52 protein-coding genes and 1 other annotated feature (1 of these 53 running past the window's edge) are annotated in these 57,671 nt (G+C 38.4%); of the genes, 7 read left to right on the top strand and 45 right to left on the bottom strand.

The annotated features are described in order from the left end of the window. The 18 genes from glmU to IGL86_RS00175 form a co-directional block, all read right to left on the bottom strand. Positions 1-238, bottom strand: partial view of a bifunctional UDP-N-acetylglucosamine diphosphorylase/glucosamine-1-phosphate N-acetyltransferase GlmU gene (gene glmU, locus IGL86_RS00260; protein ID WP_016618502.1) — the 5' end (the start) only. The gene continues 1,148 nt to the left of window position 1, outside the view; 238 of the gene's 1,386 nt are visible here — the first part of the coding sequence; the start codon lies at positions 236-238; its stop codon lies off the left edge, out of view. Positions 239-439: 201 nt separating this feature from the next. After that, positions 440-1,261: a pur operon repressor gene (gene purR, locus IGL86_RS00255; RefSeq protein WP_002381336.1), complete on the bottom strand. Its 822-nt coding sequence runs from the start codon at positions 1,259-1,261 to the stop codon at positions 440-442. Positions 1,262-1,404: 143 nt separating this feature from the next. After that, positions 1,405-2,244, bottom strand: a complete 840-nt coding sequence (locus IGL86_RS00250; protein ID WP_002383493.1) for a metal ABC transporter permease — start codon at positions 2,242-2,244, stop codon at positions 1,405-1,407. 161 nt (positions 2,245-2,405) lie between these two features. Next, the gene (locus tag IGL86_RS00245; protein WP_002356064.1) at positions 2,406-3,098 is read right to left on the bottom strand and encodes a metal ABC transporter ATP-binding protein; all 693 of its coding nucleotides are present in this window, start codon (positions 3,096-3,098) and stop codon (positions 2,406-2,408) included. 25 nt (positions 3,099-3,123) lie between these two features. Then, entirely contained in the window at positions 3,124-4,077 is a 954-nt protein-coding gene (locus IGL86_RS00240; protein WP_002367576.1) for a metal ABC transporter substrate-binding protein, read from the bottom strand. A 166-nt stretch (positions 4,078-4,243) separates the two neighbouring features. Continuing rightward, a complete protein-coding gene (gene ispE / locus IGL86_RS00235) occupies positions 4,244-5,095 on the bottom strand; it encodes a 4-(cytidine 5'-diphospho)-2-C-methyl-D-erythritol kinase (RefSeq protein WP_002379846.1) in 852 nt (283 codons plus the stop codon). Between the two features lie 180 nt (positions 5,096-5,275). Continuing rightward, complete coding sequence (locus tag IGL86_RS00230) at positions 5,276-5,578, bottom strand: Veg family protein (RefSeq protein WP_002383497.1); 303 nt, start codon at positions 5,576-5,578, stop codon at positions 5,276-5,278. Positions 5,579-5,635: 57 nt separating this feature from the next. After that, positions 5,636-6,202 (bottom strand): sigma-70 family RNA polymerase sigma factor, encoded by a 567-nt coding sequence (locus IGL86_RS00225; RefSeq protein ID WP_002356059.1) that lies wholly within the window; start codon positions 6,200-6,202, stop codon positions 5,636-5,638. Positions 6,203-6,287: 85 nt separating this feature from the next. Beyond that, positions 6,288-6,818: an NYN domain-containing protein gene (locus IGL86_RS00220; protein ID WP_002356058.1), complete on the bottom strand. Its 531-nt coding sequence runs from the start codon at positions 6,816-6,818 to the stop codon at positions 6,288-6,290. A 14-nt stretch (positions 6,819-6,832) separates the two neighbouring features. Next, complete coding sequence (rlmB, locus tag IGL86_RS00215; RefSeq protein ID WP_002356057.1) at positions 6,833-7,690, bottom strand: 23S rRNA (guanosine(2251)-2'-O)-methyltransferase RlmB; 858 nt, start codon at positions 7,688-7,690, stop codon at positions 6,833-6,835. Then, positions 7,680-8,078 (bottom strand): Mini-ribonuclease 3, encoded by a 399-nt coding sequence (locus IGL86_RS00210; RefSeq protein WP_002356056.1) that lies wholly within the window; start codon positions 8,076-8,078, stop codon positions 7,680-7,682. The genes rlmB and IGL86_RS00210 overlap by 11 nt, the downstream gene beginning before the upstream one ends. Continuing rightward, entirely contained in the window at positions 8,075-9,487 is a 1,413-nt protein-coding gene (gene cysS / locus IGL86_RS00205) for a cysteine--tRNA ligase (RefSeq protein WP_002370606.1), read from the bottom strand. The genes IGL86_RS00210 and cysS overlap by 4 nt, the downstream gene beginning before the upstream one ends. After that, complete coding sequence (epsC, locus tag IGL86_RS00200; RefSeq protein WP_002389718.1) at positions 9,480-10,019, bottom strand: serine O-acetyltransferase EpsC; 540 nt, start codon at positions 10,017-10,019, stop codon at positions 9,480-9,482. The genes cysS and epsC overlap by 8 nt, the downstream gene beginning before the upstream one ends. Before the next feature lie 64 nt (positions 10,020-10,083). Then, positions 10,084-10,290: a binding site (T-box leader), on the bottom strand. After that, the gene (gltX, locus tag IGL86_RS00195; protein WP_430605621.1) at positions 10,289-11,746 is read right to left on the bottom strand and encodes a glutamate--tRNA ligase; all 1,458 of its coding nucleotides are present in this window, start codon (positions 11,744-11,746) and stop codon (positions 10,289-10,291) included. Its footprint overlaps the feature before it by 2 nt. 52 nt (positions 11,747-11,798) lie before the next feature. After that, complete coding sequence (ispF, locus tag IGL86_RS00190) at positions 11,799-12,272, bottom strand: 2-C-methyl-D-erythritol 2,4-cyclodiphosphate synthase (protein WP_002367570.1); 474 nt, start codon at positions 12,270-12,272, stop codon at positions 11,799-11,801. A gap of 18 nt (positions 12,273-12,290) precedes the next feature. Next, positions 12,291-13,436, bottom strand: coding sequence for a PIN/TRAM domain-containing protein (locus tag IGL86_RS00185; protein WP_002368622.1), 1,146 nt, complete (start codon positions 13,434-13,436; stop codon positions 12,291-12,293). Positions 13,437-13,539: 103 nt separating this feature from the next. Beyond that, positions 13,540-14,910, bottom strand: a complete 1,371-nt coding sequence (gene radA, locus IGL86_RS00180) for a DNA repair protein RadA (RefSeq protein WP_002356050.1) — start codon at positions 14,908-14,910, stop codon at positions 13,540-13,542. Between the two features lie 78 nt (positions 14,911-14,988). Then, positions 14,989-15,474: a dUTP diphosphatase gene (locus IGL86_RS00175; RefSeq protein ID WP_002361472.1), complete on the bottom strand. Its 486-nt coding sequence runs from the start codon at positions 15,472-15,474 to the stop codon at positions 14,989-14,991. A gap of 319 nt (positions 15,475-15,793) precedes the next feature. Between IGL86_RS00175 and proB the strand changes: the two genes are divergently transcribed. Both proB and IGL86_RS00165 read left to right on the top strand, forming a co-directional pair. Beyond that, positions 15,794-16,609, top strand: coding sequence for a glutamate 5-kinase (gene proB / locus IGL86_RS00170; protein WP_002389550.1), 816 nt, complete (start codon positions 15,794-15,796; stop codon positions 16,607-16,609). Beyond that, positions 16,596-17,849 carry a glutamate-5-semialdehyde dehydrogenase gene (locus tag IGL86_RS00165; RefSeq protein WP_002385467.1) on the top strand — a complete coding sequence of 418 codons (1,254 nt, stop codon included), beginning with the start codon at positions 16,596-16,598 and terminating at the stop codon, positions 17,847-17,849. Before proB ends, IGL86_RS00165 begins: the two co-directional genes overlap by 14 nt. Before the next feature lie 91 nt (positions 17,850-17,940). On the opposite strand, the gene IGL86_RS00160 is transcribed toward IGL86_RS00165, so the two are convergent. Beyond that, complete coding sequence (locus IGL86_RS00160) at positions 17,941-18,888, bottom strand: helix-turn-helix transcriptional regulator (RefSeq protein WP_002385468.1); 948 nt, start codon at positions 18,886-18,888, stop codon at positions 17,941-17,943. Positions 18,889-18,952: 64 nt separating this feature from the next. On the opposite strand from IGL86_RS00160, the gene IGL86_RS00155 reads away from it, so the two are divergent. The 3 genes from IGL86_RS00155 (at position 18,953) to IGL86_RS00145 (ending at position 23,098) form a co-directional block, all read left to right on the top strand. Continuing rightward, positions 18,953-19,420, top strand: a complete 468-nt coding sequence (locus IGL86_RS00155; RefSeq protein ID WP_002364587.1) for a VOC family protein — start codon at positions 18,953-18,955, stop codon at positions 19,418-19,420. Between the two features lie 7 nt (positions 19,421-19,427). Then, positions 19,428-19,937, top strand: coding sequence for a ClbS/DfsB family four-helix bundle protein (locus IGL86_RS00150; RefSeq protein ID WP_033626085.1), 510 nt, complete (start codon positions 19,428-19,430; stop codon positions 19,935-19,937). A gap of 545 nt (positions 19,938-20,482) precedes the next feature. Then, positions 20,483-23,098, top strand: a complete 2,616-nt coding sequence (locus IGL86_RS00145; protein WP_002370603.1) for a YfhO family protein — start codon at positions 20,483-20,485, stop codon at positions 23,096-23,098. Between the two features lie 37 nt (positions 23,099-23,135). On the opposite strand, the gene mprF is transcribed toward IGL86_RS00145, so the two are convergent. The 5 genes from mprF to IGL86_RS00120 form a co-directional block, all read right to left on the bottom strand. Beyond that, positions 23,136-25,727, bottom strand: coding sequence for a bifunctional lysylphosphatidylglycerol flippase/synthetase MprF (mprF, locus tag IGL86_RS00140; RefSeq protein WP_002379842.1), 2,592 nt, complete (start codon positions 25,725-25,727; stop codon positions 23,136-23,138). A gap of 191 nt (positions 25,728-25,918) precedes the next feature. Beyond that, the gene (locus tag IGL86_RS00135) at positions 25,919-26,299 is read right to left on the bottom strand and encodes a RidA family protein (protein WP_002356039.1); all 381 of its coding nucleotides are present in this window, start codon (positions 26,297-26,299) and stop codon (positions 25,919-25,921) included. A gap of 99 nt (positions 26,300-26,398) precedes the next feature. After that, positions 26,399-27,613, bottom strand: coding sequence for a MalY/PatB family protein (locus IGL86_RS00130; RefSeq protein WP_002397716.1), 1,215 nt, complete (start codon positions 27,611-27,613; stop codon positions 26,399-26,401). A 14-nt stretch (positions 27,614-27,627) separates the two neighbouring features. Then, entirely contained in the window at positions 27,628-29,196 is a 1,569-nt protein-coding gene (gene malX / locus IGL86_RS00125) for a maltose/glucose-specific PTS transporter subunit IIBC (RefSeq protein WP_010818093.1), read from the bottom strand. Positions 29,197-29,344: 148 nt separating this feature from the next. Continuing rightward, a complete protein-coding gene (locus tag IGL86_RS00120) occupies positions 29,345-30,115 on the bottom strand; it encodes a MurR/RpiR family transcriptional regulator (RefSeq protein WP_010816225.1) in 771 nt (256 codons plus the stop codon). A gap of 197 nt (positions 30,116-30,312) precedes the next feature. On the opposite strand from IGL86_RS00120, the gene IGL86_RS00115 reads away from it, so the two are divergent. Continuing rightward, positions 30,313-30,516: a hypothetical protein gene (locus IGL86_RS00115; RefSeq protein ID WP_002381332.1), complete on the top strand. Its 204-nt coding sequence runs from the start codon at positions 30,313-30,315 to the stop codon at positions 30,514-30,516. A 45-nt stretch (positions 30,517-30,561) separates the two neighbouring features. Here the strand turns inward: IGL86_RS00115 and IGL86_RS00110 are convergent, their stop codons facing one another. The 7 genes from IGL86_RS00110 to IGL86_RS00080 all read right to left on the bottom strand — a co-directional run bounded on the left by IGL86_RS00110 (position 30,562) and on the right by IGL86_RS00080 (position 38,474). Next, the gene (locus tag IGL86_RS00110; RefSeq protein WP_002356034.1) at positions 30,562-31,089 is read right to left on the bottom strand and encodes an HdeD family acid-resistance protein; all 528 of its coding nucleotides are present in this window, start codon (positions 31,087-31,089) and stop codon (positions 30,562-30,564) included. Between the two features lie 247 nt (positions 31,090-31,336). Further along, positions 31,337-31,714, bottom strand: coding sequence for a DUF956 family protein (locus IGL86_RS00105; RefSeq protein ID WP_002356033.1), 378 nt, complete (start codon positions 31,712-31,714; stop codon positions 31,337-31,339). 161 nt (positions 31,715-31,875) lie between these two features. After that, positions 31,876-32,787 (bottom strand): PTS system mannose/fructose/sorbose family transporter subunit IID, encoded by a 912-nt coding sequence (locus IGL86_RS00100; protein WP_002356032.1) that lies wholly within the window; start codon positions 32,785-32,787, stop codon positions 31,876-31,878. Between the two features lie 22 nt (positions 32,788-32,809). Beyond that, the gene (locus IGL86_RS00095) at positions 32,810-33,613 is read right to left on the bottom strand and encodes a PTS mannose/fructose/sorbose transporter subunit IIC (protein WP_002356031.1); all 804 of its coding nucleotides are present in this window, start codon (positions 33,611-33,613) and stop codon (positions 32,810-32,812) included. Positions 33,614-33,647: 34 nt separating this feature from the next. Beyond that, positions 33,648-34,640, bottom strand: coding sequence for a mannose/fructose/sorbose PTS transporter subunit IIA (locus IGL86_RS00090; RefSeq protein ID WP_002356030.1), 993 nt, complete (start codon positions 34,638-34,640; stop codon positions 33,648-33,650). Positions 34,641-34,874: 234 nt separating this feature from the next. After that, the gene (locus IGL86_RS00085; protein ID WP_002385473.1) at positions 34,875-35,387 is read right to left on the bottom strand and encodes a mannose/fructose/sorbose PTS transporter subunit IIB; all 513 of its coding nucleotides are present in this window, start codon (positions 35,385-35,387) and stop codon (positions 34,875-34,877) included. A gap of 201 nt (positions 35,388-35,588) precedes the next feature. Next, entirely contained in the window at positions 35,589-38,474 is a 2,886-nt protein-coding gene (locus IGL86_RS00080) for a sigma 54-interacting transcriptional regulator (protein WP_033626084.1), read from the bottom strand. A gap of 252 nt (positions 38,475-38,726) precedes the next feature. Between IGL86_RS00080 and IGL86_RS00075 the strand changes: the two genes are divergently transcribed. Continuing rightward, positions 38,727-40,358, top strand: coding sequence for an ABC-F family ATP-binding cassette domain-containing protein (locus IGL86_RS00075; protein WP_002359215.1), 1,632 nt, complete (start codon positions 38,727-38,729; stop codon positions 40,356-40,358). Positions 40,359-40,397: 39 nt separating this feature from the next. On the opposite strand, the gene IGL86_RS00070 is transcribed toward IGL86_RS00075, so the two are convergent. The 14 genes from IGL86_RS00070 to dnaA form a co-directional block, all read right to left on the bottom strand. Further along, the gene (locus IGL86_RS00070) at positions 40,398-41,267 is read right to left on the bottom strand and encodes a DegV family protein (protein WP_010822002.1); all 870 of its coding nucleotides are present in this window, start codon (positions 41,265-41,267) and stop codon (positions 40,398-40,400) included. A gap of 124 nt (positions 41,268-41,391) precedes the next feature. Further along, positions 41,392-42,684, bottom strand: a complete 1,293-nt coding sequence (locus IGL86_RS00065; RefSeq protein WP_002359213.1) for an adenylosuccinate synthase — start codon at positions 42,682-42,684, stop codon at positions 41,392-41,394. Between the two features lie 237 nt (positions 42,685-42,921). Beyond that, on the bottom strand, positions 42,922-44,289 hold the full coding sequence (gene dnaB / locus IGL86_RS00060) for a replicative DNA helicase (RefSeq protein WP_002381331.1): 1,368 nt from the start codon (positions 44,287-44,289) through the stop codon (positions 42,922-42,924). A 273-nt stretch (positions 44,290-44,562) separates the two neighbouring features. Further along, positions 44,563-45,015 (bottom strand): 50S ribosomal protein L9, encoded by a 453-nt coding sequence (rplI, locus tag IGL86_RS00055; protein WP_002356023.1) that lies wholly within the window; start codon positions 45,013-45,015, stop codon positions 44,563-44,565. Positions 45,016-45,020: 5 nt separating this feature from the next. Then, complete coding sequence (locus IGL86_RS00050) at positions 45,021-47,045, bottom strand: DHH family phosphoesterase (protein WP_002363542.1); 2,025 nt, start codon at positions 47,043-47,045, stop codon at positions 45,021-45,023. Between the two features lie 156 nt (positions 47,046-47,201). Next, positions 47,202-47,441, bottom strand: a complete 240-nt coding sequence (rpsR, locus tag IGL86_RS00045) for a 30S ribosomal protein S18 (protein ID WP_002356021.1) — start codon at positions 47,439-47,441, stop codon at positions 47,202-47,204. Positions 47,442-47,466: 25 nt separating this feature from the next. Next, entirely contained in the window at positions 47,467-48,033 is a 567-nt protein-coding gene (ssb, locus tag IGL86_RS00040; RefSeq protein WP_002364599.1) for a single-stranded DNA-binding protein, read from the bottom strand. A gap of 44 nt (positions 48,034-48,077) precedes the next feature. Then, positions 48,078-48,380 (bottom strand): 30S ribosomal protein S6, encoded by a 303-nt coding sequence (gene rpsF / locus IGL86_RS00035; protein WP_002356019.1) that lies wholly within the window; start codon positions 48,378-48,380, stop codon positions 48,078-48,080. 174 nt (positions 48,381-48,554) lie between these two features. After that, positions 48,555-51,056 carry a DNA gyrase subunit A gene (gyrA, locus tag IGL86_RS00030; protein ID WP_002361457.1) on the bottom strand — a complete coding sequence of 834 codons (2,502 nt, stop codon included), beginning with the start codon at positions 51,054-51,056 and terminating at the stop codon, positions 48,555-48,557. A 55-nt stretch (positions 51,057-51,111) separates the two neighbouring features. After that, positions 51,112-53,061, bottom strand: coding sequence for a DNA topoisomerase (ATP-hydrolyzing) subunit B (gyrB, locus tag IGL86_RS00025; RefSeq protein WP_002359210.1), 1,950 nt, complete (start codon positions 53,059-53,061; stop codon positions 51,112-51,114). Beyond that, positions 53,058-54,185, bottom strand: a complete 1,128-nt coding sequence (recF, locus tag IGL86_RS00020) for a DNA replication/repair protein RecF (protein ID WP_002356016.1) — start codon at positions 54,183-54,185, stop codon at positions 53,058-53,060. The genes gyrB and recF overlap by 4 nt, the downstream gene beginning before the upstream one ends. Continuing rightward, positions 54,172-54,417, bottom strand: coding sequence for a S4 domain-containing protein YaaA (gene yaaA, locus IGL86_RS00015; protein WP_002356015.1), 246 nt, complete (start codon positions 54,415-54,417; stop codon positions 54,172-54,174). Before yaaA ends, recF begins: the two co-directional genes overlap by 14 nt. A 578-nt stretch (positions 54,418-54,995) precedes the next feature. Continuing rightward, positions 54,996-56,126 (bottom strand): DNA polymerase III subunit beta, encoded by a 1,131-nt coding sequence (dnaN, locus tag IGL86_RS00010; RefSeq protein ID WP_002356014.1) that lies wholly within the window; start codon positions 56,124-56,126, stop codon positions 54,996-54,998. Between the two features lie 201 nt (positions 56,127-56,327). Next, a complete protein-coding gene (dnaA, locus tag IGL86_RS00005) occupies positions 56,328-57,671 on the bottom strand; it encodes a chromosomal replication initiator protein DnaA (protein ID WP_033626082.1) in 1,344 nt (447 codons plus the stop codon).

Raw genomic sequence — 57,671 nt, 5'->3', positions numbered from 1 at the left:
ATTGTTCAGCTTGTAAGGCATATTGACTACGTTCGCCTAAATGGCTTTTAATCATTTCCGCCCCATGTCCAACGATTGTCACGATTTCTGTTGGTTCTGTTTGTTCTACTTGATCTAAAATATGTTCGACCATTGGTTTACCAGCAACTGGATGCAATACTTTATAAAGTTTAGATTTCATGCGTGTTCCTTTACCAGCTGCTAAAATAATTGCGTATCTATTTTCCACGTTTGCCACCTCAAATTAACTAAATTGTTTGATTTTCTTCTAAATCGTCCTCATTATACCTTTTCTAGTTTATCTTACTCTTTTGTCTTTTTCAACAAAATAAGGCATTTAAAAGGTAGACCAATTTATTTTCTCATCTTTTTTTAAAGGAATAAAACAGAAAAAAAGAACCTGAAAATGGAATGGACCATTTCCACGCTCTTTTTCAAATTATTTCTCTGTGAAATAGTTTCCTGGGACTACGCTAATCGTTTTTGTTTGTGTATCCACATCTTCCACGTACAATAGCGAAGTATAGTCATCGATTGCACGACGGCCATTGAATTTTGACTCAGCAAAAACGGTAATGCCCACAAGTTCTGCTTCAAATTCTTCAATCATACTCTTCATACCATTGACGGTGCCGCCGCCTTTCATGAAGTCATCCACGACTAAAACTTTTGATCCGCGTTTTAAGCTGCGTTTTGAAAGTTCCATTTTTTCGATACGTTCTGAAGACCCTGATACATAGTTCACGCTCACCGTTGAACCTTCAGTAATCTTAGAATCGCGACGAACAATCACAAACGGAACATTTAAGTAATAAGACACAGCTTGCGCAATTGGCACTCCTTTAGTCGCAACGGTCATTACCGCATCAATTTGTTTGCCTAAATATTTAGAAGCAATAATCCGGCCCACTTGTCTTAATAAATTCGGTTCCCCAAGTAAATCTGAAAGATAAACATAGCCCCCAGGTAATAAGCGATCTTGTTCTGACAAACGATCACATAAATCCATAATCAACTGCTCCGCTTCCTCATAAGGAATTTCAGGGATAAAGCGGACACCGCCTGCAGCGCCTGGAATCGTTTCTAAAATACCTGTTCCACGTTCTTTAAATGTTTTTTTAACAATTGCTAAATCTTCACTAATGGAAGACTTGGCAGATTGGTATCGGTCAGCAAAATATGTCAAAGAAACCAATGTATGGGGATGATCTAAAAGATATTGGGTCATATCGATTAATCGTTCACTTCTCCGAATTTTCAAATTCGTCACTCCTTTTCATTCTATCGTTCCTTATTATAAGGGGTTTAACCGAAAAATTCGAGGATTTTTTTCAAATAACTGAAAATAGTTCGCCATTTCTTTTAAAAAAAAGAAATAAAGGAGAAAAACTTTCGTTTTTCTCCTTAGTTTCTTTGCATTTTTTGTTTTCGTTGGACCATAACAACCACTCGGCGATAAATATTGACTAATAAGAATAAACCAATAAAAATTAGGGTAATACTTGCACTCGGTGGTGTTTCCAAATAATACGAGCTAGTCAACCCTGTTAGCATGCCAATCAAGCCCATAAACACACTGATAATAATCACCGTGTTAAAGCCTTTACCAATTCGCATACCTATCGCAGCTGGTAAGACCATAATTGCTGAAATTAACAAGGCTCCCGCGATCGGAATCATCACAGCAATCGCCACACCAGTAATTACATTAAAAAGCATCGACATCCAATGAATAGGTAGCCCATCAACATGAGCAGTATCTTCATCAAATGTTAAAACATACATTGGACGTTTAAATAACATAAACAATAGAACTAAAACTACGAATAAAATTGCCAACATAACCACTTGATCCCACGTAATCGTGACGATGGAACCAAATAAATAAGATTGAATACTAGCAGCTGAATTGCCTCCTGTTAAATTCATTAAAACTAACGCCAAAGCCAAACCGCCTGACATTAAAATAGCAATCGAAATTTCTGAATAGGTGCTATAAATCATTCGTAAATATTCTAGAATGATTGCAGCCACAATCACGACAATTAAGGTCATTAAATTAGGATTCCAATTAAAAAAGAAGCCTAGTGCCACACCGGCTAATGACACATGTGAAAGGGTATCTGCCATTAAAGATTGTCGGCGAATAACTAGAAAGACGCCGAGCATTGGAGCAATCACTGAGATAAACAGTGCTGCTAAAAAGGCCTTTTGCATAAATGCATAAGAAAGCATTTCTGCCATACGATTCACTCCTTACCGCTAAAATGAACACTACCATTGTAGCGACGTTTAAGCGAATTAATTTTTTAATTCCTGCTTATTTTTTAAATTTTCCCAACATTTCTTTAAGCCGTTCCTTGGCTTTCGTTATGATCGAGCCAGATAACGTTTTATTGGAAAATTTACGTATACGATTCTTCACTCATATGGAAGCAACGCCATTTCGAATCTTCTTTGCGGACAAGACGAATTTGACGATCTACATAGGTTTTGATATCTTCATGATCATGCGTAATCATCAAAATAGCTTTTCCATGTTCATGCGCACTGTGTTGCAACAATTGATAAAATTCGTTTCGCGATTGTTCATCCATACCTGTTGTTGGCTCATCTAAAATAAACAAATCTGGATCGGTCGCAAACACTCGTGCTAAACTAATTCGTTGCTTTTGCCCGCCAGAAAGCTCGCCAATTCGTTTGTGGCGCATTTCCCACATGTCCACTGATTTCAAAGCTTTTTCCACATGAAGATGATCTTTTTTCGTCAACGGTTTGAACCAACGATTTCTGGGAAAACGACCTGAACGTACTAATTCAATGACGGTGCTAGGAAAGCCCGCATTGAAAGAAGCGACTTGTTGTGGAATGTAGCCAATGCTGATTTTTTCACCAGCACTATTTTTTTTAGCGACCGTAATTTTGCCACTTGTTGGTTTTAATAACCCTAAGGTACTTTTGATCAGCGTTGACTTGGCAGCGCCATTTTCTCCTGTTAAAATAACGAATTCCCCTGGATCAACATAATAAGAAACATCTTCTAAAACAGGTTCATCATCATAATAGAAGGTTAAATTTTCGACTTCAATATAATGCATAAGTTGGCTCCTTTCTGTTGCCAGATTAATGAATGCTTTTTTGTAAAGCAGCGAGGTTTTCTTTCATGACAGACACGTAGTTCTCGCCTGCTTCTTGTTCTTTTTGAGTTAAACTCTCTAAAGGATTCAATACAGCTAATTCGACGCCTGTCTCGTCTGCCAATGTTTTGGCTACTTTTGTAGAAGCCGATGCTTCAAAATAGATCACAGAAACATTGTTTGTTTTAATATATTTTTTTAATTCGGCTAAACGACTTGGCGAAGGTTCTTGGTCTGGAGAAATCCCAGCAATCGGTTCTTGGGTCAAACCATATTGTTTTGCCAAATAGCCAAATGCAGCATGTTGCGTCACAAAGGTCCGATTTTTAGCGCCTGCAAATGCAGCTTGGTATTCCTTATCTAGCGCAGTCAATTTTTCCAAATAAGCAGCGGTATTTTTTTCAAATACGGCTTTTTTCTCAGGATATTTTTTGATAAGCGCATCCCGAATCGCTGTTACTTCTTTTTGCGCTAACACGGGATCTAACCAGACATGCGGATCCAGTTCGTGGGAATGGTTATGGCCTTCATGACCTTCTTCGCCAGATTCTTCCTCTTCTGTTCCTTGCATCAATTGAATGGATTGACTGGCTTCCACGATTGAAACTTTTTTCGTGTCCAAGTTTTCAATAACATTCGGAACCCAAGTTTCTAGCTCTTTACTATTATAAACAAAGACATCCGCATCAGTAATTTTCGCTAAGTCTTTTGCGCTTGGTTCATAATCGTGTGGTTCCGTTCCAGCTGGAATCAACAGCTCAACCTCTCCCTCATCACCAACGACTTGTTTTGCGAAATCGTACATCGGATAAAAAGTAGTCATTACCGTGAGCTCTTTCTTCTCTTTTGGCGATTGTGTGGTTTGCCCACAACTAGCTAAAAGAAAAGCACTGATTGCTAAAGTAACGCCGATTATCAAACGGCGGTAGATTTTCGTCATGTTCTGTCCTCTTTTCGATTTACCTATTATAAACCGTAATATTTACGATTTGCCAGGAATAATGTACCAAATGGATCACGGGACGTCAAGGAATAAATTTAAAAAAACAACAGAGCGTGGGACAAAAATCACTTTGGGTTTTTGCTCCACGCTCTGTTGTTTTTATTTATTTCAATGTCCGAACCAAATAAACTTCTTCGCAAAAGCCTTTGAGTCCATTATAAATCCGTTGTGCTCGTGTTTTCTTTTCACATAAAGCAAAGACTGTCGGTCCACTGCCGCTCATCAACGCTGCATCAGCGCCGTACTTCAGCATGCGATCCTTGATTTGTTGCACGATCGGATGTCTGGCAATCGTGACACTTTCCAACGCATTGCCGACCGTTTGGGTCATCCCAGTATAATCACCATTTTCGATGGCTATTCTTAGTCCAGCAATATCTGGATGGTGCAATTCATCTACCGCTAAATCATTAAAAACGGTACTAGTGGATACACTAATTCTTGGTTTAACTAACACAATCCAACATTGAGGCATGGTCGGTAATGTTTCAATTTTCTCCCCACGTCCGTTTGCAAAGGCTGTTCCGCCCCTTAAACAATAAGGAACATCCATACCAATTTGGCTGCCAATTTCACAGAGTTCGTCCATCGTCAACCCCAGATTCCACAGTTTGTTCAAGCCTCGTAATGCTGCGGCACAGTCACTGCTCCCCCCTGCTAAACCAGCTGCCACGGGGATACGTTTTTCAATATATATTTTAATTCCTTTATGAATATTATAGGTACGCTTTAATAAGTCAACTGCTTGATAGACATGATTCCGTCGATCCACGGGTAAAAAAGAGCTGTCCGTTTCAATACGAATGATGTCTTCTTCTAGATTTTCAAAAGTTAAATGATCGGCTAAATCTACACTTGCAAAAATAGATTCAACTTCATGATAGCCATCCACACGTTTATGCAGAACATCTAACCCAAGATTAATTTTCGCAGGAGCTCGTTCGATTATTTCCATCGGTTCCCTGATTCACCTTCCTTAATCTTTTGTCTACCAACATTTTAATCTTTTAGATTCTATCATATGTCCATGAAGAAGTACACCGAAGATTGCTCTTTCTCTGACGACAGATGGTTGAAATTAAAAAGAGCTTAGGAACGAAGGGCTCTTCCTTCACTCCTAAGCGGACTTTCTAAATTATACGGCTTGACCGATGAATTCGATTTCAACGGTGCGTGTTAAAACATCTGAATAGCTATAAGATACACGTTCAAATGAGTTCTCGTCTGGATCCAAGTCAACAACAAAAACAGATGGATAAGTCTCCGTTAAGATTCCTTTACGTTCTGTTTGGCGCTTTCTTCCAGTCTGAGCAACTAACATAATTTCACTGCCGATACGGCCTTCCAAATCTTTCTTAATTGACGATAACGTTGTTGGCATTGCATTCACCTCGAGAAACATTATATCACTTTTTTTAAAAAATTTCAAGTTTATCATACTAGAAGTCTGTTTGCAACTACTTTTGCTCGACAAACCAGCTGTTTTGTCGAATTTTTATTCATTTTCTAATGTATATTTCATTTTTGCTTTGGCACGATCATAGGCACTTCGGACAGCTGAAAAAGTTCCCCCACGCACTTTAGCGATTTCTTCTAACGTGTAGCCTTTTAAGTATGCGTTTAAAATTTGTTGTTCCAACGAGGAAAGACGTGTCGGAAAAGCTGCCAATTTTTCTTGAATCATTAATTGACCTAATGGGTCGGTAGCCGCTGTCCCTAAATAGTCCACTAACTCTTCACCAGCGCTTTCTAAGCGTTGTTCCAGGGAAATAGACAAGGTATCTGTTCGCCTCTTATAGGCGCATTGATGGCGAATTAAGCTATGTACGTGATTTTCAAAATTTCGTTTAAAAAACTTTCCCAATGATGCTTGTTTTTCTGAATCAAATCGTTCTAACGTCCGAAAGAAGACAATTCGTCCTTCTTGAAGCCAGTCTTCAGTATCATAATCTTTTAAATAGTATTTTTTCATGCACTTATAAATCACTGGCTGATATTGCCCATATAAGGCTTGAAATTGTTCTTGGTCTCCTGCTAATGCTTGTTGAATCTGTTCTAACATAAAAAGCCCTCCTTTTCGATAAACGTATCGAATGATTTAGGAGAGCATAGCATGTTAGAAATTTATGACTTAAGCGAACATTTGTTTAATCTTTTTTTTGAGACAATTCTTCTAGCTTCTCAGAAAGTTTTGATAACTGCTCCACGTTCCATGGAGAATTTCGACGAAATTGCTGGAAATGGATATCCGTTGCATGAATGGCAATCGTCTTTTCTGTTTTCTGGACAGCTTTGTAAAGTTCATTGGCCGAAGTCCGCAATGCACCTTGTGAAAAGACCACCCATTGTTCAGCCAAATCACTCGTTGCGACTGTTACTTGCGTTAAACGATCATTTTTTTCACCAGCTAGACGTTCAATATAACTATCTGCTGTTTCATCTTCTTTGGTGAAAACCACGGTCAAAAGGTACTTTTTGTACGTTTGCTGAATGCCTGGGACTAGTTGGGCATCAAAGACCACAATGATTTCCAACCCTTCATATTTGGCATAATTGGACAGACGACTAAGAAGCAGTTCACGCGCATCCTCTAAACGCTCTTGCTTTTTCAACTGGACCAATTCTGGCCAAGCACCAATCATATTATAGCCATCAACGATTAACAATTGTTTTTTCATACAATCGCCTGCTTCTATAATGGGTTGCGGCCACGATAGACTTCATACATTAGCAAGCCTGCAGCCACACCAGCGTTTAAGCTTTGAACGTGTCCAGTCATTGGAATCGTTAATAATTCATCCACTTCTTTATGAAGACCTTGACTCATGCCACGACCTTCATTTCCGATGATTAAGGCAATTGCGCCTTGTGTATTCCAGCGACGATAATCCGTCCCAGACATATCTGTACCAAAAATCCAAAATTGATTCTCTTTTAGCGTTGCAATACTTTGCGCTAGATTCGTTACACGAGCCACTGGAATATGTTCCACGGCCCCTGTTGACGCTTTGGTTACGGTTGGTGTAATTCCCACTGCACGATGTTTCGGAATGATAATACCGTCCACGCCTGTCGCATCAGCTGTTCGCAAAATTGAGCCAAAGTTATGTGGGTCCTCTAGACTGTCTAAAATTAGGAAAAATGGTGTTTCTGTCTTTTCTTTTGTTTGTTCCAATAATTCTTCTAAAGTTAAATATTGATACGCCGTGATTGCTAAAACCATGCCTTGATGCACGCCGTGATCACTCATCGTATCTAATTTTGCTTTAGGCACCCATTTAACTGGAACAGCCTGTTCTTTCGCTGCTTGTTTTAATTGCTCAATTTTCTCGCCACGAGCATCTTCTTGTAAAAACAATTTATTCCCGCGTCCTTGCTGCAACGCCTCAACAGTGGCATGGAAACCAAAGACAAAGTTATCTGCTAGCTCTTCTGAGGTTCCATCAGCACCTGCTGTCGCTGGTCGTGGGTTCCGTTCTTTTGAACGCTTATCTGAACGTTCTGGACGTTTCTTACCTTTTTTAAAAGGACGAGATTTTTCATTTTTCATTGGTTTCACCTACTTTCTTGATACACCAGTTAATTAATTCTTCTAAACGTTCTTTTTGTTGTGTTAAATGTAAATAACCCATCAAGGATTCGAAACCGGTCGCTACCCGATAGGTCGTCACATCAGCATTTTTGGCAAATGTGTGACTTTTAGCATTCCGACCGCGTTTGTACATCACTTCTTCTTCCTCCGTTAGCATTTCTCCCGCTAACATCGCTTGCATTAAGCTTGCTTGGGCTTTTGCTGACACGTAGTGCGTCGCCATGCGATGCAAAACATTCGGTTTCGTTTGTCCTAAGGAAACTAAATAATCACGAATGTAAATTTCATAAATCGCATCGCCAACATAGGCCAAAGCTAAACCGTTTAATTGTTTGTAATCTCTCATTCACTTCTTCTCCATCTCGTTCCTTGCGGAGTATCTTCTAAAACAATGCCTTGTTCTTTTAATAAATCGCGGATTTCATCACTTCGGGCAAAATCACGGTCTTTCCGTGCTTGGTTCCGTTCTTCAATTAACGCATCGACTTGTGCATCCACTAATTCTTCGTTTTTAAAGAATAAACCAAAAATAGCTAACCAGCCACTGAAAAGCTTATCCATCGCCACTAGAACTGGTTCCGAAACTGTCGCTTGTTCACTGTACTGATTCATCATCTTCGCTAATTCATAAACGACCGTAATCCCGTTAGCTGCATTGAAATCATCGTCCATTTCCGTAATAAAACGTTGTTCTAATTCGTTTAATTGAGCCAAATAGTGTTCATCCTCTGGCAAACTTGCGACCGCATCTGCTTGTCTAAAACGTAAATTTTCAAACGCATTTTTCAATTTTTGATAATTGGCTGCTGCCTCTTTTAGAGTGCTTTCGCTATAACGAATCGGGCGACGGTACTGGGTGGTGGACATAAAGAAACGTAAAATTTGCGGATCCACTTTTTGAATCATTTCATGAACAGTAATGAAGTTACCTAGGGATTTGCTCATTTTTTCATCGTCTTCACCAATTGTGACATAGCCGTTATGCATCCAGTAATTGGCAAAGGTATGGCCTGTTTTGGCTTCGCTCTGTGCAATTTCATTCTCATGATGTGGAAATTCTAAATCTTGTCCACCGCCATGAATATCAATCGTCTCTCCCAAGTGTTTTGTCGCCATGACAGAGCATTCAATATGCCAGCCGGGACGTCCTTTACCCCAAGGAGAATCCCAAGAAATTTCATCTTCTTTGGCACTTTTCCAAAGAGCAAAATCCAATGGGTCTTCTTTTAATTGTTGTTCAACGCCAGTTCGTTGACTTGCCCCCACTTCTAATTCATCAATCGATTGATGGCTTAATTTACCATAATTAGGGAATTTACGGGTGCGATAATACACATCACCTGCGACCTCATAAGCAAAACCTTTTTCAATTAAAACGTCGATGAAAGCTAAGATATCAGGCATGTGGTCCATCACCCGAGGATGTAACGTTGCTGGTTGGACATTCAATGCTTGCGTGTCTTCTTCAAAGGCTTTGATAAAACGCTCCGCCACTTCCGGCGCAGTAATTTTCAATTCTTTAGCTGCCTTGATAATTTTATCATCGACATCTGTAAAGTTCGAGACATAATTCACTTCATACCCACGATATTCAAAATAACGACGAATCGTATCAAAGGCGATCGCACTGCGCGCATTACCGATATGGATATAGTTATACACGGTTGGTCCGCAGACATACATCCGAACTTTATGCGCCTCAATTGGCGTAAATACTTCTTTTTCTCTGGTCAATGTATTATAAATTTTAATCATGCCCTTTTTCCACCTTTCTTCCATTTAGACGAACGACTTTCGCAGGAACACCCACAGCTGTGGCATCTGCTGGGATGTCTGAAATAACAACAGCACCCGCACCAATTTTTGAACGTTCACCAATCACAACTGGCCCTAAAATTTGAGCTCGTGCCGAAATCATCGCTCCTTTTTTCACTGTTGGATGGCGTTTACCCGTATCACGACCGGTCCCACCTAACGTCACTCCGTGAAACAAAACAACATCTTCTTCTATTTCCGCGGTTTCTCCAATCACAATGCCCATGCCGTGATCGATAAAAACTCCCTCTCCAATTGTGGCTCCGGGATGAATTTCTACGCCCGTTATGAAACGCCAAAATTGTGCATGAATCTTCGCCAACAAAAACAACTGATGCCTATATAAGAAATGAGACAAGCGATGCCAAAACAGGGCGTGCAAGCCAGGATACGTTAAAAGAACTTCTAGTGTGGTCCGCGCTGCAGGATCGTTTCTTTTAACAGCTGCGACGCTACGTTTCAACCAACTCATAGGGTGAACTCCTTTCTACTATACAAAAATAAAAAACGTCTTTTAAGCAACAAAAAAACGTTGCTTAAAAGACGCCCATGCGTGGTTCCACTTTTCTTCACAAGAACTAGCTCTTGCCTCGATACAGTTAACGCCTGCCGACGTCTTCGGTTACTTTTTTCACCAAAGCCACTCATAGATGCATTTCGACAAAAGATGCTCGCTGTTCTCACCACCCACAGCGTCTCTGAAATCCATCTGCTTGTCTACTTCTTCTATTCTTTGTGTTTTTATAACACTTTATTTAAATGATCTAATGCTTTTTCTTTGCCTAATAATTCGATGGTTTCGCCTAATTCAGGACCATGCATTTGTCCAGAAACAGCAATTCGAATTGGCATAAACAAGTTTTTGCCTTTAACGCCGGTTTCTTTTTGGACGGCTTTAATCGCTGCTTTAATACTTGGCACATCGAAAACGTCCAAGGCTTCTAATTGTTCTTTAAACGCCTGTAACACAGTTGGCACTGTTTCTCCTTGCAAGAATTCTTTCGCAGCATCATCTAAAACTGGATGTTCATTAAAGAACAAGTTTGATAGTTCCACAATTTCAGCTGCATAACTCATTTGTGGTTGATACAAGCTAACTAATTGTTTTAACCATTCGATTTTTTCAGGAGATGGATTTTCTTCAACACGACCGTCAGCGACTAAATAAGGAATACACATATCTGTTAGTTCACCTAAGTCCATTTGTTTCATGTATTGATTGTTAATCCATTCTAATTTTTTCGCATCAAAGGCCGCTGGTGACTTGCTTAAGCGTTGTTCATCAAACAATTTAATCAAGTCTTCTTGTGAGAAGATTTCTTCTTCGCCAACAGGAGACCATCCTAGTAAAGCAATAAAGTTGAACATGGCTTCTGGTAAGTAACCTAATTCACGGTATTGTTCAATAAATTGTAAAATTGTTTCATCACGTTTGCTCAATTTTTTGCCAGTTTCTGAATTAATGATTAAGGTCATATGGCCAAAGACAGGTGGTGTCCATTCAAACGCTTCGTAAATCATTAATTGTTTTGGTGTGTTCGCAATGTGATCATCGCCACGTAAAACGTGAGAAATTTTCATTAAGTGATCATCTACTGCAACGGCAAAGTTATACGTTGGCATCCCATCGCGTTTTTGGATGACAAAATCGCCACCAATGTTATCTGACTCAAAAGTAATTTCACCTTTCACGATGTCATCAAACTTGTATTCTGTATTACGTGGCACACGGAAACGAATCACTGGTTCTAGACCAGCCGCTTCTTTGGCTGCTTGTTCATAAGGTGTTAAATTCGCACAAGTGCCTGCGTAGTGAGGCATTTCCCCACGAGCTTGTTGTGCTTCACGTTCTGCTTCTAATTCTTCTGGCGTACAATAACACTTATACGCACGATTGCTACTTAATAATTGATCAATCAATGGTTGGTAAATTTCTTTACGTTCTGATTGACGATATGGACCATATTCTCCCGGATGAGCAGGTGATTCATCCCATTCCATCCCTAACCATGCTAAGTTTTCCAACTGACTTTTCTCGCCGTCTTCGATGTTCCGTTTTTGGTCGGTATCCTCGATACGAATGATAAATTCTCCGTCATTATGGCGGGCAAATAAGTAGTTAAATAATGCTGTTCTTGCATTCCCAATGTGCAAGTGTCCAGTTGGACTTGGTGCGTAACGCACACGAACTTTCGTCATGTTCATTCCTCTTTCCATTTTTTAAAAACAGACGGTTTAACGTCGTTTTCAGTTATTTTTCCAATAAAGCAACGGCAATTGCGCCGATTCCTTCTTTTTTACCAACAAAGCCCATCGTTTCCATGGTCGTTGCCTTAATGTTCACTTGTGTGACCGCTAAGTGGCAACTCGCGGCTAGATTCTTTTTCATCTCTGCCAAGTATGGGCTCATCTTTGGCTCTTCCGCTAAAATTGTACAATCAATATTGCCAATAGTAAAGCCCGACCGCCCAACTTTTTCATTTACTTTTTTTAATAAGTTTACAGAATTCGCATTTTTGAACTGCGGATCGGTTTCGGGAAACAGTTGCCCAATATCACCCAGACCAGCGGCACCAAGGATTGCATCAATAATTGCATGTGTTAAAACATCGGCATCTGAGTGACCTAACAGACCTTTTTCATAAGGTAGAGTAACCCCACCAATAATTAAAGGTCGTTGCGGAACTAATTGATGAACATCAAAACCTTGACCGATTCGAATCATACTAAGTCCTCACTTTGCTTAATTTTTATCGTTTTTAGGATGGTTATCCTTGCGATCATTAATCCCGCGACCCGCGTGCGCCGGTTTGGCAAAAATCATACGCCCAGCTGCGGTTTGTAAAGCACTTGTGACGACCACTTCGATTTGCTCGTTCATGTAATGCTGGCCATCTTCTACCACAACCATTGTGCCATCATCTAAGTAAGCGACCCCTTGTTGACGCTCTGTTCCGGCTTTTACAACCATCACATTCATCGTTTCACCTGGAATCACCACTGGTTTCACAGCATTAGCTAAAGCATTAATGTTTAAAACAGGCACATTTTGAAATTCAGAGACTTTATTTAAGTTGTAGTCATTGGTCACAACCACGCCATCTAATAATTTTGCTAATTTGATTAATTTACTGTCTACTTCAGAGATATCCTCGAAATCTCCGTCATACATCTCAACAGAGATACCTTCTTCTTTTTGTAAAGCATTTAAAATATCTAAGCCACGACGACCTCTCACCCGTTTTAAACTGTCTCCAGAATCAGCAATGTATTGTAATTCATATAAAACAAAGTTAGGGATGAGCAAAACACCTTCTAAAAAGCCTGTTTTAGCGATATCGTAGATTCTGCCATCAATGATGACACTGGTGTCTAAAATTTTGTATTTATGGAAGTTGTCTTCCACTTTACGTTCCAACATTTGTCCTTCGGTGTCTTCCGTATTTGCTTTCTTTTGGCGAGGTGTGAAAACTTTTTTCCACTCCTCAATCCGTGTTGTTCCCATTCGGAAACCTAAGTAACCCAGAATAATCATAACTAGAATTGGTAGTAAACTATTCACGACAGGAATTTGTAAGTTGTACATTGGAATGGAGATAATGACGCCAATTGTTAAACCAATGATGGCACCAATACTTCCAAATAATAAATAGGTTAAACTCATTTCATTTAAAGCTGCTTCGATTTTTTTGACAGCGGAAACAATATACTTTGCTAACCCTAAAGATAAAATAAAGAAAATAATTGCACCGATTAATCCGTTCGTAAAGTTATTGTTTAACCAACTGTTATTGCCTTGCTTAGCCATTTCCCAAGCCATTGGGAAAAGAGAAATTCCTAAACTTGCACCAGCAATGATCATCAGCAACGTGATGATTCGTTTTTGCATATAGCCATCCTCCTCGTTTATTTAATAAAGACGTCTAGTGTTGTGGGGCGTACAAAAATCATACGCCACCAACAACCTAAACGGATTATTTCTACTTTTTTCATTATTTAAAAACTTTTCTTAACGTTTCACCAATTGTTGAAACGCCAATAATTTCAATCCCTTCAGGCGCTTCCCAGCCACCAAGGTTATTTTTAGGGACATAGACTTTTGTAAAGCCTAGTTTTTGCGCTTCACGCACTCGTTGTTCAATACTATTCACGCGGCGAATTTCACCAGTTAAACCAATCTCACCAATGAAACATTCCGAAGATGAGGTTCCTTTTTCTTTATAGCTAGAAGCAATACTGATTGCTAACGCTAAATCAATAGCTGGTTCATTAATTTTGACTCCACCAGCCGCTTTTAGATACGCATCCTGGTTTTGTAATAAAAGGCCTGCCCGTTTTTCTAAAACCGCCATGATTAAAGAAACGCGATTAAAGTCCAACCCGGTGGTCGTTCGCTTGGCATTGCCAAACATCGTTGGGGTAACTAACGCTTGGATTTCCACCAAAATGGGGCGTGAACCTTCCATTGCTACCACAATCGAAGATCCGGTGGCTCCTTCTAAACGTTCTTCTAAAAAGACCTGAGAAGGATTCATAACTTCAACCAATCCATGTGTCTGCATTTCAAAAATACCAATCTCATTCGTTGAGCCAAACCGATTTTTGACAGCCCGTAAGATTCTAAAGGTGTGATGCTTATCTCCTTCAAAATAAAGAACCGTGTCTACCATATGTTCCAACATCCGTGGCCCTGCGATAGACCCTTCCTTCGTTACGTGTCCGACAATAAAAATGGCAATCCCATTCGTTTTTGCCAGTTTCAATAATTCGGCAGTTGTTTCTCGGACTTGACTGACACTACCAGCAACGCTGGTAACATCTGGCTGCGTCATTGTTTGAATCGAGTCAATAATGACATAGTCTGGTTCTAATTTTTCAATGGCTCGTGATATTTCGTGCATATCTGTTTCTGCGTATAAGTAAAATGTCTCGTTGACGGTGCCTAGACGCTCCGCTCGTAATTTAATTTGCTCAGCACTTTCTTCACCAGAAACATATAAAACCGTGCCACCTGTGGCTGCTAATTGTTGCGATACTTGTAAGAGCAATGTTGACTTACCTATTCCGGGATCGCCACCGATTAAAACTAACGAACCTGGAACAACGCCACCACCTAAAACCCGATTCAGCTCCACTAATTCAGTTTTTACACGAGGCTCTTTTTTAGGTACGACTTCAGATAGCCGTTGTGGTTGTGTCTTTTTACCAGTCAAACTTACTCTAGCACGACGATCAGAAGTATCTTGAATAACCTCTTCCACCATCGAATTCCATTGTCCACAATTAGGACAGCGGCCGAGATATTTTGGAGACACATACCCACAGCTTTGACATTCAAATTGAACTTTTGCTTTTTTTGCCATGTAGAATCTCCTTATCTGTTGTTTATTTTAACATTTATTAAATGGTTTGAATAACGTTGCCTACTGAAAAAATAGGCTTTATTTTTGTCCAGACGAACCAAAACCGCCCGTTCTTTCTGCCTCGACTTGGTCATCATCCGCTAATAAAAACGGTTTAAAAATCCCTTGGCCAATTCGTTCACCTTTTTCAATGACAACATCTTCATATCCAAAGTTTAAAAATTGGAACATGATATGTCCTTCGTTATTCTCGTTATTATAATAATCACTGTCAATGACTCCGACACCATTCGCTAAAAGTAGGAACCGTTTTAGCGGGTTCGAAGAACGACTCACCAATTCTAAATATTCAGAATCAGGCATATACGCCTTAATTCCTGTTTTAACTAAAATTGGTTTGGGATTTTCTCCAGCTTGTTGTAACTTCCAAAGACTTGGTACAACGACCGTTTCGGCTGCTTGAAAATCATACCCCGCGGCACCTTTTGTTGCTCGTTGTGGGACACTCAAGCCCTCTTCTTGATACTTAGAAATAATCTCAAAACCACGTTGTTTCATATTCATTCTCCCCTACTGTCTAAACTACTCCTATTTTACCATAATCTCTGATACTCTGGTTGTTTTTAGTAAGTTTCTCATTTCTAAAAGCCCAGTTAATCTAGACTACGCAAAAAAGAGGAGAATTTTTGTTTATTTTCCTTCTTTTAGTCTATCATCTTCTCTTAAAATAAACAGACCAAATCCCAAAAAGTCCCAAGATTCCCTCAAAAAGTTCACACTTTCATTAAACTTTCTTTACTATTCATTATTTAGCACTTTCTAGTAGCCGCTGATTTTGTTATAATGAGTGTCAAATTTTACTGTAAAAAGAAACGAGGCACTTATGAGAAACAAACTCCAACAGGCCAAACGAATTGTGATCAAAGTCGGAACCAGTTCTCTGATTTATCCCAATGGCAATATTAACTTAAAAGCAATTGATCAATTAGCCTTTACTTTGAGTGATTTAAGCAACCAAGGCAAAGAAATTATTTTAGTTTCTTCTGGCGCAATTGGTGTCGGACTGAATAAATTAAATCTATCTGTACGCCCAACGACAATTCCCGAACAACAGGCAGTCGCTGCAGTCGGCCAAGCAGAATTAATGAACATTTATAATCAGCGGTTTTCAACCTATAGCCAACAAATGGCACAAGTTTTATTAACTCGTGATGTTATTGAATATCCTGAAAGTCGCAATAATGTTACCAATACTTTTGAACAACTGTTAAAAATGAATATTATTCCTATCGTCAATGAAAATGATACTGTCGCAATTGAAGAATTGGATCACTTAACCAAGTTCGGGGATAACGATCAATTGTCTGCCATTGTCTGCCAAATTGTTCAAGCTGACTTGTTAGTTATGTTATCAGATATTGATGGTTTCTTTTCAGATAACCCTACTGTCAACAAAGAAGCCACGTTATTTTCTGAAATCAATGAAATTAATGAAGACTTGTTCCAATTAGCCGGTGGTAAGGGGAGCCGCTTTGGCACTGGTGGGATGTCTAGTAAATTAAAAGCTGCTGAACGTGTGTTAGCTAATCAACAGGCGATGATTTTAGCAAACGGAAAGCAGCCAAAAATCATTTTTGAAATTTTAGAAGGAAAAGATATCGGTACGTTATTTATTAAAGGAGGGCATGAAAGTGACTGATTTAAAGCAACTAGGGCAACAAGCTAAAGAAGCCTCTTATACGCTAGGCTTGATGGATACTCGTCAAAAAAATACTTTGTTAAACAAAATGGCCGCAGCCATTGAAGCCAATGCGCCCCGCATTTTACAAGCAAACGCATTAGATTTAGAGCAAGCCGCTACCCACGGAATTTCTGAAACAATGCAAGACCGCTTACGTTTAACAGAAGAACGGATCACAGCGATGGCCGAGGGCATACGCCAAGTCGCTACTTTACCCGATCCAATTGGGGAAGTAGATAAAATGTGGCGCAATGAAGCGGGGCTGTTAATTGGGCAACAACGCGTGCCTTTAGGTGTTATTGGAATCATTTATGAATCGCGGCCAAACGTGACAACAGATGCCGCTAGCCTTTGTTTCAAATCAGGAAATGCTGTTATTCTTCGAGGCGGAAAAGAAGCGTTTCACTCCAATCAGATATTGGTGACAATTTTACAAGAAGCGCTAATACAAGAAGCCGTTTCTCCCCATCTCATTCAATTTGTTGATGATACTTCTAGAGAAACAGCCCAACAACTTATGCGCTTAAATGACTACTTGGATGTCCTCATTCCGCGTGGCGGCGCCAACTTAATCAAAACTGTTTTGACAACAGCCACTGTTCCTGTTATTGAAACGGGCACAGGCAATTGTCATATTTACGTGGACAAAGACGCCCAGTTAACAATGGCAACTGAAATTATTGTCAATGCTAAATGTCAACGTCCTTCTGTCTGTAACGCCGCCGAAACGTTATTAATTCATCAAGAGGTGGCTGAAGCCTTTTTACCAACAATTGAAAAAGCCTTGAAGGAGTTTCACGTGGAACTTCGGGCAGATGAACGTGCGTTAGCAATTTTTGAAGAAGCCATTCCAGCGACTGAACAAGATTGGGAAACGGAATTTCTCGACTTTATCTTAGCAGTGAAAGTCGTTGATTCTTTGGACGAAGCCATCCAGCATATTAATCGCTACAATACAAAACATTCTGAAAGTATTATTAGTGATAATTACTTTGCCACACAACAATTTTTACAACAAGTGGATGCAGCCGCTGTTTATGCGAATGCTTCAACTCGTTTCACGGACGGTTTTGAATTTGGATTTGGCGCCGAAATCGGCATTAGTACGCAAAAACTACATGCCCGTGGACCTATGGGCTTAGCAGAGCTTACTTCGACAAAATATGTTATTTATGGAAATGGGCAAGCACGTTCTTAGAAAGAAAAACCCTTGATTTAAAGATCAAGGGTTTTTCTTTCTCTTCTCCAATGTGCATTTTTACACATGAGATTGTTCACAGTTCCACAATCTATTCTTGATATTTTTTTTGAATCCTCATTATACTTTCTACATATGCTTGTTTCACTTGGACTGGCTCTAAAATTGTCACTTCTTCACCAAAGCCCATAAAATAGTTGGCTAAAAATTGTGTTTCTGTTGGATGAATCTGTCCAACTAAAAAACACTGCGTGGGCGTTTCTTCCAACTGAATATTGTCAAAGCGATGTTTATAAAAAAATTCTTTGCCTTTTTCTGTAATGATTGCTTTAAATGGAATCGTACGTGCTGTCGTTTGTTGATGGCGATACGATTCTTTCAGTTCTTCAGTCGTAAAATCCAGTGTTTGGTTTAACTGCTGAATAGCCTCCATAAAATCACAGCGGTAAGTACGCCAAGCCTTTTTAGTCACATCATAGCCTGAACAATACCAATACCCTTCTAAAATAGTTAACCGGGTTGGTAAGATTTTTTTCGTTGTTGCTTCATATCTGGTATAGTTAAACTGAATTACTTGTTGCGCCAAAATACAATGAAACAGCTGCTCTAAATTGCCTGGTGCTTCTACTTGTTCAATTCCTTCGTAATAGACGACCTTACTCATTTGACTGATTTTAAATTGGGTTGGTTCATCTAAAGAATGCAATAATTTTTGCTGAATTTGCTGATAGGAATGACCAAACGGTGACTCTGCGACTAATTTCAGTAATTGTAACGAAAAAAAGATCGCTAACACTTCATTTTCGTTAAAATAAATCGGCGGCAACAACGGTTTGTTTAAAACTCGATAGCCACCATAACGACCATTCTCCACATATAGCGGCACGCCTAAATTTTCCAAAGCTTCAATATCCCGCAAAGCTGTGCTTTTAGAAATCCCAAAAGTTTTCATTAACTGATTTAAATTAAACTGAGGATGGGTTCTCAAGAAAAAAAGTTCCTGATTTAAACGTTCTGATTTTTTCATTTTCCCCTCCATCGGTGTCACTTTTTGACACCTTTTATTGTTATGCTTATCTTATCAATCTTAGGAGGTTCAAACAATGAAAAACACACAATTTGCCCTTTTTATGGTCTTAAACGGACGAGCAACGGAAGCCTTGACGTTTTACCAAGAAGCCTTTGCTGGTGATATTCTTTTTAAAATTACTAATCAAGAATTTAAAGAGCGTTTAAATCCTTCTTTGACCATTCCCGCTGGCGAAGAACACTGGCTTTCTCACTCGATTTTACAAATGGACACTTTTCAATTACAACTAGCTGATAATCCTTTGTTTGCAGGAATGAATACCACGCCCACAGAACAATTGACCCTCAGCTTAACCGTCAATAGCCGTCACTCTGCCAAAACAATTTTTGAAAAACTCACGCGCCATCCCGAATCCTGTATTATCCAAGAACCAATTGAAAATGAATTTGCAACATTTTATGCGATTGTGAAAGATCCTTTTGGTTTAGTCACTCAAATTACTCAAGAAAAACAAGCAGATCCTACCAAGAAAGGACGTTAGCCGAAGAATGCGAACCTATGAATCAAAAGAAGCCTTGATTGAGGCCATTCAAATAGCTTCACAAAAATATTTAGCTGAATTTGCAGAAATTCCTGAAACACTTAAAGATCACCGAATTGAAACAGTAGCTAAAACACCTTCAGAGAACTTAGCCTATCAATTAGGCTGGCTCAACTTGCTGCTTTCTTGGGAAGAACAAGAACAACGTGGTCTGACCGTTCAAACGCCAGCTGAAGGTTATAAATGGAATCAACTGGGCGATCTCTATCAATCATTTTATCAAACCTATGGACAAATGAGTTTAGAAAGTCAGCTGATTGCGTTGCAAGACATCTTAGAAAAATTACTTCATTGGATTGACTCGCTTTCCGAAGACGAATTATTTTTACCTCAACAACGGGCTTGGGCGACTACCAAAGCACAATGGCCTCTTTGGAAATGGATTCACATTAATAGCGTTGCCCCTTTTACTAGTTTCCGAACGCAAATTCGCAAATGGAAAAAAGCGTGTCTTTAAAAAGTTATCCACATTTTTTCAAAAAAAGCTTGACAAGCATTTTTTAAATTCTCCACAGAAAACTTTGTGGATGAAATTTCCTATTTTTTCCAAAAAACTTTTCCACAGTGCTTATTTGTTCGACATTAAATCTTTGTAAATTCTAGAAAAAAGAAGATGAAAACGTTGTTTTAATAACGTTTCCATCTTCTTTCAACTTTAGGGATTCCTTTACTTTTAGCAAGCAGGCCTTCTGAACTTGCGTCTATTTTTTTTAGCAACTCGAAAACTTATCCTTGTGGATAAACCGAGATAAAAAGCTTTTTTGTGGTTTTCAACAGAGTTATGCACAAAGTTATCCACAGGGTGTTTTCAGCAATTTTTCGGAGAATATTCGTTGTTTTAATCTGGTGATTTAGCATTTGAATGTTAATCTCTTACTACTAATTCTTCTTCACTCCACCCTTAGGATCCTAATAAAATTTTAAAGTTTTTCTTCTATTGGTACATCAAATAAAGAGTATGATAAACTATAGGTACTTTCGAAAAATCAGGTGAGGTTATTTATGAAAAATAAAAGTAGGCAGTTTTTAAAAAACAACTGGCCTTATATGTTAGCCAGTTTCTTCATTCCATTTTTAATTATGGCAATTATCTATTTGAGTATTGGGATTTATCCAGGAAGTAGTCGCAGTGTTTTAGCCAGCGATGCCTTTTCTCAATTTTCAAATTTTCACGCAAGCTTTAACAATGTTCTTCATGGAAAACAAAGTCTTTTCTATACGTGGAATGCTTCTTTGGGACTAAACTACTTGTCCTTAATTTCCTATTATCTTGGTGGCTTATTTACGCCGCTCGTCTTTTTCTTTAACAATCAAAACATGCCTGATGCGCTCTATTTCCTAACGTTGTTGAAAATTGGGAGTGCTGGCTTGAGTTTTTGGTTCTTGGCAAAACAAACCTTTAAGATTCCTAAATGGTCCCATGTGACTTTAAGTGTATCTTATGCGCTAATGTCCTTCATTGTGGCCCATTCAGAATTAATTATGTGGCTGGATGCCTTTATTTATCTGCCACTCGTAATTTTAGGAATTCATCGTTTAATGGACCAACGAAAACCGACATTATTGTTTGTCAGTTATTTCTTGCTTTTCATTACAAATTATTATTTTGGCTTTATGATTGGGTTGTTTTCCTTCCTGTACTATTTTGCACGAACGTTTACAGACTGGCAACGATATAAATCTCGAATCGTTGCATATTTTACTACTTCTCTTTTAGCTGGTGGAGCATCCATGATTATGGTCTTACCTGCTGTCTTAGATTTACGAACCAATGGTGAAACTCTTTCTGAAATTACAACCTTTAAAACAGAAGCGACTGCCTTTTTAGATATTATTATGAAAAATATGATTGGCGTTTACGATACAACCAAATATGGGTCCATTCCTTTTATTTACATTGGGTTGTTGCCTTTGATTTTTTGTCTCTTCTATTTCGTTACGAAAGAAATTCCATTGAAAAACAAACTACTTTTTGGCAGTTTGTTTGTCCTATTGATTGCTAGCTTTTACATCACGCCCTTAAATTTATTCTGGCACGGTATGCATGCGCCGAACATGTTTCTTTTCCGCTATAGTTTCCTCTTTTCATTCCTAGTTATTTTGCTTGCTGGTTATGGTTGGGAAAAATTTGAAAAGGATGATCTCGGCGTCTTAAGCGGCTTGATTTTGATTCTTTTAGCAATTTTTGCTCTTGCAATGGGCACAAAAGGTGCTACTAGTTATACGTATGTGACTTTAACCTCTTTCGTATTAACGGCAACTTTTTTACTATTATACTTTTTCGGGATTGCTTTTTATCAATTGAAAAAAGCGCCTATGCAATACTTAGTGATTTTGTTATTGCTGCTCGTTTCTGGTGAAGCAATCATTAATACACGGGCGATGGTCACTGGTATTTTAGATGATTGGAACTACGCATCACGCAGCTTGTATTCTGAGCCTTATCCTGACTTAAAAAATCTAGTCGATCAAACAAAAAAAGAAAATGATACCTTTTACCGCTTGGAAAATTTAAATGGTGTTTCGGCCAATGACGGCATTAACTATGGCTACAGTGGCATTAGCATGTTTTCTTCCGTACGGAACCGACATTCTTCAACATACCTAAACGCCTTAGGTTTCCGCTCACGAGGCACGAATTTAAATATTCGTTACCAAAATAATACCTTGTTAATGGATGCTTTGATGGGCATTAAATACAATATTGCTGAAAACAATCCAATGAAATTCGGCTTTGAGCGACAAGCAGCTGCTGGTAAATATCAGCTTTATCGTAACGAAAATGCTTTGCCGTTAGGATTTTTAGCAGACAAAGAGATTTACAATGTTCGGCAACCTCTCAATGATAATTTAGGTAGTCAAACAAATTTACTAAATGCTTTAGCCAATACTAATGAACGGTATTTTACCTTTTATCAACCAACGATGACGCTTCAAAATAACGTGACAATTACGCAAAATACAGCTGGCGTAACTTTTACGGAGAAACAACATAACGTAGCCAAAGAGATTTCTTATACAGTCAATGTGCCCGCCAATACGCAAGCTTATTTGAGTTTATTCCCAACAGATTTTGCTCAATTGGAAAGTTCCACTGCGACGGTCACCGTGAACGGCTCGAGTCAGCAATCACAAATTGGCATTACTGGCCAATATTATAACTTAGGTTACTATCCCAAAGATACAACTGTTAACTTCAAAGTAAGTTTTTATGGAACCAAAGCAGTAAGTTTTGTTCAGCCGCAAGTAGTTGGCTTAAATACCAATGCATTTGAAAAAGCCATTTCCGCCGTGCAAGAAAAAGGCGTTGATTTAACCACTGGCAAACGCTCTGCTTCAGGTACCTTTACCGCCGACAAAGATCAAGTACTCGTCACTACAATTCCTTATGACAAAGGTTGGCGTGTCAAAATTGATGGCAAAAAAGTTACCCCAAAAGCCTTTAAAGATGCCTTTCTAAGCGTTCCTGTCAGCGCTGGAACCCATACTATTCAGTTCTCTTATTTACCAGAAGGATTGATTCCTGGCATCGTGTTATTCGTTCTATGTACTGGTGGTTTCGTTGCCTACGTAACCTTGATTCCTGCTAGACGAAACCGTAAAAAAGAAGACAAATAAAAAAATCACGCGATGGCTAAGTCATCGCGTGATTTTTTTAAATTTCAGTCATTGCTTCTTCCACAAGCGAAACACTTTGATGTCTTCCTTTCGTAATCAACAAGGAAAGTTGCACAAAAGCAAAGAGGACACTGGTCCGCTTAGGATAAGCAAAATAACGTGGTTGCCAACTAGTGACATATTGTTCTTTGCGCTTGCGTGTATCTTGAAACGCATAAATTTGATAACTATACTTGTAAAAAATATTAACAAAGCGTTCTTTTAAGAAAGAGTACTTGCTCTCCCCTACGTTAGCCAACGGCGCCATCCCAATATCAATTAATTGATAGCCCTGCTGTTGATAGGTTTCAATAAAATGAGTGAACAAATATTCTCTAGTAAAAGCAGGTGCGTCTGAACGAATACGTAACAAATCATAAGAAATACTTTTGCCTTTTTCCATTTCTTTTCCCGTAATGAAACCGATGACCGTTTGTTTCTGTCTCACCAAGCCCACGCTACTGCATTTCAAGTACTCGGGATCCAACCGTCCACCAATAAAGTAGCGCTCTTTTTGATTCCGTGACCAGTCCGCAGAAACTCGTTCTAACTCTTGATATAAGGCATCACTAATCGTTTCGGGATAAAATTCAAACTGAAAATCCGCTGCTTCCGCTGCTATTTTTTCAGTCACTGTTTCCGTCCAGGCTGTTTGATTCACTGTTGACGGCTCATCAAATTGAATCAAGCCTTCTTCCCCAACTTTCATAAATTCAAAGCCGCAATCGTGAAGATTCATAACATATTCTTCCGAAATACGATAAAAAACTAATTGATAACCTAACAAATCAGCTTGATCCATAAACGCCAGTGTCGCCGCTGTCCATTTCTCTCGTTGCCCAATCGGATCCGCCAAGACAAAGCATTTATTAAACTTCATTTGAAACCCAAAAAGTACTTGATCTTCGCCTTCTTCTTGGTAATAAAAATGACCATAATCCTTTAAATACAAAAATTGACTGCCTTCGTTGCCACCAAATTTTTCCAAAAAGCGTGTCAACCGCGCTTCCTCAAACCCCTCACCTAAAGTAACAGTTGTTTCGGCTAAATATTGATACAAAAAGAATAAACCAATCAAGGAAATACTTAATCCAATCAATCCGTTAAACCAAACATCATCTGACGGAAACAACAAAAAGTGATTGATAACTTGATTGCCACCAGCTGGTCGTGCGGCGTAATAGCCAGCAACCGCATAACCGATAAACAAGCAGCCAAACAAAATACTATCTACCGTTAAAGCGCCCCATGAATAAACAAACTTTTCACGATAAAATTCTTTACGAGCCAAAATAACCGCCAATAAAATAACAGCATAAACAGTAATCAACTGCCACGAAGTCGTTCGTGCCACCGTATTTACAATACAAAATCCTAGTAAAATAATTGTAGGCCAATAAGCTTTTTTCACTTTCATAGAAATGCCTCGAGCTAAACCTAATAACAAGAATCCTACAAATAAATTCAATGTCTGATCTAAAAAATTAAAAGAAAAGGGAAGTAACACTTGGAATAAACGACTGACATTCGACAAATTCGTCACAGTCGACAATAGAACCATCATAATTCCTGCAAAATATAACGCCGCCACCAAAATAAAATGCGCCACTTTTTGTGAAAATAACCGAGGTAAATTATCAAAAAATTGATTAACTTTCATGCCTGCTTGTTGCAAGAACAAAATAACTCCTGTCATAAAAGGCGTCACATAATAAAACAAACGATAATACAACAACCAGACGACCGCTTGTGATCGATCAATCCCTAATTGTGATAAGCCCAAAATCATTAAGACATCAAACGTTCCCATACCACCAGGAACCATAGTTAACATCCCGATTAACGTAGCGATAACAAACATTGGGTAAACAGAAACCATCGAAACTGGCACCTGCATCAAGCGACCTATCATTAAGAAAGCAAACATCCCCCCTAGCCATTGACCTAATGAAGCGCCGAATAATAGGAGTACCGCTTTTGGAAAAAATGTTTTAAACAATGTTCGCCGTTTTAAATACGTGAAAAACCAGAGCGCTGGCGCAATCAGACTGCCCAATAATAACCAAACCCAATATTCACGAAAAACATTTTGGGTTCGAATAAAAAATAAATCAACAAACGCCACAAAAGATAAAATAGATAACCCTGAAATCAAGAACAGAGCAACTTTTGAGACCGTTGCTACAACCTTGCCTCGTGGTACATCTTTTCCGTAAAAATTAATCCGTAGCGTTGCCCCAACCACGCCGCCAAAACCCGCTAAGTTATTAATGGTATTAGTGACCCAAGCCGAAGTTAACCAATCCATTCGTTTCATTGGTGGCTTACCTTCTTTTTCCAATAATTTAACGACTACATAGTCATAAAGGAGCATCGGAATAACCCCTAATAGTCCTGCCAAGACCATACCAATTAAACGCCCCGTACTTTGTTGTTCCATCGTGGAAAAAATATCCGCCCAGGTCATGCCTTGAGCGATATGTGTCACTTGGTTAGCCACGAAAACTAATACAGAACCAAGAAAAATTAGTTTCAATAATAAACTGTGTTCTTTCAACCACTGCGTTAGTTGGCTAATATTTTTTTTCATCTTATAGCCTCTTTCATATCTCTTTTCTATTCATTTAACTTTCGTTTTATCGATTTTCTTCCATGGTAGCCTATTTGCTGAAAATTTTCCAGCACGGCTAGACATTTTGGCTGAATCGTATTGTTTTATTGAAAAAAAGAGTGAGAAAAAAATCGTCTTAGATTTTTTTCTCACTCTTTTAACTGTATTTTTTACGCCACTACTTCTGCGATAATCTCAATCTCCACCAACACATCCATCGGTAATTTAGAGATTTCAATCGTTGTGCGTGCAGGATATTCCGCACTAAAATACTCAGCATAGACTTCATTGAATGCCGTGAAATCCGCCATATTTTGTAAATAGCATGTCGTTTTGACTACATGAGCAAAATCACTACCAGCTTCTGTTAAAATCCCTTGAATATTTTTCAGTACTTGATTGGTTTGTTCTTTAATCGTTGTACCAACCACCTTGCCTGTTTCAGGATCCAGTGGAATCTGACCAGAAGTAATCAATAAACCATTCACAATTTTTGCTTGTGAATATGGCCCAATTGCTTGTGGTGCTTGCTTTGTTTTAATTGTTTTCATTTCTTTTCCCCCAGTAAATGACAAGTTGTTACTTTTTGTTATTTTATTTGTTTCTATTTTTCCATTGTACTGCAACCATTTTCGGAATGCTATATTTTCTCAATTATTCCCAAGCGCTGATGCTGTGCCATCCTTTTGTAAAACAGCTTCAAAACCTTGGCGCATCCTTTCAAGTCCCTCGTGTAGTTTTGCTTGCGAACAGCCAATATTTAACCGTAAAAATCGTTGCCCATTACCACCATATATCGAGCCGTCCATAATAGCGACTTTCCCCACAGAAACTAAAGCCTCTTGTAAGCGGGCCACATCTGGAACTGCCGCTGATACATCCAACCACATTAAATAAGTTGCCTCCAGCTCCGTCACTTTAATTTTTGGCAAATATGTCTGTAAAAAATCTTTCACGTAACGTTGGTTCTCCGCTAAATAATCATTCAACTCGTCAACCCAAGTACCACATTTTTGATAGGCCGTCATGGTTGCTAGCATTCCCAAAATACTTGTTGATGATAGACCATCGGCGTTTTTTAATTTGAGCTGAAAAGCGTCACGTAATTCGTTATCTGGAATTAGGGCGTAAGCAAAAATCAGCCCTGGAAAATTAAAGGTTTTCGTGCCACTGGTAATAATGGCAGATTTTTTATAATCAAATTGCGTAATTGGTCGATGAACTTGGCCTTTATTAACGATATCCATATGAATTTCATCAGAAAGTAAAAACACATCATACTGTTGGCACAATGAAACCATTCGCTCTAATTCCCATTGCTCCCAAACACGTCCTGTTGGATTATGCGGGGAACATAAAAGCAAACAGCGATTTTCTGGTTGCGCTAGTTTTTTTTCTAAATCAATAAAATCAATGCTGTAGCGCTTCTCTTGATAAAGCAATTCATTTGCCACTACTTGCCGCTTATTTTCCTGAATAACTTTAAAAAATGCATCATAGGCAGGTGTTTGTAAAATAATGCCCTCCCCTTCGTTAGTTAATAATTGAATCAAAGCAGAAATCCCGTAGATAACGGTCGGGGTATACATAATCCAGTGTTCTTCAATCTTCGTCTGGAATCTTGTCTGGTACCACGTTTGAATTGCTTCTTTTAATTGCGGATGGTTCCACCTCGTGTAGCCAAATACTGGATGTTTCAAACGCTCCTGTAATGTTGCCAGAACTGCCTCTGGCACAGCAAAATCCGTATCGGAAATAGTGAAGGGAAGCAAGTCCGCTTCCCCAAATCGGTCTTCTACAAAATCCCACTGTGTACAATACGTTCCTCGTCGATCAATTGCTTTATCAAACGACACACTCTTCACCTTCTGTCTTTTTTCTAACCTAAAATCATCTCTAATTGATTACGGACCGTTGTCACTTTGGTTCCGATAATCACTTGTACATTCTGCGCATCTAAATGTACAACGCCTAAAGCCCCTAATTGCTTTAATTTGTCATCATCTACTTTATTAGCATCTGCTAACACTAAACGTAAACGCGTAATGCAATTATCAATAGCTTGAATATTCTCTTGCCCACCCAAAGCCGCTAAAATCCCAGGCGCATCATAGCCACCCGTTTTCTTATATTGAACTTCTTGATCGGTATATTCAGTCTCATCTAAGACCTTGTCTCGTCCAGGTGTTTTTAAATCAAAGGTTACAATGACTGTTTTAAAGACGAAATAATAAATAACAAACCAGATAGCGCCGACAATGAGAACCCACCACCATTTTGTATAAGTTCCTTGTAACAAGCCAAAAATAACAAAGTCCAGTAGCCCGCCATCAGTGTTCCCAATCACAACACCTAATAAAGCCATTACCATGAAACCTAGACCAGTCATAATGACATGAAACAGCCATAATAATGGACTAATAAATAAGAATAAAAATTCAATTGGTTCTGTAATGCCAGTGATAGCCGTTGCAATCACACCTGAAAGGAGTAAGCCTTTAATCTTATGTCGATTCGCCGGAGCTGCAGTATGATACATCGCAAGTGCCGCCGCTGGTAATCCAAAAATAAAGGTCGGCATTTTCCCTTGTGACAAGAAAGCTGTTGCGCTTGGTGAAATCGGTAAATTATTTTGCAATTCTGCATAGAAAATATTTAACGCACCAAACACTTCTTTGCCAGCCACCACCGCTGAACCCCCTGCTTCAGTAAAACGAATCATGGAAACCAAAATATGATGCAACCCAAACGGTAACAGTAGACGTTCCCCTGACCCAAACAGAAAAGGCCCAAAAATACCAGAACGTTGGATAAGTTGGCCAATCGCCATAATCATTAGCGCGAAAAGTGGCCAAACTAACGGAATGACTAAGCCCACGAAGGCCATCACTAATGAAGTAATAATTGGCACAAACCGTGCGCCAGAAAAGAAGGCAAAACTATCTGGTAGTTGCACCGTATAAAATCGATTATGCAACTTATAGACAATAAGCCCCGCGATAATTCCACCGAGAACGCCCATTTCAATCGTTTGAATCCCAAAAACCATTCCTTGGCCAGCTTCCCGCAACTGTTCAGGATCCACGAGGCGATTCGTCTGCACTAAATAGAAATTAATCGCTAAATTCATCACCGTATAGCCTACGAAACCTGAAAACGCAGCAATTCCTTTTTCTTTCCGAACTAACCCCAACGGAATGGCCATTGCAAACATGACAGGTAAATAGGCAAACGCAAAACCACCAATTGTCGACATAAATTGGAAAATAATTTTTACTGCGGGCTTTCCTAAAAACGGGATTGTTTCAATCATAGATTCACTGGAAAAAGAACTTCCTAATCCCAACAAAATCCCCATAAAAGCTAATAAAGCCACTGGCAACATAAACGTTTTGCCTAATCCTTGGAAAAACTCCCAGAAAGTCGCTTTCTTTTTCTTTACTGCCATTTCTTAACTCCTCCATTCATTCTTTACAAAACTAAAAATGATTGCGTTTACATTCATTGCCCTCATTATAACTAGCCCAAAACAAAGAAAAAAGAGGCTACACTTTTTCTGTATCCCCTTACATCATTTAGTATGGTGTTGCATAAAATTACCGCGGCTGCTTTGCCTCTGCGTACATTAATAAAACCGTATCGAACAAACAAATGACAGCAATTCTTGAACTTAAATCCACGCGCTGATGATAACGTGTCGTCCCTTTGGCAAATAACGTCGTCGTCGACAATTTTTCCAAGGTGCTTCCTTTAGTCGAAATCAAACTAATCATCGGCACTTGCTGTTCCTGCGCTACACGTGCATACGCTAAAATCCCCTTAGTTTCTCCTGTATAACTGACAAAAATGGCTAAATCCCGTCCATCCAGATTCTTAACTGCTGCCGCTTGTTCATCCCAATCAGATCGTGCATAGGCTTTTTTTCCTAAAAATGTTAGCTTTCGTGCAAAATCAGTACAAATAGGAAAACTGCCACCAACACCGAACACTTCAATCGTATTCGCGCACTCAATCATTTTTAGCATTTCCGCGACTTTGGCTTCATCCATCTGTTGAAAACTATCTTGCACATTGGCAATCAACTGTTGCGTAATAGCTTGAAAACTACGACTATCGCTTTCTGTGCTCTCGCTCTGCACCGATTGGACGATTGCGTATTTTAATTCTTGGAAGCCTCGATAACCTAAGTGTTTTGCTGTTCGAGAAATAGTGGCTGTTGAGACAAACAACGCCTGCGCCACCTCATAAATGGTTTGTGAACTAATTTCCGTCATATGCGTCAAAATATAATCCAGTACTTGATTTTCAATTTTACTTAAATCATTTCGTTTCTTTTCTAACAAAGCGATTAATCCCTCAGTCGTCATCCAATCCCTCACTTTAAATCCTTTTTTATAATTATACACCAGAATATTCTGATTATTTCAATAAGAAAGTCCAAAATAACCAACAGCGGCTCCATCATTCGCCAGAGAAAAAAATCAGCCTTCCGATGGAGGTACTTATTGCGCGTTCTTGCTATACTCTGTATATAGAAAACAGGAAAAATTTGGAGGTAGTACGTATGAATAATCAACGACCAATGTTTATAAATATTCTTTTAGTGGTCCTTTTATTTTTAGTTGTCGGTTCACTCTTTAGTGCCGTTGTCGGTATCGTGGGAAGCTTATTGTGGCTAGCAGTAAAAATTTTAGTTCCCGTAGCGATTATCGTGTGGCTTGTTCGAACAATTTCGGGAAATAATGGTAACTGCCGCCGTCGTTATTAAAAAAACAGGTTTTCCTTTTCGGAAAACCTGTTTTTTTTACTTCTTTTATCTAAAAGCATATACAATATTGCTAATACCAAACATCATAAAGTAGAAGCCAACTAAGAAGCTTAGAGTTAATGCTGAAGACAATGGATTAAATAATAACATTACACCTAAGATAATCCCTAAAACATCAACAATTAATGTGAACCAGAAGTAACCTGTACTTACTCGTTTAGCAAAATCTAAAGTAAATAAGCCGAAAATTGAGTCGAATAAAAACCAAATTGCAAAAACAAATGGTAACACAGCGACACCAATATTTAAGTTAAACAATAAGTAAACACCAATTAGGATATCAATAATCCCTAAGATGATCGGTGCATAAGCTTTGTAGCCTAGCAATTCTTTCATACGATTACGTACAAAAATTTCAAAAATCCCTTTAATAATAGCAAAAATCGCAAAAACCATCACAATGGCAATTAAATTACCGGCAGGATTTTGGAAAGAAATTAATGCAGTCAGAACAAATAGAATTCCTAATACTAATGAACCCCAGTCCATTCCATGATGTTGTCGTTGTTCCATGACACTCACTCCTCTATAAAATAATTTATTACACTTATTATGTTACTACTATTTTACAAGGTGTCAAATATTTTCATCGTGCTTTCTGAAAACCATTTCAATGATAACTCCATTAAAAACAACGTATCACTTGATTGTCTCTTTTTTGGTGCACAATTGTGCCTTTTTTGTATAAATAAGTCCCTCGTTTTCCCGCAAAAAAACCGTTACTTTTTCATCTAGTTTATAAAAAAGTAACAGTTATAAATTATTTTTTCTTTTTCCCAATCGAGAGAATCCCTCTTTTTATGACATCAAAGAAACTCAAAGATTGGACCATATGATCTGGGTCAACATATTCACGAATAGCTCGTAACACTCGCTTCGGCTCTTTTGAAGCAAACGTATACGTCCCATTTTTCTTGGTTTGAATCGCATAACGAGGAATCCATTTTCCTTTGAACATTACTGAAGCCAACACGTAATCGACTTCTTCCCACGGAATTTGGATAAACTTACGTGGATCTTTGGCATGGTAAAATTCAAACCCGCGGTCACCTATCATAATTTGTCCATAATCTGTTAATCCTGTAAATGCCGTCGCATCTATAACTAAATCAACTTTTGTGTTTAATGATTGTACCATGTTATCTGCTCCATTTCATTCGACTAATTCCTCTTTATTATACGTTTCTTTCCTGATCGAAACAAACAAAATTACATCTTTGTTTAAAAAAGCGGAAGAAAAGTTTCTCGACTTCTCTTCCGCTTTTTTTGATTAGAAGTAATAAACTTACCTCGTCATTCTTATAATAAGCCGATTAAGTGGCCGACTACGCCGACTACGAATAAACCAAGAATGATAACGATTGGGCTAACTTTTTTCTTCAATAACCACATACATAAGAATGTAAGTAGTAATGGTGCTAGACCTGGAATCAATTGATCTAAGTTATCTTGTAAAGTAGTAACTTTCGTTGGTGAAAGCGCCAAGCCTTGGTTCACTTGTTCAAAGGCTTTATGCATTCCTTCACCGCCAGCAGGAAGTTTATCCCACTCGATATAAGCACCTTTGTCTAACTTAACTTGTGAGACAATTGGTAAGAACTTAATCGATACCCAACGTTGAACTAATGCGGCCAGTACGAACATCCCTAAAATAGAAGCACCTTTTGTAATATCTTGTAGTAAACCACCTGAAAGGTCATCAGTAATTTTAGAACCTGCTTTGTAACCAAACTCTTGTGTATACCACATGAATGACCAACGAATTAAGTTCCAAGCAACGAAGAATAAGATTGGGCCTAAGATATTACCACCCATTGCTAAGGAAGCACCTAAAGCTCCTAACATTGGACGAACAGTAAACCAGAAAACTGGGTCACCGACACCGGCTAAAGGACCCATCATCCCAACTTTAACCCCTTGAATCGCTACGTCATCAACTGGTGCGCCATTGGCACGTTCTTCTTCCAAAGCTAATGTTACACCAAGGATTGGTGAGGCAATGTATGGGTGTGTATTAAAGAATTCTAAGTGACGTTTTAACGCCGCTGAACGTTCTTCTTTCGTTTTATATAATTTTTTGATTGCTGGAATCATTGAGAATGCCCAGCCGCCGTTTTGCATACGTTCATAGTTCCAAGAACCTTGGATAAATGTTGAACGCCAAGCTACAGCTAAACGATCTTTTTTAGTTAATTGAATTTTTTCTGCCATTTTCTTTGCTCCTCCTTCAGAATTAGTAGTCGTTTAAAATATCGCCTAATGGGTCGCCAGAGTTGCCTCCGCCATTTGAGTTAGAAGAACCGCCCATTTTAGATAAGTTCAAGTAAATAAGAGCTAAAGCGACACCTAAAGCACCTAATGCGATTAATGTTAATTGAGAAATCGCTGCGACTACGAAACCGATAATGAAGAATGGCCATACTTCTTTTGTTGCCATCATGTTGATTACTAATGCATAACCTACGGCAACGACCATACCACCACCGATAGCCATACCATCAGTTAACCAAGCTGGCATTGATTCTAAGAAATTACGAACAGTGTCAGCAGGAATGAATAGTAAAGCACCTGCTGGAATCGCAATACGAATACCTTGTAAACATACAGCGAAAATGTGTAACATTTCAACTTGTTTAATGTTGCCTTTTTCAGCAGCCGCATCCATCATGTGAACGATTGGAACCGCAACTGTCCGAACGATCATTGTTAAGAACAAACCTGCAACCGCTAAAGGAACTGCGATGGCAATCGCTGAAGGAACACCTTTAACACCTTGGCCACCTAAAACTAAAATAATTGCTGAGGCAACAGATGCTAAAGCGGCATCCGGCGCAACGGCAGCCCCGATGTTCGCCCAACCTAACGCGATCATTTGTAAAGTACCACCTAAAACAATTCCGGCTTCTAAATTACCAGTAACTAATCCGATTAATGTACATGCTACTAACGGTTGGTGGAATTGGAACTCATCCAAAATCCCTTCCATACCAGCTAGAAAGGCAACGAGTAAAACTAAAATAATTGATATAACAGACATGATAAGCCTCCTATTTTGATTTGTATTTGACGAGTTACGCGTTTGCTAACTCATTTTTTGCTTTTTTCAAAATTTCGTCCATATTCGCTTTTGAATCATTTGGCACTTTACGCACATCAAATTTGATGCCTTTGGCTTTTAATTCATCAAACGTATCAACGTCTTCTTGACCCATTGATAATACTTTGCTTACAACGACTTTTCCAACAGAGTGAGCCATTGAACCAACGTTTACTTCTGGGATTTCTACGCCGCCTTCAACCACTTTTAAGACGTCTTCAGGATTTTCAAATAATAATAATGCTTTTGTATTGCCAAAACGTGGATCTTTCGCTACTTCAATCATTTTACTGATTGGAATAACATTGGCTTTTACTCCTGGAGGAGCTGCTTGTTCGATTAATTTCTTACGTAAGTCATCTTTTGCAACGGCATCAGAAACAACAATAATTCTGTTTGGTTGTGTTGCTTTTGTCCAAGCTGTTGCTACTTGACCATGTAATAAACGTGAATCAATACGTGCTAGCACAAATTTAATTTTGCCATCGCCAACAACTGTACCTGGTGGTAACGAACCTTTTGGCTGTGCATCTTCTGTCGCAGCAGCTTTTGGTGCTTCTGCTGGTTGTAACTCTTCTGGTTTAACTTTGACACCATCTTTTGCTGTTTCAAGAATGTGTGTCGCAATTTCTTGTGCTGATTCCATAGAGAAACGAGAAGCATATGCTTCAATAACCATTGGTAAGTTCATACCTGCAACGATTGCCCATTTGTCTTTATGATCTTCTAACAATGAGTTCGCTTGGTTAAATGGTGTTCCTCCCCATAGGTCAACTAAAAATAGTACTTCGTCTTGATTGTCAAACGATGCAATGGCTTCTTGCATTTTTGCTTTTACATCATCGGGACCTTCGCTAGGCATTAACGTAACTGCTTTTACATTTTCTTGTTCGCCAAAGATCATTGCACCAGATTGCAAGATCCCTTCAGCAAATTCACCGTGACTTGCTAGGATAATTCCTACCATTTTTATACCTCCTGTATAATTGATGTTTTTTTTCATGGTTGTACTGCTAAACGCTTTCACTTTTTGAAAAAAATCAGATAAATCAGATTCTGACAAAAATAAATGAAAAAATTTCAATAGTTCTTGATTTTTTTCAACATCAGCACTTGCCTTTATCAATACAGTTCATGAAGCAATGATGTTGGTCCTAGGCCACCACATCCTTTCAATGTCTTTCGTCTGTAAAAATAAACGTCAGCTGGCGTTATTTTCTTTGCTACGCTCTTTTTTCAGTAAATCCATCAAATTCACTTGGCTGTCTGCTGCGACTTTTCGAATTTCCAATTCAATACCTTGTTCATTTAAAAACAGAAATGCTTTTAAATCGTTGGCATCCACTGCGACTGCATTCGTAATCATTCGCTTGCCTGTGCTGAAACTCATTCCGCCAATATTCACAGAAGTTAGTTGTACACCGCCTTCGACCACTCGTTTCACGTCCAAAGGATTAGTGAATAACAACATGGCTCGAAACGAATCAAAACGAGGATCAGGGTAAACATCAATCATTTTTTGAACAGTGATGACATTTACTTTGACACCAGGTGGAGCAGCTTGGACCAACAAGGCTTTTCTCAAATTGTCATGAGCAACGGAATCACTAACCACTAAAATGCGATTAATGTTCGTCAATTTTGCCCAAACAGTTGCTACTTGGCCATGAATTAATCGATCATCAATTCGAGCTAAACGAATATCCATTACCATCGGGAATGCTCCTTTAAATTCATTTTTAAAGGTTAGGACCTTTGTCTTTTTACTTAAAAATTTTAGGTAAAAAGGGACACCTTATTATAAGCAAGTTTCGTGCCAACTTTAGTGTATCGGTTTGAAACCTAGAAAATTATAGGTTTTTTTAAGAAAATTAAAAAACGATACACTAATAAATAGTGTATCGTTTTTTCTGTATTAATCTAGTGTATCAATTTCGGTGATTTTATCTTCGATACACTGAGCATTTTTGACTAACTGTGCGATAAAATAAACTTCTTCTGTTGGAACATCCATATTAAGAGCTTCTTCCATAGTCTCAATTGAGGCCACAATCACTGGATAAATTGGTTCTTGAACCAATCGACCAAGTTCCTTTTCTGAAACCGTCAGTGTATCATTCCGTAAAATACGCTCCAACATGCCCGATGTGTGCATAATCAAATTGATATAAAATGTGTACTCTTCTGGCATCGCTAATTGGGTTTGGATATTTTTAGCGAATGACCACAACAGATCAATGATTTTTTTTCCATTAATGAAAGTGAAACTTTGCTCCATATATTTGAGACAAATTTCTTTTGCTGCCGCTTCGTCCAACGGCTTATTCATTACTTCTTCTTTCCGCTCTGCTAGTAATTGCTGAATAATTTTTTCTGCTTCACCGGAAAAGAAATTTTCCATGGAAATATAAGGAACTCCAATTTTGGGATTGGTAATCCCAGTTGTCGCAATAATTTCATAGTCTTCTTGAATTTTAGGCAAGACTTCTTTCATATTTACAATGGACAAAGGAATCACTTCTAAATGCCAGTCTATTTGTGGCAAGACAGCTTCCTCAATAAGCTCTTTCATTCGGCGCGCAGTTCCTTCTCCAGAAGCGCAGATAGCAATAATTGCTCTTGTTTTCCAATTTTCAATGATTTGTTTCGTTTCACTTTGGCGAATATCGGCATAGCCATGAAAGTTTTTTAAAGACTCGTGAAGTGTTTCCAATTGCGTATCAATTAATGCGGTTTTGCGGGCCGCTTCAAGCACAATTGGCGTGGTCACCATGTCTACTGTCCGCACATCAATGCCTGTCTGGCGTACAATTTCTTCTGAAAACGTACTTAATGAACCCATGTCCACCAATAATAGTACGCCATTTTCTTCATTCACTTCACCAACTGCTTCAACGATTTTACGCAAAGCTTCTTTCGGTGGCATATCTAACGGCATATCCACAGCCTTCAAATTATCAACATTTAACAATTGAGAAACCACTTGTACCATACTGCTAGCGGTACTATTTCCGTGCGCAGCCACGACAATGCCAATCCGGCCAGCCTCAGGATTTTCTCTTAAAGAAATGAGCAAAACAGCTAAATAGTAACTTTCAGATTCAGGAATCTCCATCTGATAACTACTTTCAATAATATTTTTAATTTCTTTCGCTGTTTCAAACTCTGTTGGATAATCTAAAACCATATTTCGAATACTTTCATTTAAAGGATGCTTAGGATCTTTGCCTAATTGGATGCGTTTCAAGAAAGAACTAATGTGTAAACTCATTGCATAAATAAAATTGGGTTGAAACGAATACGATAACCGCTTCGCTGCAAAATTATAAATTTTCTTAGTGACATCAATAATTCGTTGGTCAACAATTTCAGCCAATTTATTTTCTGTATCAAAGGTGAATCCATAATCTTTGTAGAAAGATTTTAAATGAACATTGATATCCGTTGTAATAAAATTATTAATTAGTTCTTGGTCCAAGCCGTCTGCTTTTAAGAGAGCCGCTTTATCTCCAATAATCTCATATAGATTGTAAGGCAATTCATAGGCATCTGACTGAATAGCTACTAAAGATTCATTTGGTGATACCACTAATTGCGGTTCCAGATATTTCGATAACTCCGACAATACTTCTCGATTACTGGCAAGTTGCATAATGCCTTCTTTAATATTGTCCGTTAATTCGTCCATCGTAATCATTAATTCCTCTTGTTCCATCTGATTAAGGAACCCTCGCGCAGTCACAAGTTGCACATTCGATTTTAGCTGACCGACATTTCCATAAGAAACACTTCCAATTAACGCTTTGACCACATCTTCTGACAAAGAGATTCGCCGTTGAATCCGCGCTGCTTCCATTGAAACCATCACTTTTAGGAGGTCAATTTTTTCTTTCGCAGGACGGTCACTAAAGTTCGGTAATTGAATGATAATCGGAATGCGTCGCACAAAAGTATTCAATAAAGAAGAAGTAGGATTCTCCGTCGTAGCACAAATAATCCGAACATCCGCATGATGTGATTTCACTGTTTCACCTAAACGCGCGTACACGCCGTGATCCATAAAATAAAAAATCATTTCTTGTCCTTCGGGTGGTAACCGATGTACTTCATCTAAAAACAGAATGCTGCCATCTGCTTCATCAATAATCCCTTCTTTCGCTTTCGTAGCGCCTGTGAAGGCCCCTTCTACATACCCAAATAAATGCGACATCAAAAGTTCTGGATTATGCGCATAGTCTGCACAGTTAAATACCACAAACTCTTTTTCTTTGGCCACAATTTGGTTCAGCTTCGCAAATTGAAACATGGCATGAGCAAAATAAGTTTTCCCAGAACCTGTTGGTCCAGTAATTAAACAATTCAAGCCTTTTGGCGGATATAAAATCGCTGCTTTGGCTTGTTCAACCGGCGTTTTCATGCTTCCAGCTGAACCGATAATTTTTTTGAAAATATCTTCAACTTCTGGGGTTTTGCTGGTCGTGACTACTGGTTCAACCAATGGTTCGATAAAAGCTTTTGTGGAGTGATCCATTGATTTTTCCCGATAACTTTTAACTGGCTTGGTTAATGGTCGATGCTGAAACGCCACCTGCGCGACATATTTTACTGGACGACCAGATAATTTTTTCAAACGCCCTTCACGAACCAGTTGATTCAAATCTTTACTAGCATTGGTCCGCTGAATGTTTAAACGTTCTGAAATTTCTTGTGTCGTGACTCCCGCATCACTTGTTAAGGTCATTGGCGTTAAATTCTTCGTTTGCTCTTTAACATATTGATAGATTTTTTCAATCCGCTTCATTTTTGATGGCTCCTTTAATCGATACACTAATTAATTTACATGATACAGTGTATCATTAAAAAAATACACTAAAAACCCTTTCATGAAAAAAATTTCTGTTTCACATGAAACATTTTAAAAAAGCGCCTTTTTTCTATAAAAAACCCACCTTTTTATTCGTTTCTGTAAAAAGATTGAAACTCCTTGAAAAAAGGTTCTGTAGCCGATATAATGCAGAGAGGTTCAAGAATATATTAAAAGCGAGGAAAACAATTGATTACTGTTAATGATGTAAGTTTACAATTTCCAGATCGTAAACTTTTTGAAGAAGTGAATATTAAATTTACTCCTGGCAACTGTTACGGCTTAATCGGCGCAAACGGTGCAGGAAAATCAACGTTTCTTAAAATTTTATCAGGTGAGATTCAACCGACAACTGGCGTGGTTTCAATGGGTCCTAATGAGCGACTAGCAACGCTAAAACAAAATCACTTTGACTACGAAGACTACACTGTTTTAGAAACTGTAATTATGGGACATAAACGTCTTTACGAAGTAATGAAAGAAAAAGATGCTATCTATATGAAAGAAGATTTTTCAGATGAAGATGGGATTCGTGCCGCAGAACTAGAAGGCGAATTTGCTGAACTTGACGGTTGGGAAGCAGAACCTGAAGCAGCTGTTTTACTCCAAGGGCTAAACATTCCAGAAGAATTACATGATCAAAAAATGAGCGAATTAACAGCTGGTCAAAAAGTCAAAGTATTATTAGCTCAATCTCTTTTTGGTAAACCAGATGTCTTACTATTAGACGAGCCGACAAATGGTTTAGACACCCGCTCAATCAATTGGTTAGAAGAATTTTTAATCAACTTTGAAAATACTGTTATCGTGGTTTCCCATGACCGTCATTTCCTAAACAAAGTCTGCACCCACATGGCAGATTTAGACTTTAGTAAAATCAAACTTTACGTTGGTAACTATGATTTCTGGTTGGAATCAAGCCAACTAGCGACAAAATTGCAAGCACAATCTAATGCCAAAAAAGAAGAACAAATCAAAGAATTACAAGACTTTATCGCTCGTTTTAGCGCCAATGCCTCAAAATCAAAACAAGCAACGTCTCGTAAAAAAATGTTAGATAAAATTACCTTAGATGACATTCAACCTTCCTCTCGTCGTTATCCATTCGTTGGTTTTACACCAGAACGTGAAATCGGCAATGACTTATTACAAGTTGAAAATGTCTCTGTAACGATTGATGGCAAAAAAATCTTAGATAATATCTCGTTCAACTTAACAAAAGATGATAAAGTGGCATTCATCGCTGACTCAGATATTACAACGACTACGTTATTCAAAGTGATTATGGGCGAAATTACTCCCGATACAGGTTCTGTTCGTTGGGGCGTTACAACTAGCCAAGCTTATTTACCAAAAGACAACAGCAAAGACTTTGAAGAGCCATTAACCATTTTAGATTGGTTACGTCAATTTGCTGGTAAAGAAGAAGATGACAATACGTTCTTACGTAGTTTCTTAGGTCGGATGTTATTCTCTGGTGAAGAGGTACTAAAACCAGTCAATGTTCTTTCCGGAGGCGAAAAAGTGCGTGTCATGCTTTCAAAATTAATGCTTTCCAAAGCCAATGTCTTAGTTTTAGATGATCCAACGAATCACTTAGACTTAGAATCAATCACTGCATTAAATGATGGGTTGATGGCTTTCACTGGTTCAATTCTTTTTGCTTCACATGACCACCAATTTATCCAAACATTAGCGAACCGAATTATTGCTGTTTCTGATAAAGGGGTTATTGATCGGGCAGAAACAACCTATGATGAATTCTTGGAAAACCCAGAAATTCAAAAACAAATGGACGTTTTATTCAGTTCAGACTATTAAAAAAATAGAGAAGTCATTAAAAAATGACTTCTCTATTTTTTATTTTCTTTTTTCACCAAAAGAAAACACAGCAATACAACCTATTCCGGTATGACTAGTAATGGTGGGTCCTAGAGGATAAATCAGTATCTCATTAACCTCTATTTCTTTTTCAATTAATTCTTTGACTTTTTCCGCGTCATCTTTCGTTCCTGCATATGCAATCAATAGTGTTTGTTTCATTGGCTCTACAATGCCTTGAATCGTTTCTTGCGCAATCTTTTGCAAGGACTTGTTTCGTCCACGAGTTTTACCAACGGATGCTAGTTTGCCTGCCGCATCCACGCGAATAATTGGTTTAATGTTCATTAAGCCACCAAGCGCAGCCGCTGTTTTAGAAATCCGTCCGCCACGTTCTAAATGTTTTAAATCATCTACCGTTACCCACGAGTGAAGTTTCATTTTTTGCTCTTCAAGATAGGCAACAACTTCTCCTAATGAATGACCATCTGTTTGTAATCGAATGGCTTCTCGGACTAACATCCCTTGACCTAAGCTAGCTGCTTTTGTATCAATAATATGAATTTCTACATTATCGTACTCTTCTTTTAACATCTCTACTGATTGCAACGCACTTTGATAAGAGCCACTTAACCCAGATGAAAAAGCTAAATAAATCACCGGTAACCCTTGCTCCACAAAAGGACGGAAAAATTCATTGTAGCGTCCCACATTAACTTGAGAGGTAGTGGGCATACTTCCATTTTTAATAGCCTTTAAGAAGTTCTGATAATCAAACGTTTCACCTAAATCATCGCGATATTCTTTCCCGTCAATTTGAATATTCATGCTAATAAAAGGTACTTGGTTTTCTTTTAAGTATGTATACGGCAAGTCACAACAAGAATCTGTCACTAATTGATAATTCACGGACAATTGCCCCCTTCATGTTTTCTTTTATTTTACCATAGTTTTTCTTTTTTATATAAAATTAAAAAAGAACGTAAAGGCTGAATTGGCATAAGCCATCCTTTACGTTCCCTTAAAAATCTGCTTAAATTTGTGCCCAAACGCTTTCTAAAACGTTCGTTTGGTTACGGTCTGGACCTACAGAGAATGTTGAAATGCGCACACCAACTAATTCTGAAATCCGATGCACGTAGTTACGAGCATTAGCTGGTAAATCGGCTAAAGTTTTGCAACCAGTGATATCTTCAGACCAACCTGGTAATTCTTCATAAACTGGTTTACAGCGGCTTAATTCTTTCAAGCTTGCTGGATAATGATAAATTAATTCACCATCAAGTTCATAAGCTGTACAAATTTTCACCGTTTCTAAACCACTTAACACGTCAATCGAGTTTAATGACAAGTTCGTAATCCCTGATACACGTTTTGAATGACGCATAACTACTGAATCAAACCAACCGACACGACGCGGACGTCCTGTTGTTGTTCCGTATTCTTTACCGACACGACGAATGGTTTCTCCTGTTTCATCAAATAATTCTGTTGGGAATGGGCCGTCACCGACACGTGAAGTGTACGCTTTGCAGACACCAACCACTTTATTAATTTTTGATGGACCAACGCCACTACCGATAGTTACGCCACCAGCTACTGGATTAGAGGAAGTAACAAATGGATAGGTTCCTTGATCGATATCCAACATGACACCTTGTGCCCCTTCAAATAAAACCCGTTTTCCAGCATCTAATGCATCGTTTAAAATAACCGAAGTATCTGTAACATATTGTTTAATTTGTTGTCCGTATTCATAGTATTCTTCAAAAATATCATCAAATTCAATGGCTTCGCTATCAAACATTTTAACGAATTGACGATTTTTTTCTTCTAAGTTGATTTGCAAACGTTCCGCAAAAATTTCTTTATCCAATAAATCAGCGATACGGATTCCCACCCGTGCTGCTTTATCCATGTAGGCTGGGCCAATTCCTTTAATCGTTGTCCCAATCTTGTTTTCACCTTTCGCATCTTCTTGCAATTGATCCAATTTAATATGATACGGCAAGATGACATGAGCACGATCTGAAATACGTAAATTATCAGTGGCAACATTATTTTCTTTTAAATAAGCTAATTCTTTTACTAAAGATTTTGGATTCACAACTACGCCGTTACCAATTACACTAATTTTTTCTTTATAGAAAATCCCTGAAGGAATTAAATGTAATTTATACGTTACGCCGTCGAATTTAATGGTATGTCCGGCGTTATCTCCGCCTTGGTAACGAGCGATCACTTCTGCGTTTTCACTTAGAAAGTCTGTAATTTTTCCTTTACCTTCGTCGCCCCATTGCGTTCCAACAACTACTACTGATGACATTCGAACACCTCGTTCATAATTTTTTTGTCCTGAATCATTGTACCAGTAAAACCAGTCCCTTTCAAGGGTAAAAATCGAATATTCTTTCACAATCAAAAGCGTTTCTGTCAAAAATACGAACATTTTTAGTTATGTTTTTGTAAAATAATAAAATATACGAATATTGTTCGTGTTTTACTCTCTGATTTTAATCCCTTAATAAGCAAAAAAACGAACTCAAAAAATGAGTTCGTTTTTTTAAAATTCTGTCCTCGGCGAAAGCGAAGAAAATTTATTATATTCTTTAATGAAAAGTAATTCGACCGTTCCACGCGCACCACTACGGTTTTTCTCAATGATGACTTCTACAACATTGTCAACTTCTGGTGGCTCATGATCGCCGTCTTCTCCTTCACCACGATCATAGTAATCATCACGATAAAGAAAGGCAACGATATCGGCATCTTGCTCAATGGAACCTGACTCACGAATATCACTTAACACAGGACGTTTATCTTGACGTTGTTCCACGCCACGAGAAAGCTGTGACAAAGCGATAACTGGGACTTTTAACTCTTTCGCTAATTTTTTTAATTGACGTGAAATATCAGAAACCTCCTGTTGGCGGTTCTCTTTTCCAGTTCCTTCAATCAATTGTAGGTAGTCGATCAAAATTAGACCTAAGTTGCCTTTTTCTTGTGCTAATTTACGACATTTCGCACGAATTTCGGTAATTTTAATCCCTGGTGTGTCATCAATATAGATATTCGCACGGGACAAACTACCCATCGCAATAATTAAGTTTTGCCATTCTTCTTCAGATAATTGCCCTGTTCTTAAATGGCTGGCCTCAATGGATCCTTCTGCACAAAGCATCCGGTTCACTAATGACTCTGCCCCCATTTCTAAACTAAAAATAGCGACAGCTTTATCTGTTTTGGTGCCGACATTTTGGGCAATATTTAATGCAAAAGCGGTTTTCCCTACCGCTGGACGGGCCGCTAGAATGATTAGCTCTTCCGCTTGCAAGCCGGCAGTCATTTTATCCAATGCTTGATAGCCTGTAGGTAAACCAGTAATCTCTTCATCATTTTGGTATAATTGGTCAATATTCGCAATAGTTGTATTTAGAACATCTGAAATTGATAAAAAGCCACTACGATTCCGCTTTTCGGAGACTTCTAAAATGCTTCGTTCTGCATCATCCAAAATAGATTCAACATCTTCACCTTGCTCAAAGCCTTTAGTTACAATCTCTGTAGCGGTTTGGATTAAGTTGCGCAGCAACGATTTTTGTTCAACAATTTTTGCATAATAAATGACATTGGCAGCTGTCGGCACAGCTAAAGCTAAATCTGACAGATAACTTAGTCCACCAACATCTTCTAACAAATTCTCTTGTTCTAGGCGATCTTTGATTGTTACCACATCAATCGCTTCATTTCGGTCGCTTAAGGTCATCATCGTTTGGAAAATCAACTGATGACTACGACGATAGAAATCTTTAGGTTCCACATATTCCATCGCTTCTATTAGCACATCTGCATCTAAGAAAATAGAACCTAAAACGGCTTGTTCCGCTTCAATATTTTGTGGCGGTACCCTATCTTGCAATAATTCATTCATTTTGTTCTCTCCCACGATGTCTTACTTTCTGGTTCATTTAGTCTATCCATTTTAACACAATTTCATTAAAAAAAGTACATTTTTTCTCTGCTGATTTCTCTATTTTTAGTTCACTTTCCAATTTTAAAAAATATACAATTAATAAAAATATAATACTTTCGTTAATTTAAATTGTTGTGCATTTGATTTTTAAATGTTATAAAAAATAATTACTGTAATTTATTTGATATAAAAAAGAAGCCGGAGAAATCGGCTTCTTTTTTATCGATTGTATTATTCCGCTACGACATGAACCTTAATTTTCGCTGTAACTTCATGATGTAGTTTGACTGGTACGTTAGTGTAACCTAGAGAACGAATTGGGTTGGCTAATTCGATTTTGCGTTTATCCAATTTTACATTGTATTGTTTGTTTAAGGCTTCTGCAATTTGTTTTGAAGGAATTGAGCCAAATAAACGGCTGTCTTCTCCAGCTTTTGCCTTGATCTCTACGACAGTCTTTTCATCTTCTAAAAAGGCTTGCATTTCTTTTGCTTGTGCTAAAACTTCTGCTTCATGTTTTTCTTGGGCTTTCTTTTGACCCGCTAACGCACTCATGCTCCCTTTATTGGCTTCTTTCGCATAACCATTTTTAATTAAAAAGTTTTGGGCGTAACCAGTTGGCACTTCTTTTACGTCCCCTTTTTTTCCTTTTCCTTTAACGTCTTGTAAAAAAATGACTTTCATTTCCTTCACTCCTGTTCATACATTTCATTAATATTTTGACGAATTACATCAAGTAGTTGCTCTTTTACTTCTGCTACTGTTACGTTTGATAATTGTACTGCCGCATTAGTAAAGTGACCGCCACCACCTAAATTTTCCATAATAATTTGGACATTAATTGAACCGTTACTCCGAGCACTAATGCCAATCTGTTGATCCGTCCGCTTGGTAATGACAAATGCTGCATTAATCCCTGCCATAGAAAGTAATGTGTCCGCTGTTTTGGCAGCTGTGACACTATCATATTCTTTGTCTTCACTCCCGGCAACAACGACGGTATCTTTTGTGACATATTCGCTTTTAGAGATTAAATTGTTCATTTCCAGATAGCTTGTAAGATCAGAACTTAATAGATATTGTACTAAAGATGAGTCTGCTCCACAAGTTCGTAAATAACTAGCCACATCAAATGTTCGCGCCGTCGTTCGTGTATTGAAACTTTTCGTATCAACCACAATTCCCGCCAACATCATGGTTGCTTCAAAGGCCTGCAGTTTATTTGCGCTATTACTTTGGTATTCGATCAATTCTGTGACTAATTCTGAAGCAGAAGAGGCAGAAGATTCAATATAAGAAAGCAAGGGTTTTGCTGGAAATTCGTCTCCTCGTCGATGGTGATCAATGATTACCACTTTATCAAAACGCTCATAGAGCTCTTGTGAGATCGATAGAGACGGTTTATGGTAATCTACCATAACTAATAAGCTACTTTCTTTCTTGCGCTTCATGGCCTCTTTAGGACTAATAATGCGCTCTTCTAATTCTGGGTACTCTTTAATCGCCTCTAACACTCTTTTGACATCGGGAATGATTTCATTTTCATCTAAAACAATCCACGCTTTTCGATTATTAAACGAGGCTAAACGAGCAACACCAAATGCTGAACCTAACGCATCCATATCTGGATAACGATGGCCCATAATATAGATGTCAGCAGATTCCGCAATAATTCCCTTAATTGCCATGCTCATTGCGCGAGAACGTACTTGAGAACGTTTCGTCGTTACTGCCGTTTTTCCACCAAAAAATAACGGCTTCGCTTCATCTTTGGCTTCTTTTACAACCACTTGATCACCACCACGAACTAAAGCTGTATCTAGGTTTGTTTGAGCCGTGGTCCCGGTTTGATCTAAGGTTGGGCCCCCATAAGCAATCCCCATACTTAACGTAATGGCTACTTCATGGTTAGCTGATTCCTTACGGATCGTATCCAAAATAGAAAATTTTTCGTCCATCATTTTTTGAATATCTTCCCATTGGGCAATGAAAAAATAACGTTCTGCGTTGATTCGCTTATAAAAAACTTTGTATTGGTCCATCCAATCAGAAACCATCGTCGTAATGAAACTATTCAAATAAGAAATTTCTTTCTCGTCCATTGTATCGGTGACATCATCATAATTATCGACAGACACAATGCCAATAGCCGTTTGCATTTCGACTTTTTCTTGATACAAATTACTTTCTTTAGTGATATCTTCAAAAGTAATTGTATGTTGTTCTTTATTGACGCTAAAGCGATAGGTATTTTCGTCAATCGTAAAGATATCTTGGTTTCGTTCTGCTAATTCTAAATAAGACGTAACTTGGCTAGCGGTTAACGTTAGCTGATTGTCTTTATTAAAAATAGAAGCAGCATAAGGATTAAGCCATTCTACCGCGCGTGTTTCCCCGTTATACGTAATAATTCCCACAGGTACTTCATTTACAACATAATCCAACGATTGTTCAGCAATGGAACTTGCTTCTTGAATCTTTTCTACGTTTGTAATTTCTACATCTCTAATCAACAGCCGAATAACCACTAAGAGAAAGATATCTAATGCGATAATTACCGCCAATAGCAGCCATTTATTTGTTAGTAAGAAATAGAGGAGAAATTCTACTAAGAGAAGACCCACAACAATTAAGAAACCGTTTTTTTGAATTCTCTTCTTTTGCATTTTTTTGCCTCCAATCTTTCTGCAGACCTTTGAGGCGACTTGTTCCAACGAGCATATTGCTCTGGTGATTCACTAGTTATTTCATCCCTTATTTTATCACAAAACACTTCATTCTGCGAACCTTGTTATGTTTCACGTGAAACACTAGTCAAGATAAAAAAGAACCAAAGAGCAAGCTCTTTGGTTCTGGAAATTGTCATAAAATTATTGTTCGTCACTAACGAATGGTAATAATCCCATGATACGTGCGCGTTTAATAGCAATCGTTAATTTACGTTGGTTTTTAGCGCCAGTACCTGTAACACGACGTGGTAAAATTTTGCCACGTTCTGAAATGAATCGTTTTAACAATTCAGTATCTTTATAGTCGATGTATTCGATGTGGTTTGCTGCGATGTAGTCGACTTTCCGACGTTTACGTCCGCCTCTTCTTTGTTGTGCCATTCTTGTTCCCTCCTATCAAATTCGTTTAGAATGGTAAATCATCATCTGAAATGTCGATAGATGAACCTGAGCCACCAAATGGATCAGAATCTTTATCGAAATCAGGCATACCGTTATTGTTTTGCGACTGAGAAGATGATGGATTGAAACTATTGTTGTTGTTATTAAATCCAGAACCGGCATTGTTATTACCAAAGCTACGATTTTGTGATTGATAACCATTTTCGTTGTTATTAAAGCTACCGCCGCCAGTTCCTCTTTGTTCTGAAGCAGAACGAGATTCTAACAATTGGAAGTTTTCACAAACCACTTCAGTTACGTAGACACGTTGACCTTGTTGGTTCTCGTAGTTACGAGTTTGAATTCTTCCGACAACACCTAATAATGTACCTTTACGGGCATAATTAGCCATTGTTTCTGCGGGTTTACGCCAAATCACACAGTTGATAAAGTCTGCTTCACGGTCACCATTTTGATTCGTAAAGTTACGGTTTACAGCAAGTGTAAAGGTCGCAACAGCTGAACCACTAGCGGTGTAACGTAAGTCAGGATCTTTTGTCAATCTTCCGACTAATACAACGTTATTAATCATTCAAAACATCTCCTTTCGTCAATAAATGTTTCATGTGAAACAAATTATGCTTCTACCTTCACGATCATATGACGGATAATATCGTCATTGATTTTTGCTAAACGATCAAACTCGTTGATTGCGCCAGCTGTTGATGGAGAAGTAACATTAACGATATGATAGATGCCTTCACGGAATCCGTTCATTTCATATGCTAAGCGGCGTTTTTCCCAATCTTTAGATTCGATAACTTCTGCTCCGTTATCTTTTAAGATTGTGTCGAAACGTTCTACTAAAGCAGTTTTTGCTTCTTCATCAATGTTCGGACGAATAATGTACATGATTTCGTACTTCGTATCTTGACTCATTGATTTTCACCTCCCTATGGACTTCAAGGCTCTTAGTTGGCTAAGAGCAAGGAGAACATACCTAAAAAGGTAGTTCACAATCTCTAATTATATGCTAATTGATAGACAAAAGCAAGAAATAGTTTTGAAAAGCCCCAATAAAAAAGTTTCGCCAGTTGGCGAAACTTTTTTATGTTATTCTTCTGTTTCTGATGTTGTTTCGTTTTCTGTTGTTTCTACAACTTCAACGATTTCTTCTTCCACTTCTTCTGGTTCTACAACAGCCATTGTTACCACTTTGGCACCATCTTCCATTCTCATTAAACGAACCCCTAATGTTGCGCGTCCTGTTTGAGAAACAGAATCAACGTTAAAGCGGATAATGACGCCTTTGTTCGTAATCAATAAGATATCTTCATCCCCATTGACCGTGGTTAAACCAGCTAATGGACCATTTTTCTCAGTGATATTTGCTGTCTTAATCCCTTTACCGCCACGTCCTTTAACTGGATATTCAGAAGCTTTTGTACGCTTGCCATAACCATTTTCAGTAATGACTAGGACTTCTTTATTTTCATCCAGAATCGCTGCGCCGACCACATAATCATTTTCGCGGAGACGGATTCCCCGAACACCTGATGCTGTCCGGCCCATATCACGTACAGTATTTTCATCAAATGTGACAGAGTATCCTGCATGTGTTCCGATAATCATCTTCTGATTGCCATTAGTCGTTACCACGTTAACTAACTCATCATCTTCTTTTAAGCTAATGGCGATTAATCCATTACTACGGATATTAGAAAAGGCTGTTACGGCTGTCCGTTTGACGGTTCCTTTTAAGGTTGTGAAGAACAAGTATTTACCTGCTTCCGCTTTGCCCTCAACAGAAATAATCGCTTGAATTTTTTCTGCAGAATCAATTCCCAGTAAGTTAATTACTGGAATTCCTTTTGCTGTTCTACCGTATTCAGGGATTTCGTAACCTTTTGCTCGGTAAACTTTCCCAGTGTTCGTAAAGAATAATAACGTGTCGTGTGTTGAACAAGAAACTAGGTTTTTCACGAAATCATCATCATGAACGCCCATGCCTTGGACACCACGTCCGCCACGGCGTTGCGCCCGGAATTCGGAGTTTGCCATCCGCTTAATGTAGCCGTTATTGGTTAACGTAATCACGACTTCTTCTTCTTCGATTAAATCTTCATCTTCAAGACTTAGGACTTCACCTACTAATAATTCTGTGCGTCGTGCATCACCAAATTTTGTGCGAACGTCATTTAACTCTGTTTTAATGATTTCAATGACGCGCTCTGGGCGGGCTAAAATGTCCTCTAAGTCCGCAATGAATTTCAATAGCTCTTGATATTCATTTTCAATTTTGTCGCGTTCTAAGCCTGTTAAACGGCGTAAACGCATATCTAAAATCGCTTGCGCTTGACGATCTGAAAATTCAAAGCGTTCAATTAACGTTGCTTTTGCTTCGTCATCTGATTGTGACCCACGGATAATGGCAATGATTTCATCGATATGATCTAAGGCAATTCGTAGACCTTCTAAAATATGCGCCCGTGCTTCTGCTTTGTTTTTGTCAAAAATCGTCCGGCGAGTAATGACTTCTTTTTGGTGCTCGACGTAGTTTTCTAAAATACGTTTCAAGCTTAAAATTTTCGGTACGCCTTTTTCGATGGCTAACATGTTAAAACCAAAAGATGTTTGTAAGGCAGTCATTTTGTACAAGTTGTTTAACACAACAGAGGCACTCACATCTCGACGAACATCGATGACAATCCGCATGCCTTCACGAGAAGATTCATCCCGCAAATCAGTAATTCCTTCAATTCGTTTATCTCTGTGTAATTCAGAAATTCGTTCGATTAATTTGGCTTTATTCACCATATAAGGCAATTCAGTTACTAAAATACGTTCTTTTCCATTCGGCATTTCAGTCAATTCAACTTTTGCACGAACAGTAATCGAACCTTTCCCTGTTTCATATGCTCGGCGAATCCCTGATTTCCCCATCACTAAACCGCCTGTTGGAAAATCTGGTCCAGGTAACACTTCCATCAATTCATTCGTCGTTACATCAGGATTGTCCATCAATAAACTTGTTGCATCAATCACTTCACTTAAATTGTGTGGTGGAATATTTGTTGCCATCCCCACCGCAATCCCCGTTGTTCCGTTAACTAGTAAGTTTGGAAAACGAGCAGGTAAAACTACTGGTTCTTGTTCTGAATCATCATAGTTTCCTTGGAAATCGACTGTATTTTTGTTAATATCTCGTAGCATTTCTAAAGCAATTTTACTCATACGTGCTTCGGTATAACGCATAGCGGCAGCGCCGTCACCATCGACAGAACCGAAGTTTCCGTGGCCGTCAACTAACATAGCCCGATAACTAAAAGGTTGTGCCATCCGCACCATTGATTCGTAAATCGCACTGTCCCCATGGGGGTGATATTTACCCATAACATCCCCAACAATCCGGGCTGATTTTTTGTGTGGTTTATCAGGGGTTACCCCTAATTCGTTCATTCCATATAAGATTCGGCGATGAACAGGTTTTAAACCGTCACGAACGTCAGGTAACGCGCGGGCTACGATAACACTCATTGCGTAGTCAATGAAAGATTCTTTCATTTCGCTGGTCAGATTGACGTCTTGAATGTTTTCTTTAATTTCTTCACTCATGAATTTTTTCCCCTCTAAATATATGTTCTAGCGTCTCTTACAACGTTGCGACACATTAAATATCCAAGTTTTTCACGTAATGGGCATTTTCTTCGATAAACGCACGACGTGGTTCCACACGATCGCCCATTAGCATTTCAAAAATTTGGTCAGCTTCAATGGCATCATCGACACTCACTCGCGCCATTAATCGTTTTTCTGGGTCCATTGTTGTTTCCCAAAGTTGGTGATCATCCATTTCACCCAAACCTTTGTAACGTTGAACACTTGGTTTTGGTGAAGCAGGTAATTCTTCTAACACTTTTGCTAGTTCCTCTTCAGCATGTTTGCCCGGTTGAACGTAGGTGATATTTTTCCCTTGTTTCACACCATATAGTGGTGGTTGGGCAATATACACATAACCAGCTTCAACAATTGGCCGCATGAAGCGATAGAACAAGGTTAATAACAACGTTCGAATATGCGCACCATCGACATCGGCATCGGTCATAATCACTAGTTTGTGATAACGTGCTTTAGAAACATCGAAATCTTCGCCGAAGCCTGTTCCCATAGCTGTAAATAATGACCGAATTTCTTCATTGGCTAAAATTTTATCCATGCTAGCTTTCTCGACATTCAAGATTTTCCCACGAATTGGTAAAATGGCTTGGAATTCACGGCTACGGCCTTGTTTTGCTGAACCGCCGGCCGAGTCTCCTTCGACGATAAATAATTCGCATTTTTCCGGATCTTTACTTGAGCAATCAGCCAGCTTCCCTGGCAAGTTGCTAATTTCTAAAGCGCCTTTACGACGGGTGACTTCACGGGCTCTTTTAGCGGCTAAACGAGCTTTTGAGGCCAACATACCTTTTTCGACAATTTGTTTGCCGACTGTTGGATTTTCCATCAAGAATTTTGTAAAGTATTCTGAGAACAAACGATCCGTAACGGTCCGTACTTCTGAGTTCCCTAATTTCGTTTTCGTTTGTCCTTCAAATTGAGGATCTGGATGTTTGATGGAAACCACTGCAGTTAAACCTTCACGAACATCTTCCCCAGTTAATTTTTCATCGTTTTCTTTCATCAATTTTTGTTTACGTGCATAGTCATTAATCACACGTGTTAAAGAAGTTTTAAAACCAGATTCATGCGTTCCGCCTTCATAAGTATGAATATTGTTGGCAAAACTTAAAATATTTGAGTGGTAGCCATCTGTATACTGCATTGACACTTCCACTGTAATATCTTGTTGCTCTCCCTCAATGAAGATTGGCTCTGGGAAAATAACGTCTTTATTGGCATTTAAATGCTCAACATAACTCTTAATCCCGCCTTCATAGTGATACTCTTTTTTATCTTCTTGTCCTTCACGACGGTCTTCAATTGAAATGTGTAAGCCTCGATTTAAAAAGGCTAATTCACGAACCCGTGTTGCTAATTTATCAAAATCATAAACGGTTGTTTCTGTAAAAATTTCAGGATCTGGAATAAAGTGAACAGTAGTTCCGTGACGATCCGTTTCTTCGATAACTTTTAGGTCATCAACAACCGCACCACGACGATATTCTTGGTAATACACTTTGCCATCTTTATAAACACGAACATCTAAACTGGTCGATAAAGCATTAACAACAGAGGAACCAACACCGTGCAAGCCACCTGATACTTTATAGCCGCCACCGCCAAATTTCCCGCCGGCATGTAGCACTGTAAACACTGTTTCCACAGCTGGGCGACCTGTTTTGGCTTGAATCCCGACTGGAATTCCACGACCATCATCGATAACAGTAATACTATCGTCTGGTTCGATAATTACTTGAATTGATTTAGCAAATCCTGCTAAGGCTTCGTCGATAGAGTTGTCAACGATTTCCCATACTAAGTGGTGTAACCCTTCGCCACTAGTAGAACCTATGTACATACCAGGACGTTTCCGGACAGCTTCTAAGCCCTCCAAAACTTGAATCTGACTAGCGTCATATTCTTGCGCACGTTCTCTCATGTTTTTTTCTTCTTCTGTCATGTCGCTGAATTCCTTTCTATCTTGCCTTGTTGAACATAGAAAATATCTGGTTCAACTGTTAGCTTGTCTTTTATGTGATCTAAACTAGTTGTCGTTAAGAACGTTTGAACTTTGCCTTCAATCGTTTCTAACAAGTGAATTTGACGTTCATTATCTAATTCACTCATGACATCATCTAGTAATAACACAGGATATTCTCCTGTTTCTGAATGCATCAAATCAATCTCTGCCAATTTAATACTTAAAGCTGTCGTTCGCTGTTGGCCTTGTGAGCCATACGTTTGAACATTTTGACCATTGACAATAAATAGCAAATCGTCACGATGAGGGCCTAAAAAAGTATTCGCTTTAAACAATTCACGCTTACGATTGTTCATTAATTGTTGGAGCAATTGATTTTGAAGTGCTTCTAAGGAAAGATCCGTGTTGTCAATTGGGATGCTTGATGCGTAGTCAATGGTGAGCGTTTCGCGTCCATGACTAATTTTTTGATGGAGTAAGTTTGCCCAGTGTTCTAATTTTTTAAGAAAACCTAACCGAGCGTATAGAACTTTCCCGCCAAATTCAGCTAGCTGCTCTGTCAAAATATCCAGATAAACAGTATCTGTTTGTTTCTTTTCAGCTAGTTGTTTTAGGTATTGGTTCCGTTGCTTTAAAACAGACTGATATTGGACAAGATCATAAAGATAAATAGGACTCACTTGTCCGAGTTCCATGTCAATAAATTTCCGGCGGACTTGAGGTGAGCCTTTCACCAAAGATAAATCTTCTGGGGCAAATAAAATAACATTCAGTTGCCCAATGTACGCACTGAGCCTTTTTTGCTCAATGTGATTAACCTTGGTTTTACGTCCTTTGTTGGAAATTAAAATTTCCAACGGCACGGTGCCTGTCTTTTTTTCAACCACACCGCTAATTTTAGCTGCTGCTTGTTCCCAGCCAATTAATTCTTTTTCATTGCTGGTTCGATGACTTCGTGTCATTGCTAGAACATAAATGCTTTCTAACAAGTTGGTTTTTCCTTGGGCGTTTTCGCCTAAAAAAAGATTTAACGTTTTTGGAAAATCTAAACTGACTGTTTCATAATTACGATAATGCTGAAGTGTCAGCTCATTCAGCCGCATCGTCGGACTCGTTTCCGTTTTTCACCATAAAAAAAGTACCTTCTTCAGGTATCTCAATCATCATGCCCGCATAAAGTTTCCGTCCGCGACGATTTTCCAACTCGCCATCAACAAACACGCTATTGTCTGCCAAATACCATTTGGCTTGGCCGCCACTACCAATGACGTTGATTTCTTTAAGAAACTGACCAAGCGTTATATACTCAGTTGCTAAAACAAACGTTTTTTTCAATGTGCATCCCTCTTTTTTCTAATACGTTCTCATATATATTATACCCTTTTTCATAAGAGAAAACAAATTTATCTGTCTAATTTTCATTCTAAGCAATTTTAATTCTAAATGACCGAAAATATTATTAGGATAAAAAAACTCTTAAAAAGCATTTTAAAACGGAAATTGATATTTTCTTGAGAAAAAAGGGGCCTGATTTGGCAGAAATGACGAGTAGCGTTTAACTAAAAAACAATTAGGGGTAACTCAAAGACAAACGAAGAGGGCGCGCAATGAAGAAAAGTAGCTTGTAGAGGTCTGAGCGTCGTTTTAAGCAACGTAAACTTCTTTCACTAGGAAATGTTCATAAAAAAATGAACAGCTCTTAAACGAAAAATTAAAGGGCTTTTTTCTTTATCCACGAAAAAAAGGCAGAATTTATTCGTCAAACGATAGTTCAAACATTCACAATCATATTAGCGTAAAAGCTATTCTAGTTTTAAAAAGCTTATCTAGCAGCGTTTATCGGCTTTAAACAGACGACAAAAAAGAACCTTCGGCGATCATAGTGATTTTCCGAAGGTCTTTTTTAAACATGATTAATTTGTACGAACCGGTGTAATTAGTTGAATGAAATCTAGTTCTGTTTCGGTTGGCTCCAATGTAAACGGACGAATTGGAGAAAGGAATTTCACGGTAATATTCATATCGCCAAACGCTCGCAACGCATCTTTCATATAATCTGGGTTGAAAGAAATATCCAACGCTTCACCAGAAACATTTTCATAGTTTAACGCTTCTTCGACTTTTCCAATTTCAGGTGAATTTCCATATAAAACAACAGAATCTGGTGAAATTGAAAGGCGAACAATATTGTTACGTCCTTCATGAGAAAGTAAAGAGGCACGTTCGATTGCTGAAAGCAGTTCTGGTACATAAAATTCAATTTGCGTGTTATGGCTAGTTGGAATTAAACGGTTGGTATCAGGATAATTTCCTTCTAACAAACGAGAATAGAAGTACATTGTTTCTGTTTTAAATAGCACTTGATTTTCCATAATGCTGATTTCAACCATTTCTTCTTCATTGGTTAATGAACGAGAAAGTTCAGTTAAACTTTTTCCTGGAATTACAATGTTAAAGTCTTCTACTGCTTGTTCTGTCGGGATCACACGTTGACTTAAACGATGTGAATCTGTCGCAACGGCAAGTAATTTTTGATTTTCTAAAATAAAGTGAACCCCAGTTAAAATTGGACGACTTTCGTGCATCGATACAGCAAAACCTGTTTCACTAATAATTTTTGTCAATAAATGAACAGGTAATTTCATTTGGTTTTGAGTATCAATTACTGGTAAGTGCGGATAATTGTCAGCATCTAATCCATTGACCGTAAAATCAGCTTTTCCTGAAGTAATTGCAACTTGATTGTTATCTAGAACTTCCATTGTGAACATATCTTCTGGTAATTTACGAATAATTTCGCCAAAGAAACGAGATTGTAAAACGATGCTACCTGTGCGTTCAATCGTCATTTGAGCTTTTTCATCATCTTTACTTAAAAAACTTTCAATTGAAATATCCGCGTTACTCCCAGTAAGTGATAAGCCATCTTCTGATAACACAATTTTAACACCCGTTAAGATTGGAATCGTTGTTTTAGAAGAAATTGCTCGTTGAACAGTTTGTAATTCTTGTAAAAAGACACTTCGTTTGACCGTTAATTTCATAATGTAAACTCCTTTTTAAGTATTTTCAATACGTTCTAATTTTGTACGCCACTGTTTTGTATATTATATATAAATAAATAATAAAAGTAATAGGGCATGTTGATTCTGTGGAAAAGTCAAAAGAGCATTGATTTTACTAAGTTATCCACTTGTGTATAAGTTGTGGATAACTTTATTCTTTTTTGTTTAGTTTTCCACATCCTAAGAGTTCAATAAATTTTTAATTTCACTGACTTCTTTTTGAATCGCTGGATCTTTTTCCAATAATTGCTGAATCTTTTCGTGCGCATGAATTACCGTTGTATGATCTTTGCCGCCAAATTCGGCACCAATTTTTGGCAAGGAATTGTCGGTCATTTCTCTAGCAAGATACATTGAGATTTGACGAGGAACTACAATTGTTTTCACCCGTTTTTTCCCTTTTAAATCTTTAAGAGGCACATGATAATATTTGGATACTTCTTCTTGAATTTGTAAGATGGACAATTGATTTTTACTACCAACTGATTTTAGAGATTTCAAGGCGTCCGCCGCTAAACTAGTGGTAATATCTTCTCCATTAATAGTTGCAAAGGCTTGAACGCGGACCAAAGCACCCTCTAATTCACGGATGTTGGAATCAATTTGACCAGCGATATAACTTAGTGTATCATCCGGAATTTCTAAACGCTCGGCATCTGCTTTTTTGCGCAAAATTGCAATCCGTGTTTCTAAATCAGGCGGGGTGATATCAACAGACAAACCCCAAGCAAAGCGAGAAACTAATCGTTCAGGTAATTTTGGAATATCATTCGGCGGGCGATCACTTGTTAAAACAATTTGTTTATTTTCATTGTAAAGATCGTTGAAGGTATGGAAAAATTCTTCCAATGTTGCTTCTTTTTCCGCCAAAAATTGAATATCATCGACTAATAATAAGTCAACATTGCGATATTCTTTCCGAAATTGTTCGGATGTCTTTGTTTGAATTGAGTTGATAAATTCATTCGTAAACGTTTCGCTACTAACATATTTGACTTTGGCATCTGGTTGATTCACTAACATTTGATGACCAATGGCATGCATCAAATGGGTTTTCCCTAACCCTACACCACCATAGAAGAAAAGGGGATTGTAAATCGAACCCGGATCCTCCGCAACAACAAGCGCTGCAGCGTGAGCCATTTGGTTTCCTTTACCAATAACGAAGGTGTCGAAAGTGTACTTAGGATTAAGCATCGCTTTTTTACTTTGTTCACTAAAAACAATTTCTTCTTCGGCAGGTTCTTCGAGTTCTTGTGCCAGTGCTGTGTCTTTTTCATCGGCAACAACAAAATGGGGCATCACTTCTGCACCGGTCAATTTAAATCCAGTTTCGACAATTTTTGCCGAAAGATTTTTTTCCCAGTAATCACGATGAACTGCAGAAGGGACTTCTAGCCACAATTGATTGTTGTCTAATTTCAAAGGGCGTGTGGTTTTAATCCAAGCATCAAAACTTGGCGCCGACAAAATCGCTTGATAGGCTTCTTCAAGGCTATGCCAAAAACTTTCCACGTCGGGCAT

This window comes from Enterococcus sp. DIV0774 (genome assembly GCF_050539095.1).
GTDB lineage: Bacteria > Bacillota > Bacilli > Lactobacillales > Enterococcaceae > Enterococcus > Enterococcus faecalis.
Note: the sequence above shows the minus strand (reverse complement) of the source record. Positions and strands in the feature narration are given on the sequence as shown.

Bases quoted from the DNA above. Each gene is read 5' to 3' on its own strand.
- IGL86_RS00250 (WP_002383493.1), bottom strand. From the start codon at position 2,244: ATGGCAGAAATGCTTTCTTATGCATTTATGCAAAAGGCCTTTTTAGCA.
- mprF (WP_002379842.1), bottom strand. From the start codon at position 25,727: ATGAAAAAAAATATTAGCCAACTAACGCAGTGGTTGAAAGAACACAGT.
- IGL86_RS00175 (WP_002361472.1), bottom strand. From the start codon at position 15,474: ATGAATATGAAACAACGTGGTTTTGAGATTATTTCTAAGTATCAAGAA.
- dnaB (WP_002381331.1), bottom strand. From the start codon at position 44,289: ATGAATGAATTATTGCAAGATAGGGTACCGCCACAAAATATTGAAGCG.
- IGL86_RS00085 (WP_002385473.1), bottom strand. From the start codon at position 35,387: ATGGTAATGGATATTCGTTTAGCTCGAATTGATGATCGATTAATTCAT.
- IGL86_RS00245 (WP_002356064.1), bottom strand. From the start codon at position 3,098: ATGCATTATATTGAAGTCGAAAATTTAACCTTCTATTATGATGATGAA.
- ispF (WP_002367570.1), bottom strand. From the start codon at position 12,272: ATGATTCGAATCGGTCAAGGTTTTGATGTTCATCAATTAGTTCCGCAA.
- IGL86_RS00135 (WP_002356039.1), bottom strand. From the start codon at position 26,299: ATGAAAACAATTAAAACAAAGCAAGCACCACAAGCAATTGGGCCATAT.
- IGL86_RS00210 (WP_002356056.1), bottom strand. From the start codon at position 8,078: ATGAGAGATTACAAACAATTAAACGGTTTAGCTTTGGCCTATGTTGGC.
- ispE (WP_002379846.1), bottom strand. From the start codon at position 5,095: ATGGAAATAATCGAACGAGCTCCTGCGAAAATTAATCTTGGGTTAGAT.
- IGL86_RS00110 (WP_002356034.1), bottom strand. From the start codon at position 31,089: ATGGAACAACGACAACATCATGGAATGGACTGGGGTTCATTAGTATTA.
- rpsF (WP_002356019.1), bottom strand. From the start codon at position 48,380: ATGAGTCAAGATACGAAGTACGAAATCATGTACATTATTCGTCCGAAC.
- dnaA (WP_033626082.1), bottom strand. From the start codon at position 57,671: ATGCCCGACGTGGAAAGTTTTTGGCATAGCCTTGAAGAAGCCTATCAA.
- IGL86_RS00080 (WP_033626084.1), bottom strand. From the start codon at position 38,474: ATGAAGCGGATTGAAAAAATCTATCAATATGTTAAAGAGCAAACGAAG.
- IGL86_RS00090 (WP_002356030.1), bottom strand. From the start codon at position 34,640: ATGGTAGGAATTATCCTAGCAAGTCACGGTGAATTTGCTGAAGGGATC.
- IGL86_RS00160 (WP_002385468.1), bottom strand. From the start codon at position 18,888: ATGGAGGGGAAAATGAAAAAATCAGAACGTTTAAATCAGGAACTTTTT.
- dnaN (WP_002356014.1), bottom strand. From the start codon at position 56,126: ATGAAATTAACGGTCAAACGAAGTGTCTTTTTACAAGAATTACAAACT.
- IGL86_RS00105 (WP_002356033.1), bottom strand. From the start codon at position 31,714: ATGGTACAATCATTAAACACAAAAGTTGATTTAGTTATAGATGCGACG.
- IGL86_RS00095 (WP_002356031.1), bottom strand. From the start codon at position 33,613: ATGTCTGTTATATCAATTATTTTAGTTTTACTCGTTGCCTTTCTAGCT.
- IGL86_RS00230 (WP_002383497.1), bottom strand. From the start codon at position 5,578: ATGATAAACTTGAAATTTTTTAAAAAAAGTGATATAATGTTTCTCGAG.
- IGL86_RS00115 (WP_002381332.1), top strand. From the start codon at position 30,313: ATGAATAATCAACGACCAATGTTTATAAATATTCTTTTAGTGGTCCTT.
- recF (WP_002356016.1), bottom strand. From the start codon at position 54,185: ATGCGGCTGAATGAGCTGACACTTCAGCATTATCGTAATTATGAAACA.
- cysS (WP_002370606.1), bottom strand. From the start codon at position 9,487: ATGATTAAAATTTATAATACATTGACCAGAGAAAAAGAAGTATTTACG.
- gyrA (WP_002361457.1), bottom strand. From the start codon at position 51,056: ATGAGTGAAGAAATTAAAGAAAACATTCAAGACGTCAATCTGACCAGC.
- rplI (WP_002356023.1), bottom strand. From the start codon at position 45,015: ATGAAAGTCATTTTTTTACAAGACGTTAAAGGAAAAGGAAAAAAAGGG.
- rlmB (WP_002356057.1), bottom strand. From the start codon at position 7,690: ATGAAAAATGAAAAATCTCGTCCTTTTAAAAAAGGTAAGAAACGTCCA.
- IGL86_RS00165 (WP_002385467.1), top strand. From the start codon at position 16,596: ATGAAAGTGACTGATTTAAAGCAACTAGGGCAACAAGCTAAAGAAGCC.
- gltX (WP_430605621.1), bottom strand. From the start codon at position 11,746: ATGACGAAAGTTCGTGTGCGTTACGCACCAAGTCCAACTGGACACTTG.
- IGL86_RS00150 (WP_033626085.1), top strand. From the start codon at position 19,428: ATGCGAACCTATGAATCAAAAGAAGCCTTGATTGAGGCCATTCAAATA.
- IGL86_RS00145 (WP_002370603.1), top strand. From the start codon at position 20,483: ATGAAAAATAAAAGTAGGCAGTTTTTAAAAAACAACTGGCCTTATATG.
- malX (WP_010818093.1), bottom strand. From the start codon at position 29,196: ATGGCAGTAAAGAAAAAGAAAGCGACTTTCTGGGAGTTTTTCCAAGGA.
- IGL86_RS00155 (WP_002364587.1), top strand. From the start codon at position 18,953: ATGAAAAACACACAATTTGCCCTTTTTATGGTCTTAAACGGACGAGCA.
- ssb (WP_002364599.1), bottom strand. From the start codon at position 48,033: ATGATTAATAACGTTGTATTAGTCGGAAGATTGACAAAAGATCCTGAC.
- IGL86_RS00240 (WP_002367576.1), bottom strand. From the start codon at position 4,077: ATGACGAAAATCTACCGCCGTTTGATAATCGGCGTTACTTTAGCAATC.
- rpsR (WP_002356021.1), bottom strand. From the start codon at position 47,441: ATGGCACAACAAAGAAGAGGCGGACGTAAACGTCGGAAAGTCGACTAC.
- IGL86_RS00100 (WP_002356032.1), bottom strand. From the start codon at position 32,787: ATGGCAGAAAAAATTCAATTAACTAAAAAAGATCGTTTAGCTGTAGCT.
- IGL86_RS00065 (WP_002359213.1), bottom strand. From the start codon at position 42,684: ATGTCATCAGTAGTAGTTGTTGGAACGCAATGGGGCGACGAAGGTAAA.
- gyrB (WP_002359210.1), bottom strand. From the start codon at position 53,061: ATGACAGAAGAAGAAAAAAACATGAGAGAACGTGCGCAAGAATATGAC.
- IGL86_RS00185 (WP_002368622.1), bottom strand. From the start codon at position 13,436: ATGCAAAAACGAATCATCACGTTGCTGATGATCATTGCTGGTGCAAGT.
- IGL86_RS00220 (WP_002356058.1), bottom strand. From the start codon at position 6,818: ATGAAAAAACAATTGTTAATCGTTGATGGCTATAATATGATTGGTGCT.
- IGL86_RS00120 (WP_010816225.1), bottom strand. From the start codon at position 30,115: ATGACGACTGAGGGATTAATCGCTTTGTTAGAAAAGAAACGAAATGAT.
- IGL86_RS00225 (WP_002356059.1), bottom strand. From the start codon at position 6,202: ATGTTAGAACAGATTCAACAAGCATTAGCAGGAGACCAAGAACAATTT.
- radA (WP_002356050.1), bottom strand. From the start codon at position 14,910: ATGGCAAAAAAAGCAAAAGTTCAATTTGAATGTCAAAGCTGTGGGTAT.
- proB (WP_002389550.1), top strand. From the start codon at position 15,794: ATGAGAAACAAACTCCAACAGGCCAAACGAATTGTGATCAAAGTCGGA.
- epsC (WP_002389718.1), bottom strand. From the start codon at position 10,019: ATGAGTTGGTTGAAACGTAGCGTCGCAGCTGTTAAAAGAAACGATCCT.